A 57,671-nucleotide genomic window follows, 5' to 3' on the forward strand; every position below is an offset into this window, starting at 1 on the left:
ACGGTGCCGAGCACCGAGACGCCGGTGCGCATCACGTCCATCGGGTGGGCGGCGGCCGGAATCCATTCGAGCGCGGCTTTCACGTTCGCGGGCAGGCCGCGCATGCCTTTGAGTTTGGTCTTGTAGGCCGTTAGTTCGGCTTGGGTCGGCAGCTTTTCGTGGACCAGCAGATAAGCGATCTCTTCGAATTCGCACGCGCCGGCAATGTCGAGAATGTCGTAGCCACGGTAATGCAGGTCGTTGCCGGTCTTGCCGACCGTGCACAGCGCCGTGTTGCCTGCCGTCACGCCCGACAGCGCGACGGATTTCTTCGGTTTGAATGCGCCTGCGGCCGGCGTGCTGTTGTCTGCTTCGCTCATGGGTATGTCTCCAGATGCATTGGGGGTGCTTTGACTTTGACTGCAGCCTGAAATGCAAAGAACGGGCCAGGCGCGGCAGACGGAGCTAAGTGACTGATTTAACAAAAAACCTCTGTCTGGCATCATCCACGAACGATTTCATAATTGAAATTGAAATTTCAAATTAGAAATCGACAGGCGCATAATAGCCGGACCTCCTACGCCCGCCGCGAGCACGCCATCTTGAGCACACCGCTTTTCGAACCCGGCCAGCGCCCTCGTATCTGGGCGCTCAGCATTAGTCGCCTGCGCGATCTGTTTTTCGACATCGCCGGTGAATACGTGGAGCGCGCGGATTTGCGCATCGTGTCGCACGGTTTCGAAGACGCGGTGCGCGAGATCGAAGCGGCAGGCGCGGGTCGTCCCGATGTCGTGATCGCGGGCGGCTCCAACGGCGCGTATCTGAAAACCCGCGTGTCGGTTCCGGTCGTGCAGATCAGCCCGACCGGTTTCGACGTGATGCATGCGCTCGCCCGCGCGCGGCGCGATGGCACGAACGTCGCCCTCGTCACGCACGGCAATACGCCGGACGAAGTACGGCGCTTCGTCGCCGCCTTCGCACTCGACGTCACGTTAGCGTCGTATCAATCCGCGCAGGACGCGGAAAGCGTCGTGCTCGATCTGCGCGATCGCGGCATCGACATGCTGGTCGGTCCCGGCCTCGCCACCGACCTCGCGGCAAACGCCGGCATGGGCGCGGTGTTTCTCTATTCGCGCGCGTCGATACGCGCCGCCTTCGACACCGCGCTCGAAGTCGCGCAAGCCACCCGCCGCGAAACGGTGCGTCGTCAACGGCTCGACAATCTGCTGCAACATCTGCGCGATGGCGTGGTGGCGCTCGACGCGCAAGGACGAGTCGAAGCGATGAACCAGCGCCTCGCCAGCCTGCTCGGCGTCGACGCCGCGCGCGCGGTAGGCCGCGTGTTGCTCGAACTCGCGCCGGATCTCGCCGGCAGTCTGCCGGAAGCGGACGGCGACGCTTTCTGCACGGTGCGCGGCGCGAGTTACGTCGTGCATCGCGGACCGCTGGCGAGCAGCGGCGCGGCGGCCGGCACGGTGCTGACGTTTCAGGAATCGCGCGCAGTCGAACGGCTCGACCGTACGTTGCGCTCGCGGCAGCGCGTGCAGCAGTTCAGCGCACGTTACCGGCTCGACGATATCGTCGGCGCGTCCGATTCGATCGAACGGGTACGCACGCTGGTCCGGCGTTACGCGCGCTCCGACGCCACCGTTCTGATTCTCGGCGAAAGCGGCACGGGTAAGGAAATGGTCGCGCAGAGCATGCATCAGTTGAGCGCGCGGCGCGATTTCGCGTTCGTCGCGATCAATTGCGGCGCGTTTCCCGAGGCATTGCTGGAAAGCGAATTGTTCGGCTATGAGGAAGGCGCGTTCACTGGGGCGCGCAAAGGCGGCAAAGCGGGGCTGATCGAAGTGGCGCATCGTGGCACGCTGTTTCTCGACGAGATCGGCGAAATGCCGTTGTCGTTGCAGAGCCGGTTGTTGCGCGTGCTGCAGGAACGCGAGGTGGTTCGGTTGGGTTCGACGGAGCCGACGCGGGTCGATATCCGCGTCGTTGCGGCCACGCATCGTGCGTTGACGGAGGGTATCGCAGCGGGACGGTTCCGTGCGGACCTATACTACCGGCTGAACATTCTGAGCATCGCGCTGCCACCGCTACGCGAGCGCCCCACCGACCTGCTGCCGCTCGCCGTCGAACTGCTATTGCAGGCCGCCGCGCGTGAGCCAAGGCTCGCGGCACGTCTGCCGGATGCCGCGGCGGCGGAACGGGTTCTGGAAGGTCTCGGCGACGCCCTGCGGCACTACCCGTGGCCGGGCAATGTGCGTGAATTGCAGAACGTGATCGAACGGCTCGCGGTGGAACTCGCCGATGCCGACACGGAGACCGACACCGACGCGCTTCAAGGCGGCACAAGCGGCGCCGCCCTAACGCGCGAAATACTGCGCACCGTCGCGCCTGAAATCACACTCGACCTTCAACCGCGCGCGAAAAAATCAGCGCTCACGCTACGCGAACGCAGCCGCCACGTGGAAGCCGACGAAATCCGCGCGGCGCTGGTCGCGCACGGCGGCGACCGCGACGCGGTGTGCGCCGCGCTCGGCATCAGCAAGACGACGTTATGGCGGAAGCTGAACGCGGCGCAGTAACGCTCACAGCACGGCCGCCAGCACGCTCGATAAACATACTCGGCGTCATCCCGCAGCATCGCTTGAAATGCCGGCCGAAATGGCTCTGATCGAAGAAGCCGACCTCGGTCGCCACCACCGAGCCCGGCACGCCTTCGAGCAACAGCATCTGCGCGCGCTGGATCCGCAACCCGCACAGATACCGGTACGGCGACGAACCATATTCCTGCCGGAACACCGTCGCGAAGCGCGACACGCTCAACGCGGACAGCGCCGCGAGTTGCGCGAGCGTCACCGGTTCGTCGAAGTGCGCTTCGATAAACGCCCGCGCGGCATTAAGCCCAAGCGACTGTGTCATGACATCACCGTGCTCGAACGGACCGCCGCCTGTCGGGTGGCGAATCGCCGAATGGAAAACGTGTCGAGCGGAATCGCCGTGCTGCCCGTGCCGACGAGTTCCGCCATCGTCTCGCCCACGCCCGGGCCAATCTGGAAACCCGAACCACAAAAACCGAACGCGTAAAACAGGCCATCGACCTTGCTGCTCGGACCGATCACCGGCTCGCTGTCGGGCAGATAACTTTCCACGCCGCTCCACACGCGAATGATATGCAGCGGCGCGAGCGCGGGCACGATCCGGCGCATCTGCTTCAGTTGACCCACCGTATTGGCCGGCAGCACCGAAGCGCGGCAAGTCACGGCATCCGCAGGCCCAGGCGGCCCGCCGCCCACGATGATGTTGCCGCGCGGAATCTGCCGGAAGTAAATGCTCTCTTCCTTGATCGACGTGAACACCCCGATCGACGACTTGAACACATACGGCACCGGCTCGGTCACGCACATTTGCGGGCCGCTCGCAATGAGCGGCACCGTTTCGCCGAATTGCTCAGTGAGACGGGTGGCCCATGCACCCGCGCAGATCACGAGTTGCGCCGCCCAATACACGTCGCCGCGCGCGCTCTCCACGCGAAACCGCCCCCCGTCTTTCTCGACGCGAACAATCTCCGTGTTCTCGACGATCTGCGCACCGAGCCGCGCCGCCGCGCGGCCGAATGCGGGCGCCGCGAGTCGCGGATTCGCGTGGCCGTCGAGCGGTGAAATCGAGGCCGCCAGCACTTCGCGGCCGAGAAACGGATAACGCTTGAACAGGGCCTCGCCGTGCAGCACTTCGAGATCGAGACCATGCGCGCGCGCATCGATCGCGTACTGATCGAAATTCTCAACGTCTTTCTCGTGATAGCAGACCCGCGTATGGCCTACCGGCAGAAACTCGACGTCTTCACCGAGCAGTTCCGCCGAACGCTGCCACGTACGCAGCGCGCGGTTCGACATCGCCAGTTGCGGCAACGAGCGGCCTTGCCGGCGAATTCCGCCGAAGTTCACGCCGCTCGCCTGCTGTCCCGTGAGACCGCGTTCGAGCAGAATCACCGAACGGTTGCGCTGGCGCAGAAAGAACGCCGTCGTGGTCCCCACAATGCCGCCGCCAATCACAATGACGTCGGCCTCGCCGCCCTTAATGGAGGAAGTCGCGCTCATTCGCTCACCTCTTCAGCCAACGCCACGGGCAGCGGTTTAACCGGCGCCTGGCCGCGTAATCGTCCCACGGAAGACAGCGGCACGCAGGCCGCCGCCGCGATAATTTCGGCGCCCGCGTGGCCACAATAACGCCCCTGGCAGCGGCCCATGCCAACCCGTGAAAACGCCTTCGCGCGGTTGGCTTCCCGCGCGCCGCTCGCGTGCACGACGCGGCGCAATTCGCCGGCCGTGATCGCTTCGCACCGGCAGACGATCGTTTCGTCCGGCAACGCGGCAGCGAATTTCGCCGGCCACGGAAACGCTTCTCTCAACCCCGCGGCGAAGCGCGTGAAGCGCGCGAGTTCGGCGCGCAAGCGCTCCACGCCCTCAACCGGCGTGCCGAGATCCTGCAGGGCCGCCAGCGCGGCCAGGCGGCCCGAGCGTTCGGCCGCGTCGGCGCCGCGCACGCGTGCGCCATCGCCCGCCAGATAGACACCTTTGATGCTGCTGCGGCCGTCGGCATCGATATGCGGAAGCCACTGCTGCGCGGCGTCGTCGAATATAAAGCGGCAACCCGCGAGATCCGCGAGTTGCGTCTCGGGACGCAAGTGATAACCGAGCGCGACGGCATCGCACGCGAACTCGAGGTGCGCGCCGCCGGGCAGCGCGACTTCCACACCGCTCACGCCGTGTTGCGGCGTGCCTTTGATCTCGACAGGCTGCACGCCGCGATGAACCGGCACGCGTGCATGGGCAAGCACACGCGTCAACGCAATGCCTTTTTTCAACGCAGCGGGAATCGCCAGCAACTTCGGCAATGCGGCCACGCGCTGCATGAACGTCGACGTATCGAGCACCGCCGCGACCTGCGCGCCCGCCTTCACGTACTGCGCGGCCACGAGATACAGCAACGGCCCGCTGCCCATCATCACGACACGCGAACCGATCGCGCAGCCCTGCGATTTCAACGCGACCTGCGCGCCGCCGAGGCTATACGTGCCCGCCTGATGCCAGCCCTTCACCGGCATCAACCGATCGGTCGCGCCGCTGCAAACAATCAGCGCGTCGAACGGCAACGTCCGGTAGCGCGTGCCGCTCACCAGGTGCAACGCATTCGGCGAGATATTCCACACCAGCGTGTCCGGCAGATAGTCGACCTTGCTCTTCAACGCATCGAAACTCTGGTGCAGCGAAGCGGCACGCTCGGCCTCGGTGCCGTACAAGGTCGCGTAGCTGCGCGAAAAACCTTCCGGTTGCCGCCGATAAATCTGCCCGCCGTCGCGCCGTCCTTCATCGATCACGGTCGGCCGCAGCCCCGCTTCGACCAGCGCCTGCGCGGCACGCACGCCCGCCGGCCCGCTGCCTATCACCACTATCCGCGCGGCCATACACCCTCCCCGGCTTCCGCCAGCTTCGTGACGATCGACATGCCGGGCGCGGCGGGCGTGCTGCACGCGCGCACGCGCTCGCCTTGCGCGGTCCACACCCAACAATCCTGGCACGCGCCCATCAGACAGAAACCGGCGCGACGTCCGTCGCCGAATTCGGAATCGCGCAAGGTGGTCGCGCCGGTCAGCAGCGCGACCATCAGCGTGTCACCCTCGGCGGCTTCGCGCGCCACACCGTCCACCGTGATGGCGAAGGTGCGACGGCCCGTTTCCGCTAGCCGTACAAATCGTCCGTTCATGCCGGGGTCGTCTCCAGGGTTTGCAAGCGGTTCAGTTCCGCGGCGGGATGGTGGCAAAGAATCTCCGCGCCGGAAGGCAGCTTCTTCATGGACGGCGGCGTCATGTTGCACATGCCGTCGATCCGCACCGGGCAACGCGCGCGGAACGCGCACAGCTCGGCGATATCGGCGCTCTCGCCCATTGCCGGTAAGGCGCTGGCGACGACCCCACGACGCGCGTCGAGCCAACCGGGTTTCAACACCGGCACCGAATCGACCAGCAGGCCCGTGTACGGGTGATACGGCGGCGCCGCGAGCATGTCGCGCTGCCCCGCTTCCACGCGATGGCCGGCATACAGCACGATCACTTCGTCGCAGATCGCGCGCACTGTCGAAATATCGTGGCTGATAAACATGTACGACACGCCCAGCTCGCGCCGCAATTCAGCCAGTAGATCGAGGATCGCCGCACCGACCACGGTGTCGAGCGCGGAGGTGACTTCGTCGCACAGAATCAACGCGGGATCGGCGGCGAGCGCGCGCGCCAGATTCACGCGCTGCTTCTGACCGCCGGACAAACCGGCCGGCGTACGCGTGGCGATCGACGCCGGAAGCTTGACCAGATCGAGCAGCGCCAGCATCCGCTTTTTCGCTGCTGAGCCGCGCAGATGGTGATAAAACGCGAGCGGCCGGCCGAGAATGTCGGCAATCGAATGACTCGGATTCAGCGCCGTGTCGGCATTCTGAAACACGATCTGAATCTGCCGGTATTGTTCCGGCGTGCGCCGCGACAGTTGCGCGGGCAACGGCTTGCCGTTGAACAGCACCTCACCGCTCGCACGGTCGACTAACCCGGCCACCACACGCGCCAGCGTCGTTTTGCCGGAACCGGATTCGCCGATCACGCCGAGCGTGCGGCCGCGCGGAATCGTCAGGCTGACGTCGTCGAGCACGCGCACGGCGGGCGATCCGAACCGGTCGATGCGGCCATACCCCGCCGATAGCCCGCGAATCTCCAGCAACGGCGGCACATGTTTGCCGGGGTTGAGCGGCGCTTCCAGTTCGAGTTCCGGGCGGCGTGTCGCGGCCAGCAATTGACGCGTGTACGCATCCACGGGCGCATCGAGCACTTGCGCGACCGCGCCGTTTTCTTTCACCGTGCCGCCGTTCAGCACGACGATGCGGTCCGCCATCTGCGCGACCACCGCCAGATCGTGCGACACGTACACAGCCGTGGTGCCCAACTCGCGCACCACCTTCTTGAAAGCCGCGAGCACTTCGATCTGCGTGGTCACGTCCAGCGCGGTAGTGGGTTCGTCGAACACCACCACGGCCGGATCGGTGATCAGCGCCATCGCGGCCATCAAGCGCTGCAACTGCCCGCCCGACACCTGGTGCGGATAACGCTCGCCGATCGTCTCCGGCGCGGGCAACGCCAGCGCGCGGAACAGGTCGATCGCTTTGACCCGCGCCGCCTCTTTCGTCATCAACTGATGCAGCAGCGCCGGCTCGGTGACCTGATCCATGATCGTGCGCGCCGGATTGAAACCGGCCGCCGCGCTCTGCGCGACATACGCCACGGTGCGCGCGCGCAACGCGCGACGTCCTTTCGCGTCGAGCGACAACACGTCGAGTCCGCCGATGCACACCGAGCCGCCGCTGATCGAGCACCCGGCCCGCGCATAGCCGAGCAGCGCCAGCGCAATGGTCGTCTTGCCCGAGCCCGACTCGCCGATCAGCGCCAGCACCTCGCCCTGCTTCACCGAAAAATCGACGCCCTTGACGATCTCGGTCACGGCCCCCGGCGCCGCGCCGGCGACGACCCGCAGGCCTCTTACTTCAATCATGTCCCGCTCGGCCATCACGCACCTCCATGGCTACGGCCGCGACGCCGCAAATTGTCGATCAGCAGATTCATCCCGATCGTCAGCGTCGCAATCGCGACGGCGGGCATCAACACGGCGGGCGCACCTTCCGACAAGCCGCCGATGTTCTCGCGCACCAGCGAACCCCAATCGGCATTCGGCGGCTGCACGCCGAGCCCGAGAAAACTGAGCCCGCTGAGCAGCAGCACGATAAACACGAAGCGCAAGCCGAAATCCGCGAGCATCGGATGAATCATGTTCGGCAGCACCTCGACCCGCGCGATATAGAAGATGCCTTCGCCGCGAGCCCGCGCCACCTGCACGTATTCGAGGCCCATCAGGTTCACCGCGAGCGAGCGCGAAATGCGGAACGCGCCGGGAATGTAGGCCAATGCCGCGACCGTGGTCAGCATCGTGATCGACGAACCGAACGCGGCGATCACCACCAGCGCGAGCACCTTGCTCGGAATCGAAATCAGCGCGTCGAACAGACGGCTGATAATTTCATCGACCCAGCGTCCGGACACTGCAGCCAGCAAACCGAAGAACGTGCCGATCACGCTGGCCAGCACGGCGGCGGCCAGCGCGAGGCCGACCGTATAGCGCGCGCCGTAGAGAATCCGGCTCAACATGTCGCGGCCGAGATAGTCGGTGCCGAGCGGATACGCCGCGCTATACCGACCGAAAATTTCCGTCGACGTCAGCGCGCCGCCTTTGTACGGCGCGACCAGCGGCCCGACGAACGCGACCAGCAGCCAGAACGCGACCATCGTCAGGCCGATCAGCCCGAGCACGGAAAAACGCTGCACGAGCCGTTTGAACACGCCCTGCTTCAACGCGGCCGTTTCGACGGGCGCGGGTTCGGCGACCAGTTCGTCGCGCTGCACGTCGTACAACTCAGTGCCCGCGTGCGGAACGTGGTGGGGATTGGTAGGTTGGCTCATCATCGACGTAGCCTCGGGTTAGAGACGATTTGGCACAGATCGGCGATCAGCACGAGGGCGAGATAGGCCGCGCAGAACACCATCACGCAGCCCTGCACGAGCGGCATATCGCGATTCGTGACCGCATCGACCATCAGGCTCGCGAGGCCGGGATAGTTGAAGATCGATTCGACGATCACCACGCCGCCGAACAGATACGACAGGCTCAGCGCCACCGCGTTGGCAATCGGCCCGACGGTGTTCGGCAACACGTGCCGCCACACCACCCGAACCGGCGAGGCGCCCTTGAGCACCGCCATTTCCACGTACGACGAATTGAGCTGATCGAGCACCGCGGCGCGCGTCATGCGCGCCATCTGCGCAACCAGCACGCAGCACAGCGTCATGACCGGCATCGCGTAGATACGCAGCAATGCGCCGAACGAATCCACTTCCGACAGATACGACAGCGCCGGCAGCCAGCGCAGCTTCACGGCGAAGATCAGCACCGCGACGGTCGCGATCAGGAACTCCGGCACCGCCACCGTGGACAGCGTCAGCACGTTGAGCGTGCGGTCGAGCAGCGAGCCGCGAAACATGGCCGACGCAATGCCGACCGTCAGCGCGAGCGGCACCGAGACCAGCGCCGTGAGACCGGCAAGCACCAGCGAGTTCGGCAGGCGCGTCGCGATCAGTTGGCTGACGGGCAGATTGTTCGACATCGAGATGCCGAAGTTGCCGGTCACCACCTGCACCAGCCACTCGACGTAGCGCTGCAGCGCGGGCTGATCGAGCCCGAACTGATGCCGCAGGGCGGCGACGGCCTCGGGTGTCGCCGCCTGGCCGAGCGCCTGCTGGGCCGCGTCACCCGGCAGCAGCCCGGTGACGGCGAACACCACCGCCGAGACCAGCAGCAGCGTGAGCAGCGCGAGGCCGAGGCGCGCGGCGATAAGACGTTGCGCATGAGCTTTCATTGAAAGTCGCCTCCTGGAACAGCAGGACCCATCAGACTCAGCTTTCGAGCCAGACGTTTTCCGCAAACATGAAACCCATCAAGCCGGCCAGCGGAATCGAACCGAGGCCCTTGAGCTTGTTCGTGTACGCATCGATCGAACTCTGAAACAGCGGAATGCCGATGCCGCCGTTGTCATGCACCAGCACCTGCATGTCGCCGTAAATCTTCTTGCGCTTCGCGTCGTCGGGTTCGCCGCGCGCGGCAACCAGCATCTGATCGAACTTCGGGCTCTTCCAGTTCGCTTCGTTCCACGGTGCGTCGGACTTGAAGAACTGCGTGAAGATCACGTCGGCGCTCGGACGCGCATTGACCGAGCCGTAACCGAGCGGATGCTTCATCCAGTGGTTCGACCAGTAGCCATCCGCCGGCACGCGCGTCACCTGCAGATTCAGACCCGCTTGCGGCGCAACCTGCTGAAGCAGCATGGCCATTTCCACCGAGCCCTCGGCGGCCGGCGACGCAAAAATCTGGATCGGCGCGCTGCCTACCTTCGCCTTCTGAAAGTGGAACTTCGCCTTGTCCGGATCGAAGCCGCGCTGCGGCAAGCCGGCCAGGTAGTACTTGTTGGTCGGATCGATCGGCTGATCGTTGCCGATCGCGCCGTAGCCCTGGAAAATCGCCTGACGAATCTGGTCTCGGTTCTGCAGATACATCATGCCCCGCCGAAAATCGTCGTTACCGGTAATGCCGTTTTCGTCGCGCACGATCAGATCGGTGTACTCGCCGGTCTTCGTCTCCAGCACCGAGTGGCCGCCGGCGCTCTTGATCTGCGCGGTCGAACGCGGGCTCACCGAGTTGATCAGTTGCACGTCGCCGGAGAGCAGCGCATTGACGCGCGCCGATTCGTCGCCGATACCGATCAGCTCGATTTCGTCCAGATGCGGCATGCCGGGTTTCCAGTACTTCTCGTTCTTCACGCCGACCGTGCGCACGCCCGGCGAGAACTCCTTGACCTTGAATGGGCCGGTGCCGATCGCGGTTTTGAAATCTTTGGTGCCGTCCTTGATGATCACAAAGTGCGAGGTCGCGAGAATCACCGGCAGGTCGGCATTCGCGCCCTCCAGCGTGATGGTCACTTCGTTCGGGCCGGTGGCCTTCACGTCCTTGATCTGGTCGGCGAGCGTCTTGGCTTTCGAAGCCGTGGCCGGGTCCTTGTGACGCAGGATCGAATAGACGACATCGGCCGGCGCGAGCGCCTTGCCGTCATGGAACTGCACCCCCGTGCGCAGCTTCACAACCCACACGATCGCGTCTTTTGTATCCAGCGAGGTGGCCAGCGCCATCTTCGCGCCGAGGTGCGAATCGAGTTCGGTCAGCCCGTTGTAGAACATGAACCCACGAACATAGTCGGTGCTGAGCGCGCCTTTCGCGGGATCGAGCGTGTCTGAAGCGGAGGCCGATTGCGTCGCCACCCGGATCTTGCCGCCCTGCTTCGGCTTCGCTTGCGCGAAGGCCGCGCCGCTCGCGGACAACAGGCCGGCGCCCGTCACGGACATCATGCCGGCCGCGGCCATCGCGCGCAGCACATCGCGCCGCGATGCCCCCCTGGCGGTCAATCGCTCAAGACTCGTATCGAGTTGAAGCACGCCGTGTTGCGAGTTTTCCTTATTCATCGAACATCTCCGCGAGGGTAAGCGAGGTTGAATTGTGGGTGCGGCTGTGTGGTTGTGATTGCCTGATACGACGACGGGAATTCAGTAAAAAATATCTTTGATGCGGTAGTACGTGCCCACCAGCGGCAGAAACCACGGCTTGCCGGTGTGGCCCGGAATCGCGGGCCATTCGGACTCGCGCCACGGGTTCTGTTCTTCGTGACCATCCATCACGTCGGCCATCACCTGGCCCATGTGAGTCGACATCTGCGTACCGTGACCGCTATAGCCCATCGAAAAATAGACACCGTCATGCTGGCCGGCATGCGGCAGACGGTCGGCGCTCATGTCGACGAGACCGCCCCAGCAATAGTCGATACGCGCGCTCGCCAGTTGCGGAAACATCGCGACGAGACCGTCTCGCAGAATCCGTCCGCTCTTCGCATCCGACGGCTGTTCGGACGCCGTGAAACGCGCGCGGCCGCCGAACAGCAGACGCGAGTCGGGCGTCACGCGGAAGTAGTTATGCATCAGCCGCGTGGTGGTGTACGCGCGCTGCTTCGGCAACACCTGCTGAAGCAAGGCGGGCGGCAACGGTTCCGTCACGACGATGAACGAGCCGATCGGTGCGATCCGACGCCGATACCAGCCGAACGGACCATGCCGCGACGGACCCGTCGCAATCAGCACCTGCTTCGCGCGCACTTCGCCGCGCGCGGTGGTGACGCGATAGCCGCTGCCGTCCTTCACGATCGCGCTGACGGCCGCGTTCTCATACAGCTTCGCACCACGCCGCACGGCGGCATCGGCGAGACCGACGGTGAACTTGCCCATGTGCATCTGGCCGCCGTGCCGCTGCAACAGGCCGCCATGAAAACTGTCCGATTGAACCTCGCTGCGAATCCGTTCGCGACCGATCAGTTCGATATCCGTATCGACTTCGCGGCGAATCAGCTCCGCCGTCTTCTCAAGATGCGCGAGATGGTGCGGTTTCGATGCCAGCTTCAGCTTGCCGGTCGCGACGTAATTACAGTCGATGTTTTCTTCGCGAATCAGCCGCTCGACCGTGTCGACCGCGTCCGAAAACGCGCGATAACACGCGCTGGCCCGCTCCACGCCGAGTTGCGCGACCAGCGCAACGAAGTCCTGCGCAACGCCGGTATTGACCTGCCCGCCGTTGCGCCCGGACGCGCCGCCGCCAATCCGCCCCGCGTCCACCACGGTCACCGCCGCGCCGCGCTTGCCCAACGCCTGCGCCGCCGACAGTCCGGTGAAGCCGCCGCCGATCACCAGCACATCGGCCTGGCCGTCGACCGGGCCTTCACACGCCGACAACAGCGGCGGTGCGGTGTCGAGCCAATAGGAATCGAGCTTCATCCGGTCTGTCCTTGAGAGGGGCAATGAGCGAGGCGGTGTGTTGTCTTCAGCGCGGGCAACCGGCGCTTACAGACCGAGTTCCGTGGCCAGTTGCGGCATGCCGTCGACCTCGTAGTACTGGTAGTACGGCGTCGACGGTTCGTGACCGCGGTTCACGAAAACCTTGTGCTTGATGCCCATGTCGTGCGCGGTCATCAGGTCGTAGCGCAGGCTCGACGACACATGCAGCACATCTTCCGGATTGCAGTCCAGTTGATCGAACATGTATTCGAAGCCTTGCATGCGCGGCTTGTACGATTGCGCCTGCTCCGCCGTGAAGACTTTATGGAACGGCGCGCCGAGCTTGTCGACGTTGCTTTGAATCTGGTTGTTCGAGGCGTTCGACAGAATCACCAGCTTGTACTTCTTCGCCAGACGCGCGAGGCCTTCCGGCACGTCGGGATGCGGGCCCCAGGTCGGCACGGCCGTGTAGATCTTCTCGGCTTCCACTTCGTTGAACTCGACGTTCATGCGCTGGCAGGCACGGCGCAACGCGTTGACCACCACGTCGCGATACGGCTTCCATGCGCCGAGCACTTCGTCGCGGCGATAACCGGCGTAGAACGCGACGAGTTTTTCGAGGTCGTCGCCGCTCAGCAGGTGGCCGAACATTTCGCGCGTCATGTCGGCCATGCGGAATTTGGTCAGCGTGCCGTAGCAGTCGAAGGTGATGTACTTCGGTTCGAATTCGATCATGATGATGCAGTCCTATCGAGGTGGTGAACTCGCAGCGAGCTCATTAACGAAAACAGCGGAAAGCTCAGCGCTGTAGAAGATTTAATCAGCGCAAAAACATAGATGTTCCTGATTCGGGTGCTGCTGGTGACACAAACCATGCGTTTTGGGGCCGCTGGACAGCACAGAATGCGGCGACCGGCCTGAAAGCCTTGCTGGTTATGGGTTTTCGGTCGGCGTACCGCGGTGAGACAGGCTTTTGCCGCGATCAGCCGACCGGCGCGCGCTCAAGGCCGCAAATCGATCAGCACGCTTTTGAAACGCAGGTTGGCCTCATAGGCCTGGCGGCCGAGGTCCTTGCCGATGCCCGAGCGCTTGTAGCCGCCCGTCGGAATCATGAAATCGGAACTGCGCCCGTAACGGTTGACCCACACCGTGCCGGCTTCGAGGCCGCGCACGAAGCGCAGCGCCCGGCCGAGGTCGGCTGTATGCACGCCCGCCGCGAGCCCGTAGTCGGGATGCTGCGCGAGCGCCAGCGCTTCCTCTTCGGTGTCGAAGGTTTGCAGCGTCAGCACGGGACCGAAGATTTCCTCGCGCACGGCCTCGGACTGAGGCGTGACGTCCGCGAGCAAGGTCGGCGAGTAGAACGCGCCATGCGCGCCGCCGTCGACGCGCGTGCCGCCATAACGCAGCGTTGCGCCCGCTTCCAACGTTCGTCCGACGATTGCCTCGATCCGTGCCGCCTGCGGCGCGGAAATGATCGGCGAGAGCGTCGTATCCGCGGCCCACGTCGCGCCGGGTTTCAGTTCGGCGAAGAGTTTGCCGATACGCTCGCTCAGCTCATCGGCAAGGCCTCGTTGAACCAGTAACCGCGAGCCCGTCACGCACACCTGACCAGCGTTGCCCGTGATCGAGCCGGCAATGCGGCGCGCCACGTCGTCCAGACGCGGGGCGTCGGCGAAGACGACTTGCGGGCTCTTGCCGCCCAGTTCGAGCGTGACCGGCTTGGTGCCGCTTTGGGCACACGCTGTCATGATCGCGGCGCCGGTGCGCGTGGAGCCCGTGAACGTGACCTTGCTGATCCTCGGGTGGCGCACGAGTTCGTCGCCGGTCACGCGGCCATCGCCCTGAATCACGTTGAAGATGCCGGCGGGCACGCCCGCCTTGACCGCCAGTTCGGCCAGCCGCAGCACCGAGAACGGCGTCATCTCCGACGGTTTCAGCACCACCGCGTTGCCCGCCGCCAGCGCGGGGGCGATCTTCCACGACGCCATCACCAGCGGGAAATTCCACGGCGCGATGGCGCCGATCACGCCATAAGGTTCCGCGATCATCATGCCCAGATGATCGTGATCGGTTGCCGCGACTTCGCCGCCCAGCTTGTCGGCGAACTCCGCGTAGAAGCGGATGCCCTCGGCGGTGAACGGCACGTCCCAGCCGACCGCCTGAGCGATCGGACGCGTCGAGCCGAGCGCTTCGAGGCGGCCGAGCGCGGGCGCGTCGGCTTCGACCAGATCGGCGAAACGGCGCAGGATCTTTGCGCGTTCGCGCGGCGCCATGCGCGCCCAACCGCTGTGCCGGAAGGCCTGCCATGCATTCTCGACCGCGCGGTCCACCATCGCGGGATCGGCCAGCGGAATGGACGCGTAGATCACGCCGTCCGACGGACGCGAGACGTCGAGGCGGCGCGCGCCGTCGTGCTCGTTGCCCTCCACATACTCGCCGCCGATGAAATGCCCACTGCGAATCGCGACGTCGTTCGGATTGAAGCTGTGCATGAGAGAGGTCCTGTGTGACTGGCTGGAGGGTCCACGCGGCCGGCCTTCACCACGCCGCCGCCATGACAAAATCGTAGAGCCGCGTGCCCGGCATATGTCGCCGACAAAAATCGCCGCACAGCAGAACGCGCTGGTAAACCAGGTCCAGACTGGGCGTTTTGCATCGATTTGCACGGCGGCCCGTTCCGGCGCCCCGGATAAAAAGATCGTCCTAGTCACACCGCGCAGCGGATGACACAGTGACGGCGTAAGCCTTCAGCCATTCAGGGAGTCCGGCGTGTCCGATTCGAAGACCGATTCGATTACCTATAGACGCTTCACCCTCGACGACATCGCCGCCGCGCACGCGCTGACCGTCGAGCTCAAGTGGCCGCATCGCGCCGACGACTGGCGCTTCGTCGCGCAACTGGGCGTGGGTTTCGTCGCGGAAGACGCGAGCGGCGTGATCGGCACCGCGCTGTGCTGGAAGTACGGCGCGGATCGCGCGTCGCTCGGCATGGTGATCGTGTCGCCGGCGCGGCAGGGGCACGGCATCGGCAGAAAGCTGATGGAATGCGTGCTAGAAGAACTCGGCGGCCGCGTCACGTTTCTGCACGCAACACCTGCCGGTCAGCCGCTCTATGAAAAGCTCGGCTTTCGCGCGGCCGGCACGCTCGATCAACATCAGGGCGCGGCGTTCCAGCCGCCGCTCGTGTCCTTGCCACCGGGCGAGCGGCTGCGCCCGCTCGGCTCCCGCGATACGGCACGGCTGGTTGAACTGGCTTCGCGAGCCAGCGGCCTGGATCGCGGCGAGGTGCTGCCCGCGTTGATGAGCACCGCCGACGGCATCGCGCTCGACCGCGATGGCGAACTGGTCGGCTTCGCGCTGTTTCGGCGCTTCGGGCGGGGCTTCGCGATCGGGCCGGTGGTGGCGCCCGCATCCGATGACGCGAGCCGCGCCAAGGCACTGATCAGCCACTGGCTCGCGCTGAATGAAGGCGTGTTCGTGCGGATCGATACGCCAGGCGACAGCGGTCTGACTGAATGGCTGGAACAGTTGGGGCTGCCGCGCGTGGATACGGTGGTGAAGATGGTGCGGGCCGAGGCTGGCGTCACTAACGAACCCGCACAGGCGAATGACGTTGCGTCCGCAAGCACTGCCGCCGCCGGCCACGCCGCCTGCCTTCAATACGGCATCATCAACCAGGCAATCCTCTGACCGACCATGGCCTTTCTCTACAAAGCCGACCCGGCGCGTGGCGCCCAGTGGGCGAAACTCTTTGCGCAGAAAGCGCCGGACCTGCCCTTTCATATCTGGCCCGAGCACGGCGATCCGGCCGCGATCCGTTATCTCGCCGCCTGGCAGCCGCCTGACAACCCCACCCGCACCTTTCCGAATCTGGAAGTCGTGTTCTCGGTCGGCGCCGGTATCGATCAGTTCGATCTGTCGAGCGTACCGGCGCATGTGCCGGTGGTGCGCATGATCGAACCGGGGATCGTCGACGGCATGGTCGAATACGTCACGCAGGCGGTGCTGACGATTCATCGCGATCTGTTCGACTATGGTTTGCAGCAACGGCAGCAGGTGTGGTGCGAGTTACCGCTTATGCCGGCCGGCCAGCGGCGCATCGGCGTGCTCGGACTCGGCGTGCTGGGCACCGCCGTACTGGAGCGCTTGCGGCTGTTTGGCTTCGACTGCGCGGGGTGGAGCCGCTCGGCACGCGAGATCGAGGGCGTCGACTGTTATGCGGGCGAAGGCGCGCTCGACCTGTTTCTGGCGCGCACCGACATCCTGATCTGTCTGCTGCCGCTGACGCCCGCGACCCGCGGCCTGCTCGACGCGGCATTGTTCGCGAAGCTGCCGCGCGGCGCCTCGCTGATTCAAACGGGGCGTGGACCGCATCTGAATCAGCACGACCTGCTCGCCGCGCTGGAGAGCGGCCAGTTGCACAACGCGATTCTCGACGTCACCGATCCCGAACCGCTGCCCGCCGGTCATCCGCTGTGGATGCATCCGCGCGTGCGGATCACGCCGCATATCGCCAGCGCGACGCGACCGGACACCGCCGTCGACGTGGTGCTCGACAATCTGCGCCGTCATCGCGAGGGCTTGCCGATGCTCGGTCAGATCGACCGGACCCAGGGTTATTGAACACGGCGCCGGACGCAAAACGGGACCGCCAAGCCGCTTTTCAACACCCGCAGCAGAAAATGCCGAGTTCATGCATCAAAACGCGTCGCGCGCGCTTTTCAGGCATTTGTTTAGGCAAGCGGTGAATCGTCGCTGATCAGTAGTATGGAACGGTCAACAGCCTTTTCCCGCGACGAGAACCCATCATGCCGATTCATTCGCTCATTGAAGCCGACCGTAAGCATCTGATCCATCCGGTCATCAACTACCGCGCGCACGAAGCCCGTGGCGTCACCATTCTCGAATCGGCCAGCGGCGCATTTCTGCGCGACGCGGCCGGCAACGAACTGCTCGACGCTTTCTCCGGCCTGTGGTGCGTGAACACCGGCTACGGCCAGCAGAGCATCGTCGACGCGGCGACCGCGCAGATGCAAAAACTGCCCTACGCGACAGGCTATTTCCACTTCGGCTCGGAGCCGGCTATCGAGCTGGCGCAGAAGCTCGTCGAGGTATCGCCCGCTTCGTTGCAGCACGTGTATTTCACGCTCGGCGGCTCCGACGCGGTCGACTCCGCGCTGCGCTTCATCACGCATTACTTCAACGCCACGGGCCATCCGTCGAAGAAGCACGTGATCGCGCTGCAACGCGGTTATCACGGTTCGTCGACCACCGGCGCGGGGCTCACCGCCCTGCCCGCGTTCCATCGCAACTTCGATCTGCCGCTGCCCAACCAGCATCATCTGCCGTCGCCGTATGCCTACCGCAACGATTTCGCCGACGACGCCGCGTTGATCGCCGCCTCGGTCGCCGGGCTCGAAGCGAAGGTCGCCGAACTCGGCGCCGACAACGTCGCGGCGTTCTTCTGCGAACCGATCCAGGGGTCGGGCGGCGTGATCGTGCCGCCGGTCGGCTGGCTCAAAGCCATGCGCGAAAGTTGCCGTAAGCTCGGCATCCTGTTCGTCGCCGATGAAGTCATCACCGGTTTCGGCCGCACCGGTCCGCTATTCGCCTGCCAGGGCGAAGGCGTCGAACCGGATCTGATGACGGTGGCGAAAGGGTTGACCGCCGGCTACGCGCCGATGGGCGCGGTGCTGATGTCCGATGAAATTTATCAGGGCATTGCCGATGGCGACGCCGAAGCCGTGGTGGGTCACGGTCACACGTATTCGGCGCATCCGGTGAGCGCGGCGATCGGCCTCGAAGTGCTACGCCTGTATCACGAAGGCGGCCTGCTGGCGAACGGCGTGGCGCGAGCGCCGCGCTTCGCGCGCGGTCTCGATGCGCTGCTCGCGCATCCGCTGGTGGGCGACTCACGACATCGCGGCCTGCTCGGCGCACTCGAACTGGTCGCCGACAAAGAGACCAAAGCGGGCTTCGACCCGGCGCTGAAACTGTCCGAACGGATCGCCGCCGCCGCGTATGAAAACCGCCTGATTTTCCGCGCGTTCGGCGACAACATACTCGGCTTCGCGCCGGCCTTGTCGTACACCGAGGCCGACTTCGACCTGATGTTCGAACGGCTCGAAAAGACCCTCGACGACGTGCTCGCGCAAGCCGACGTGCGGGCCGCGCTGAAGGTCAAAACTCACGCCGCTGCATGCTAGAGTAGAGGCACCCTCAGCCTGTCCCCCAACCGCCGGAGCGACAACGTTACGATGAGCAGCGACTGCAAGCTTGACCGGATCGACCTGCGGATACTTTCACAGCTGCAGAAGAAAGGCCGCATCACCAACGTCGAGCTTGCCGACGCGGTCGGCCTTTCGCCCAGCCCTTGCCTGATTCGCGTCAAACGTCTGGAGAAGGCCGGCTACATCATCGGCTACGGTGCGCAGATCCAGCTCGAAAAGCTCGGCGACGTGCAGATCGTGTTCACTGAAGTCACGCTCGCCGATCATCGGCGGGAAGACTTCATCAAGTTTGTGAATGCGATCCGCGACGTCGACGAGATCGTCGAATGCCATCTCGCGAGCGGCGGCTACGACTACCTGCTGAAGTTCATCACGCGCAGCGTGAGCCACTATCAGAGCATTGTCGAAGGCTTGCTCGAACGCGATATCGGCATCGAGAAGTACTTCAGCTACGTGATCATCAAGTCGCCGTTCGTGAAGAGCCATTACCCGCTCGAAACGCTGTTCTCGCAGAACCACAACTAGGCGTATCGATAGCGCCGGGCCCTCACGTCAGGGTTCGGCGGCTTGCTCCCTTGCCGCGCCTTCAGCGGACTCCGGCGGACTCCATTGCGCGAACTCCTCGCTCAGAAAGTCGACGCATACCCGCACCTTCGCCGACTGCGCGAGCCTCGCCGGATACACCGCCCACAGATTCGCCGGTTGCGTGACCTCGGGCAGCACCTGCTGCAACTGGCCGCTGTCGAGCAGCGGCCGCACGTCCCACATGGAACGCAGCACGATGCCGCGCCCGGCCAGCGCCCATTGCACCGCTACTTCGCCGTGATTGGTCGACAACGGTCCGGTGACTTTGATCGACACCGCTTCGCCGCGCACCGTCAAACGCCACAAACCGAACGGATGATCGCGCTCCTTGATCGCCAGACACGCATGCGAGGACAGCTCGGCGAGTTGCCGCGGCGCGCCATGCCGCGCGATATACCCCGGCGACGCGCACAGCACGCGATGATTCGACGCGAGCCGCCGTGCGATCAGATGCGGCGCGATCTCGTCGCCGATGCGAATGTCGAGGTCGAAGCCTTCGCCGGCCACATCCACGAGACGATCGAACAGATCGAGCCGCACGCTCAGTTGCGGATAACGCTCCGAAAAACGCGCCAACGCCGGCGCCACGAAACGTCGTCCGAAACCGAAGCTGCTGGAAATACGCAGCTTGCCGCCGGGAATGCGGCGCGTGGTCGACACGTCTTCCACCAGTTGATCGACGTCGTCGAGAATCTTCTCGGCCCACGCGTAGACGCGTTCGCCGGCTTCCGTAATCGCGACCCGGCGCGTGGACCGATGCAATAACCGCGTGCCGAGCGTAGTCTCGAGCACATTGATCCGTTTGCTGACGTACGCCGCCGACACCGACAAGGCCTCCGCCGCCGCACTGAAACTGGATTTACGCGCCACTTCGCAGAACACGCGCAAATCGCCGAGATCGGGTGAAGGGACGGAGTTCATAGGTCGCTCGGCGGTCCATGCGTTTGTACACGAATCGTGCACAGTGGCTTAACTAAAGCGACCATTTTAGGCTCAAACAGCAGGAATAAAATAAACCCGATTGAAGCGTCGAACGTCCTAATGGAGGAGCAGCAACATGTCGAAGAAATATCGGATCGCGGTCATTCCCGGCGACGGCATTGGTGTCGAAGTGATGCCCGAAGCGCTACGCGTGCTGGACGCCGTGAAAACCCGCTTCGAGCTCGACTTCGAGTATCGGCACATTGAATGGGCGAGCTGCGACTACTACGCGCAGCACGGCAAGATGATGCCGGACGACTGGAAAGCGCAACTGCAATCCGCCGACGCGATTCTGTTCGGCGCGGTGGGCTGGCCCGACACGGTGCCCGACCACGTTTCGCTGTGGGGTTCGCTGCTCAAGTTCCGCCGCGAATTCGATCAGTACATCAACCTGCGGCCCGCGCGTCTGTTTGCCGGCGTGCCGTCGCCGCTCGCGGGCCGTAAGGCCGGCGACATCGACTTCTGGATCGTGCGCGAGAACACCGAGGGCGAGTATTCGTCGGTGGGCGGCGTGATGTTCGAAGGCACCGAGCGCGAATTCGTGCTGCAGGAATCGGTGTTCACGCGGCACGGCAGCGAGCGCGTGCTGAAGTTCGCGTTCGACCTCGCGCAGCGCCGCGAGCGCAAAAAAATCACGGTCGCCACCAAGAGCAACGGCATCGCGATCAGCATGCCGTGGTGGGACAAATGCGCGGCCGGCATCGCGGCGCTGTATCCCGACGTGACGTGGGACAAGCAGCATATCGACATTCTCTGCGCGCGCTTCGTGCTGAATCCGGATCGTTTCGACGTGGTGGTCGCCACCAATCTGTTCGGCGACATTCTGTCCGATCTCGGCCCCGCCTGTACCGGCACGATCGGCCTCGCGCCCTCGGCCAATCTGAATCCCGACCGCAAGTTTCCGTCGCTGTTCGAACCGGTGCACGGGTCGGCGCCCGACATTGCCGGCAAGAACATCGCCAATCCGATCGCGATGATCTGGTCGGCGGCGATGATGCTCGACTTCCTCGGCAATCACGAAGGCAAGGAGCGCGAGGCGCACGACGCAATTCTCGCGGCCATCGAGGCTACGCTGGTGACAGGCCCGCATACCGGCGACCTGGGCGGCAAGGCAAACACGACCGAAGTCGGCCAGGCGATCGCGGCTAAACTTGCCTGAGAACTGAGCCCACCCGAGTCGGCCCGAGTCGGCCCGTTAACTTTTTGCCAGGACACTTACGTATGAGCATCGAAGCCTATCCGATCGAAGTCGAGTTCCCCGACATCTCGGTGCATGAACACTCGTCATCAGGGATCGCATACGTCCATACGTTCGACTCCGGCGTACCCGGCCCGCACGTAATGATCAATGCGCTCACGCACGGCAACGAAGTGTGCGGCGCGATCGTCGTCGACGAACTGCTGCGCCGCCAACTGCGGCCGCGGCGCGGGCGCCTCACGCTGGGGTTCGCGAACATCGCCGCTTACCTGAGCTTCGATCCCGCGAAGCCCGACGCCGCGCGTTTCGTCGATCAGGACTTCAACCGCGTGTGGACCGCCGCGACGCTCGACGACACCTCGCGCACCTCCAGCGAATTGACGCGCGCCCGCGAGATGCGGCCGGTGATCGACACGGTCGACGCCCTGCTCGATCTGCATTCCATGCACGAAAAGAGCAAGCCGCTGATCGTCGCGGGACCGCTGCAAAAAGGCAGCGAACTGGCCGTGAAGCTCGGCACGCCGGCCACGGTGATCTGCGACGAAGGCCATCCCGAGGGCCGCCGTATGCGCGATTACGAAGGCTTCGGCGACCCCGCCAGCACGAAGAACGCGTTGCTGATCGAATGCGGACAGCACTGGGAACGCGGCGCGGTCGGCGTGGCGCGCGACACCACCGCGCGTTTTCTGCTGCTGGCCGGCGTGATCGACGAAACGGATCTGCCGCAGGACTGGCTCGCGCCGTTGCCGGCTGTGCAGCACATCGTACGTGTGACGCAGCCGGTCGTGGCGACCAGCATGGATTTCCGTTTCGCCGCGCCGTACACGGGCCTGGAAATCTTCGACAAGGCCGGCGCCGTGATCGGCTGGTCGAACGGCGAGGCGGTCGTGACACCTTACGACAACTGCATGCTCGTCATGCCTTCGCTGCGGCAACTGCGGCCGGGCGTCACAGTCGTGCGACTCGGCAAGATCGAACAGACCGTCACGCGTCCCGACACCGCAGGCCAGTGATCCGTTTCAGCACATTCAAAAGGTAAAGCGAAGATGAAGGTACAGCAGCTCAAACAAAGCGTGAATCTGCGGAATCTGGAGGACTGGGGCACGGTCGGCTTGCCGGGCACGACGCCGATTCAGGTGTCCGGCGTGCAACGCGTGATTGAAGGCAACGAGGCGGTCGATACCGGCATTTTCGAATGCACGGCGGGCACCTATCGCCGTTCGATCAAGCAGGCGGAGGTGATGCACTTTATCGCGGGCTGCGGGCGCTTCACGCCGGACAACGAAGAGACCATCCATTTCGCGAGCGGCGACACGCTGTTCTTCGAAGCCAACACGGAAGGCCTCTGGGAAGTCGAAGAGACGATGCGCAAGGTCTATGTGATCTTCTGAATACCGCGTTAAGTGTTGCATTGAGCGCCGCGCCAAGCCTTTCAGGCCGGCGCGTCCTTCCCCGTCTTTTCCCGGCACGCCGACGCGCGCTGCGGCCTCAGCAGTCCTCCGCGCTGTCCAGCGCACTCTCCTTTCCGACGCACCGCTGCAACACGCTCGGGTAATCCCGCGTTGACCCTTCGTTGTCGATTTACTTACAGTGACGCCTGTTCGCACAAAGAATCACAGTTCTATATGCGAACAAATCACAAAAATTGATCGACGACTGGATTGCCCGGCTTGCCAGCAGGCCGGAGCAGGTCGCCTTGGAGAACACCCTCATGAATCGCAGCATCACCATGACCCGGCTCGCCTGCGCGATGGCCGCGTTGGCCAGCGCGCCCGCTTTCGCCCAAAGCAGCGTCACGCTGTACGGTATCGTCGACACGGGTATCGGCTATCAGAGCAGCCAGGCGCCTTCGCTCGGCTCGACCTCGGGCGGCAAGTCGAACGTCAGGATGATCAACGGCGTGTGGGCCGGCAGCCGCTTCGGCCTGAAGGGCGCGGAAGACCTGGGCGGCAACACCAAGGCGATCTTCCAGCTGGAGTCCGGCTTCAATTCCGCCACCGGCGGCCAGCAATACACGAACGCGATGTTCGGCCGCCAGGCCTGGGTTGGCGTAACGAACCCGACCTACGGTACGTTCCAGGCCGGCCGCCAGTACACCGCGTATTACTCGCTGCTGTCGCCGTACAGCCCGACCACGTGGCTCACCGGCTACTACGGCGCGCATCCGGGCGACGTCGACGCACTCGACACGATCTATCGCGCCAACAACTCGCTGGTCTATACGTCACCGAAACTGTACGGCTTCACGTTCAGCGGCTCGTACGCGGTCGGCGGTGTGCCGGGCAGCCTCAACCGCGGCTCGACGTGGAGCGGCGCGGTGCAGTACCTCAATGGTCCGGTGGGCATCGCGGTCGGCTTCATGCGGATCAACAATTCGACGGTGGGCGGCGGCGCGTATGGTGCGGATTCGACCGTATCGAACAACGGCGCGCAGCCGGGTGTGTCGGCGGTGACCAACGGCTATCAGACCGCTCAGGCGCAGCAGCGCTTTGCCGTGACCGGCGGGTATAACTTCGGCAACGGCTGGGACGTGTCGGCGGCTTACTCGAACGTGCAGTACATTCCGGGCGTCGGTTCGAGCTTCCGCGACACCGCCATCTTCAACACGGCCGGCGCGGTGCTGCACTGGAAGCCGAGCGTCTCGTGGGACTTCGCCACCGGCTACAGCTACACGCGCGCGACCAAGGCGAACGGCATCACGAGTTCGGCGCAGTACCAGCAGGTCAACCTGTCCGAGTACTATGCATTGTCGAAGCGCACCGGCCTTTATGCGTTGCAGGCGTTCCAGCGCACCAACGGCAACACGCTCGGCACCGCCGGCTCGGGGCATATCATCAGCGCCACAGCCACGATCGGCGACGGCTTCCAGAGCGCGCCCTCGTCGTCGCGCAGCCAGTTCGCCGCGGGCGTAGGCATCGTGCACCGCTTCTAAACGGCACACGATCGTAGAAGAAAGAAAGGCTCGTAATCACGAGCCTTCGCGCTTTTTCGCAGTCAGGAGACCATCATGAGCCGCAGTACCGCTGTGAACGTTCAAACCTTCATCAACGAACATCCCTTCTCGCCGTTCCAGTGGCTCATCTTCTTCATGTGTTTCGTGATCGTCCTGCTGGACGGTTTCGACACGGCGGCGATCGGCTTCATTGCGCCTTCGCTGATCGCCGAATGGGGCATCACGAAACCGGCCCTCGCGCCGGTGCTGAGCGCCGCGCTGTTCGGCCTCGCCTGCGGCGCGCTCGGCTCGGGCCCGCTATCCGACCGTCTCGGGCGACGCTCGCTGCTGCTCGGCTCGGTGCTGCTGTTCGGCGTGGCGTGCCTCGCGTCGGCCTTCTCGAGCAATATCGAACAACTCACGCTGCTGCGCTTCGTGACCGGCGTCGGACTCGGCGCGGCCATGCCGAACGCCGTGACGATGATGGGCGAATACTGCCCGGATCGCCGTCGCGCGACGCTGATCAATCTGATGTTCTGCGGCTTTCCGCTCGGCGCCGCGTTCGGTGGTTTTCTCGCCGCTTGGATGATTCCGCATGTCGGCTGGCGCAGCGTGTTGCTGCTCGGCGGTATCACGCCGCTGTTGCTGCTAGTCCTGCTGCTGATCAAGATGCCGGAGTCGGTCCGCTACATGGTCGCCAATAGCGCGCCGGTCGAGCGGATTCGCGCGGCGCTCGCGCGTATTTCGAGCGAGGCCGCGCAAGCGGGCTCGTTCACCATGACCGAAACCGCGCCGCAAACCGGTAGCAAGGGGTTGGGCGTGGTGCTGTCGCGTTCGTATATCGTCGGCTCGGTGATGTTGTGGGTGGCGTACTTCATGGGTCTGGTGATCTTCTACGCGTCGATCAACTGGATGCCGATTCTGCTGAAAGACGCCGGCCTCACGCCGCAGCGCGCAACGCTGATTTCGGCGCTGTTCCCGCTCGGCGGCGTGGGTGCCGTGCTGTGCGGCGTGCTGATGGACAAGTTCAACGCGAACCGGATCATCGCCGCGTGCTATGCGTTGACGGCCGTGAGCGTGTACTTCATCGGGCAGGCGGTGGGCAATGTCGGCGCGCTGGTGTTTATCGTGTTCGTGGCGGGCGTGCTGATGAATACCGCGCAATCGTCGATGCCCGCGCTCGCCGCCGCGTTCTATCCGACCGAAGGACGCGGTACGGGCGTGGCATGGATGCTTGGGATCGGGCGCTTTGGCGGCATCGCCGGCTCGTTTCTGGTCGCGGAACTGACGCGGCGTCATTTCTCGTTCGGCGGGATCTTCGCGATGGTGGCGATTGCGGGGTTGATTGCGTGCGTGGCGCTGCTGCTCAAGCAGGCGGCGCGGCCGCATGGGGCGACGCCAGCGGCGTCGAACGCGGAGTCGTTTGGGCATTGATCCGCGTGCGCAAAAAAACGTCACGCGCCACTTACCGATAAACTACGCGGTTCTTTATTCGCGCGGTCGCCGCGGTGGCGCATGCCATCGCTTTCATACCGCGCTCATTTAATGACAGGATTCAGGTCATGAAACGCGTAGTCGTATCCGCCCTGCTGGCAGCGGCGTGCCTCGCCCAACCGGCGGCGCAGGCCGTCGCTCAAACGGTCAGCAACCAATGTTTCGCGCTCGGCGATATCGCCGGCCAGGTCGCGTCGTGGCGCTCGCACAAAAAGACCAAGGCGCAAGCGCTCGATCAGGCGGCCAGTTACTACAAGGATCCGTCCGACCGGCAAGCGGTTGACGCGATCATCGAAAAAATCTACGCGCCGAACGCACCGCATATGACGCCGGATCAGGCGAGCATGGTGTTCACCTCGGATTGCGCGAACCAGAACAAAGCGCAGGCGCCCGCGAAATAGCGCCTGCTATTCATACGGCTACGCGTTTGTGCAGGCGTTGCGACTAACGCTTGCGAAACGCGTCCAGCGAACTCCGCGCGTTGCCGTGGAAATCGAACAAGCACTTCTCTTCGGTTCATCTGTCACCCTCCGTTGATTGAACGGCGGCTCTTATGAAGGCCGCCGGCTCCAGATCGAAGCGCTTGAATCTCAATCGCCGACGGTTCGCCATGCACAGACGTCGCCGGTTTTTAGCTGCGCGTGGCCGAGTACAAAGTCCGCATGAGCCGGTGCGGGCGCTTGCGCGAGTTCAGGGCCGAAGTTGAACGCGAACGTCAGCTCGCCCCGCCGACGAATCCGCACGCCGTCAGGCAGCCGTTGCGTTGCGATACCAGCTTGCCGCGCCGCCTGTGCCAGCACCTCGCGATGCAACGCATGCGATAACCAGCCCGCGACGTAGCGCACGTTGCCGTGCGAGAGAATCGCCGGCCACTTGTCGTCGAATTGTGCTTCGATGCGGGTCTCGCCATTGGCGCGAACATGCTCGCGCCAATGCAGTGCTACGCCATCCGTATCGCCGATCGACAGCGCGGGCGTGAGCGTGGGACGCAGCGTTTCCACTTCCAGCACCTGAATCGGCAGCACGCGCTGCAACACGCCGGGCGGCAGGGTCGAAGGAATCGCGAACAGGTTCGTTTTCGAGCCGCTGCGCGGCCCGAAGACCCATTGCGCGGTACTACGTTCGATCTGATCGACCAGCGCGTCGTCAACCACCGCGAGGCTCGGTACGACCACCAGGCGATACGCCGAAAGATCCGCGTTGCGCGGCACGATATCGACGTCGAGTCCCAATTCACGCAGCGACTCGTAATAGTCGAACGCGAGCGTCTGGTAATCGAAGCTCTTGCCATGACGCTGAATCTCGAACATCCATTGCGTCTCGTAGTCGAACACCACGGCAACGGCCGCGCGCGCAGCCGCGCCGAGTGACGACAACGCCGGGCTCGCCGCAATTTCGCGCGCCGCCAGTTGCACTTCCAGGCCGCCCGGCGACAATTCGTCGTTCGGCAGATTGAGGCCCGAATGCATCTGCTCCTGCGCATACGGACACTGACGCCAGCGGAAATACGACACCAGTTCCGCGCCGTGCGCGAACGCCTCATACGCCCAGAGTCTGACCATGCCTTTCGCGGGCACGGGATTCCACGGCGCCCAGTTGACCGGTCCCGCCTGCTGCTCCATCACCCAGAAACGCCCACGTCCGATTGCCCGGTAGCGGTCGTGATCGAATGCCGACACATCGGGATGGGCGGTCCGCGCGTAGCGGGCCTTCTGCTCGTCGGGCAGTGCGATCGACTCCGTGCGGGCGATCGGATAGCTGTCCCACGCGGCAACGTCGAGCGCATCGCCTTCGGCAAAACGGTAGTGATCGAAGGTCGTGAAGAAACCCATGAAGTTGTGCAGCAGATCCGCGTCGGGCGCATGCTGCCGCAACACGTCGATCTGCTCGCAATGGAAGCTCGCTACTTCGTCGGACATGAAGCGGCGGAATTCGAGCAAATGGATCGGATTGGCGTCGGTGGGCGTGAGGTTCGGCAGGCCGATCGCGTCGAACGACGGATACTCCATGCTCCAGAACACATTGCCCCAGGCGTCGTTCAATGCGCCGACGGTGCCATAGCGCAGATGCAGCCAGCGATGAAAGCGCGCCAGCGCGGCGGCGGAATAACTCGGCACGGTATCGTGACAGCCGAGTTCGTTATCGGTTTGCCAGGCCACGATAGCAGCATGACGCCCATAGCGCGCCGCCATTGCGCTGACGATCCGCACGCATTCGCGCCGGTACGTGTCGCTTGAAATATCGTAATGACGGCGCGAGCCGAAGTTCCAGCGCGTGCCGTCGGCGCGCACCGGCAGCACGTCGGGATGCGCGTCGACCAGCCACTTCGGCGGCGACGCGGTCGGCGTGCCGAGCACCAGTTTCAGTCCCGCCGCGGCCAGCACGGCGACCGCTTCGTCGAGCCATTCCCACTCGAATTCGCCGGCGCGCGGTTCCATCCGGCTCCACGCGAATTCGGCGATCCGCACGTGCGTGATGCCGAGTTCGACCATCCGCTTTGCGTCGTCGGCCCATATCGAACGGGGCCATTGTTCCGGGTAATAGCAAACACCTAGTTGCATGAACGTATCTCGTGAGTAGTTGAAGACGGGCCGGCGTTCAGCCTTTGCTCGCGCCGAAGGTCAAGCCGGCGACAAAGTGCTTCTGCATCAGGAAGAACATCAGCACCGACGGCAACGCGGCCAATACCGAACCCGCGGCGACCAGATTCCAGGCCGTGGTCCATTGCCCCTTGAGGGCGGCGACGCCCACGGTGATCGGCGCGGCGTCGTCGCCTTGCGTAAGGCACAACGCCCAGAAGTAGTCGTTCCAGACGAACGTGAAGACCAGAATGCCGAGCGCGGCGAGCGCCGGCCGGATCAGCGGCAGCACGATGCGCCAGTAGATGGTCCATTCGCTCGCGCCTTCCACGCGCGCGGCCTCGATCATTTCGAAGGGCAACTGCTTGATGAAATTGCGCAGAAACAGCGTGCAAAAACCGGTCTGGAACGACACATGAAAAATCACCAGCGCCCACACGCTATTGAACAGGCCGACTTTCAACGCCATGTCGCGCACCGGAATCATCAGGATCTGGATCGGCACGAAATTACCCGCGACGAACGCGAACAACACCGCCGTATTGCCGGGAAAGCGATAGGTCGCGAGCGCAAAACCCGCCATGGAGGCCAGCACGATCGCGCCGAGTACCGAAGGCACGGTAATCAGCACGCTATTGGTGAAGTAATGCAGCATTGGCGTTTGTGTGAGCGCCGTGCCGTAGTTTTCGATCAACGCAAAATGTTTCGGCCAGCCCCAGTAATCGCCTTGCGACAATTCGTCGGACGAGCGGATCGACGTGACGAGCACGGCCAGCATGGGCAGCAGCCAGATCAGCAACGCAATCGGCAGCGACACTTTATAAAGCGTGCGATTGAGCGGTTTCCAGCGTTCGACGGGAAGCGGATACATGACACGAACCTCCTGAAAATCAGCGTTCTTCGCGCAGCATGCGGCGCAGATGGAACACGATATAGACGAGCATGATGGCGAACAGCACGACGGCAATCGCCGCGGAATAGCCTTCGCGGTAGTACTTGATCGCCTGGTCGTACATGTAATACGCGAGCACCGTGGAGCTGTCGAACGGGCCGCCGCCGCTCATCACCGCGATCAGGTCGAAGCTGCGCAGCGCGCCGATCACGGTCAGCACGACGGCCATGAAAGTGGCAGGCCGCAATTGCGGCAGGATCACGTGCCAGAGCAAACGCACGCCCTTCGCCCCTTCCATGCGCGCCGCCTCGACCACTTCCGGATTGATGCCGGTGAGACCGGTGAGATACAGCACCATGCAGAACGGCGTTTGCGGCCAGAGCGCGGCGAAGATGATGCCGAACGTCACCGTGTGCGGATCGCCGAGCACCGGAATGCCGTGGCCGACAATCAGACGCAGCAGGCCGAAACCCGGATCGTAGAACCAGCTAAATACGAGCCCCACCACCACGCCGGAGAGCACGAACGGCGCGAAGAACAGCGACTTCACGACCCGCATGCCGCGCATGTGCTGGTTCAGATACAACGCGAACAGCAGGCCGAGCGGCGGCGCGAGCAGGAACAGCGCGAGCCAGATCAGATTGTTTTTCAGCGCCGTATAGAACGTGTCGGACTGGAACAGTTCGATGTAGTTGTCCAGGCCCGCGAAGGTCTTCGGCGTCATGCCGTCCCAGTGATAAAAGCTGAGCGAAATGCTGCTGAAGATCGGATAAACCACGCACAGGCAAAACAACGCGCAACCCGGCAACAGGAAGAAAAACGCGGCGCGGTGCTGATGACGGCGCGTCGTCGAGACGTGACGGTGCTGCGCCGCGGGTAAGCGGCGCGCTGCGGATTGAGACATGGATCGGGCCTCGTCGAAGATCGAAGGCAAGCGCCGGCGGTTGCTACGCCGCCGGCGCTTAGGGACTTACTTCTGGTAGATGCGTTTGCGGGTCGCTTCGAGACGCACGAGCACGGCGTCGAGTTGCGACGGATCGCTGTAGAACTGCTGCATCGCTTTCATGCCTTCGTCGGCCATTTCCTTTTGCATGTCGCGGTCGTAGAACTGCGCGATGCCGCCCTTCGTGTTCGCGAGCGTCTGGAAGCCGACCTTCGAGATCGCGTCTTCCGGTTCAGCCGACTGACTGTTCGACGGCAGTTGACCCCAGCCCTTCGCGAGATCCGCGTTGATCTGCGGCTGTTCCATGAAGGCCAGCAGCTTGCGGGCGTCGGCCTTGTTCTTCGCCTTGGCCGGAATCAACAGCACGTTGACCGGACCGTCTTCGGCCATCGGCACGCTGGCGTCGATCACCGGGAAACGGAAGAAGCCGGTTTGCGGCTTGATCGACGGCGGAATGCTCGCGGAGAAGAACGTGCCCATCAGCATCATCGACGCCTTGCCGTTCACCAGAAACGGCGCGATCGAATCGAGGTCGTACGAGAGCGCATTGTCGATGAAGTAGTGATCGTCGATCAGCGTTTTCCACGCGGCGTAGACCTTCTTCACGCGCGCGTCGGTGTACGGAATTTCGCCCGCCATCAATTGCTGATGGAACGCGTTGCCGTTGATCCGCAGATCGAGGTAATCGAACCACGCGGCGAGTGTCCAGCTATCGCGCGCGGCCACCGCGATCGGCGCCACGCCGCTCGCTTTCAGCTTCTTGCAGGCGTCGAGAAACTCGTCCCAGGTTTTCGGCTCGCCCTTGATGCCGGCTTTGTCGAACAGATCCTTGCGATAGAAGAACCCGTACGCGTCGTAGCCGAGCGGCGCCGCGTACTGCTTGCCCTTATACGTGGACGCTTCCTTGACCGACGCGTATTGCTGCGACCAGCCGTTCTTCGTCCAGTCCGGCGACAGGTCTTCGAGCAGGCCACGCTGCGCGTAATAGGCCATCCGTTCGCCGTCGTGCCACGACACGACATCGGGCGGATCGGTGGCGAGCCAGCCGCCCATCTGCACCTTGTACGCTTCCTCGGTGATGTAGGTCACCTTGAGGTCGACGTCGGGATTCGCTTTCTTGAACTTGTCGAACGCGTCCTGCCAGGTCGACCGCTGGTTACCGCGCGCCGAGACGTTGACGTTGAGCGTGGCGGCGTCGGCTGTGGCGCAACAGAGTGTGCCGGCAACCAGAGCGGCTGCGATCGACAGTTGCGCAAGACGGCGAAGGCGTAAAGCAATCATCTTGTGTCTCCTTGACTACCTTGTTGGCTGACAGCCCGCGGCTGGCAGCGATGTAACCCGCTCTGTGGCGGAATCTGGTTCGGTAAGTGTCGTGCTTCGAATGCGCGTGCTTTCAGGCGGCGACTCGTTCGGATTCGAAGCGACTGCGCCGCAGAGCGACACCGTCCGCGTCGAACAGATGGCACGCGGCGGACGGCACGTGAATGCGAATGCGTTCACCCGAGCCGATCGGCGTGTCGCCCGCGGCCTTCGCGACAAGCGAGCCGCCCGCGTGATCCGCGTGAATATAGCTGTGCTCGCCGAGGCGTTCCGACAGCACGGTCATGCATTGGATCGATTGTTCGTCGCCGTCGAGGCACACATGCTCGGGCCGCACGCCGAGCGTGACCGGTTGGCCGCGCTGCAAACGCTGGCCGTCTACTTGCGCGATCAACGTCTCGCCGCTATGCGCGAGCGTGACGCTCACACGGCCCGGCTCGATCGACCCGACTACCGCGTCGATGAAATTCATTCGCGGCGAGCCGATGAAACCCGCCACGAAGCGCGACTTCGGATGGTGATACAACTCGAGCGGCGCGCCGCTTTGCGCGACGCTGCCGAAACGCTCCGCATCCGCGCCGGCGTGCAGCAACACAATGCGGTCGGCGAGCGTCATGGCCTCGACCTGATCGTGCGTCACATAGACCACGCTCGCATTGGCAAAGCGCTGATGCAAACGGGCGATTTCGACGCGCGTCTGACCCCGCAACGCGGCGTCGAGGTTAGACAACGGTTCGTCGAACAGGAACACGCCGGGTTCGCGCACAATCGCGCGGCCGATCGCAACGCGCTGACGTTGGCCGCCCGACAACGCTTTCGGATAGCGCTCCAGAAACGCGTCCAGTTGCAGAATGCGCGCGGCCTCCCGCACCTTGCTGTCGATCGCATCCTTCGGTTGCTTCGCGAGCTTCAGGCCGAACGCCATGTTGTCGAACACGGTCATGTGCGGAAACAGCGCGTAGCTCTGAAACACCATCGCCACGCCGCGTGCCGCAGAAGGCACGTCGTTCATCAGACGCCCGCCGATATGCAGTTCGCCTTCGCTCAAATCTTCGAGACCGGCGATCATTCTCAGCAAGGTCGACTTGCCGCAACCCGAAGGCCCGAGAAACACACAAAACTCATGCTGCGCGATGTCCAGATTCACGCGCCGAATCACCGGCGGATGCTCACCGTACGACTTCTGCACGTTCGTCAAACGAATTGCCGCCATGCTGCCCTCCGTGGATTTAACCGCTTAAATTTTTGTAAAAAATAAACGGCCAGACCTTGTGCGGCAGGCATTTAATCGCTTAAATTCGTGTTCGAGGGAAAAAGCCATGATGAGTGTCTCCGCTGTGTTTTTTGCAAAGTTATCAACGTCGCCCTCGGCCTGCAACATTTGAATCGCATTCCCTGAATTTGGGATAACAAGACTATGGTCACCCTGTCCGAAGTGGCGAAGCGCGCGCACGTTACCGCCGCCACCGTTTCCAACGTGCTGCGCAATCGCGACAAAGTCCGCCCGGAAACCGCCGAGCGCGTGCTGAAGGCGATTGCCGATCTCGGCTACCGGCCGAATCTGAACGCACGCGCGCTGGCCGAGGGACGCTCGTCGACGTTGGCGCTGATGCTGTCGAACATCTCGAACCCGTTCTACCCCGAGTTCGTGCTGGCCGCCGAACGCGCGGCGCGCAAAGCCGGCCACTTCCTGATGGTCTGCAATACCGACGACGACGCCGAAATCGGCCGCGCGTATCTGAACCAGATCGCGGGCACGCTCGCGGACGGCGTGCTCGTCATGAACACGGACATCACGATCAACGATCTCTGCGCGTCCGCCACGCACAACGCACCGATCCTGCTCGCCATGTGGGAACACCCGGAGGCGCCGCCCGCGCTGCCCTGCGTCGCGGTGGACTTCGCCCGCGCGGGCGAGCTGGCCGCGCGGCATCTGCTCGAACTGGGGCATCGCGATATCGGTCTGTTGATCGGCGACGGTTGCGGCGGTTTGCAGGACGCGCGGTCGAACGGCTTTCGTGCGGCGATGCGGGCGGCCAGTATCGAGGCCGACGCGGCCGCGGTGCTGCAGATTCGCGATTCGATCGACGCCGGTTACGCCGCCTGTATGCAGTTGATGTCGAACCGGCCGCAGCTCACCGCGATTTTCGCCACCAACGACCTGCTCGCGATCGGCGCGGCGCAGGCGCTGATCACGCTGGGCCGCGCGGTGCCGGCGGATGTATCGGTGATCGGCATCACCGACATTCAGCTCGCGCATCAGGTGCATCCTGCGCTGACCACGGTCGCGATCCAGACGGCGGCGATCGCGGAGTTGTCGATCGCGAGTTTGATCCGGCTGATCCAGACGCCGCACCAGCAACCGTCGATGGTGCTCGCGCCGCCGCCCGAACTGGTGGTGCGCGCATCGACCGGGCCACGGCGAACGCGCTGAGTTCGCGGCGGCCTGGTCGGCGGAGCGCCACACCACACCAGGCCACGTCAGGCCGATTCAGCAGAAAGTGCTGTCACGCTCCGAAAAAAACACGTGCTACGCCGTCAACGCCGTTATTGGCGACGTCATCCACGGCCGCGCGCGCGTAGCATCGAAGCATCGATCGAAGGTACGCGAGCGCGCTGCCGCATGCCTTGATCTCATCCAGGCAACCTCAAGGAGTCACCCCATGTCTCTCGCCTTGACGCGCGACGAACTGATCCGCACGCACAATCTGATCGACGGCCAATGGACGGATGCCGCCGACGGCGCGCGCTTCCCGGTCACCAATCCGGCCACCGGCGAGCGGATCGTCGAAGTCGCGAACAGCGGAGCCGCGGACGCGCGCGCCGCCACCGACGCCGCCGCCCGCGCCTTCCCCGCCTGGCGCGACAAGCTGCCGCGCGAGCGCGCCGAATTGCTGCGCCGCTGGCACGCGCTGATCGTCGCCAATACCGACGACCTCGCGAAACTGATGTCGATGGAGCAAGGCAAGCCGCTCGCCGAAAGCCGCGGCGAGGTCGCGTACGGCGCGTCGTACGTCGCGTGGTTCGCCGACGAAGCGACCCGCATCTACGGCGATCTGATTCCGCAGCAGCAACGCGGCAAGCGCATGAGCGCGGTGAAGGAGCCGCTCGGCGTGGTCGCGGCGATCACACCGTGGAATTTCCCGCTCGCGATGATCGCCCGCAAGATCGCGCCAGCGCTCGCGGCCGGTTGCACGGTAGTCGCCAAGCCCGCCGAAGATACGCCGCTCACCGCGCTCGCTCTTGCCGCGCTCGCTCAGGAAGCCGGTTTGCCGGACGGCGTGCTGAACATGCTGTCGGCGTCGCGCGAACAGGGCATTGCCGCGGTCGCCGACTGGCTCGCCGATGCGCGCGTTCGCAAGATCACGTTCACCGGCTCGACGCCGGTCGGTAAGCATCTGGCGCGGGAATCGGCCGGGACGTTGAAGAAGCTCTCGCTGGAATTGGGCGGCAACGCGCCCTTTATCGTGTTCGACGACGCCGATCTCGACGCCGCCGTCACCGGCCTGATGGCGTCGAAATTCCGCAATGGCGGGCAGACCTGCGTGTGTCCGAACCGCGTCTACGTGCAGGCGGGCGTTTACGAGCGTTTCGCCGATCTGCTCGCGACGCGCGTCGCGGCGCTGAAGGTTGCGCCCGCAACCGACCCGGACGCGCAGATCGGCCCGATGATCAACGCGCGCGCCATCGACAAGATCGCACGACACGTGGAAGACGCCGTGGAGCACGGCGCGAAAGTGCTGACGGGCGGCAAGCGCCTGACCGAACTCGGCCCGAACTACTACGCGCCGACCGTGCTGACCGGCGCGCAGGACAACATGATGGTGTGCTGCGAGGAGACCTTCGGCCCGGTGGCGCCGCTGTTCCGTTTCACCGACGAAGCCGAAGCGCTGCGTCTGGCCAACGACACGCCGTTCGGCCTCGCCGCCTACTTCTACACGCAGGACGTGCGACGTATCGACCGCGTGGCCAGCCAGTTGGAAGCGGGCGTGATCGGCATCAACGAAGGCGCCGTGTCCAGCGAAGCGGCGCCCTTCGGCGGCGTGAAGGAATCGGGCTACGGCCGCGAAGGATCGAAGTACGGACTCGACGACTACCTGTCGATCAAGTACCTGTGCCAGGGCGGCTTCGATCGATAAGCGGCCTGTTTCATCCGCGACGGTTGGGCGAACTTCGATCCGACGAAACGCGCCCGGCCGCCGCCGACCCGCTATCCTGTGCCTACCGGAGATCAGGTATCAGGACGAGCGTGATGAACCTTAGGGCCCTGCAGTGCTTTGTGATTCTTGCCGAGGAACTCAATTTCAGCCGCGCCGCCGAGCGCCTGCATATCGCGCAACCGGCGCTGAGCCAGCAGATCCGTTCGCTCGAAGAACGGCTTGGCACGCAACTGGTGGATCGGGCCAGGCGTCCGCTGGTGCTGACCGAGGCCGGCCATTATCTGTGTAGCGAAGCGCGGCAGATTCTCGGCTCGGTGGAACAGGTGACGCGCGCGGCGCAGGAAATCGGCGTGGGCCGGCGCGGCTGGCTCAGCGTCGGCTTCACGCGCTCGTCGATGTACAGCGTGTTGCCGCCCGCGCTCAAGGCGTTTCATCACGCGTATCCGCAGGTCGAACTGAAGCTCTTCGAGATGCTCACCGAAGAACAGACCGATGCGTTGCGCGATCTGCGCATTCATATCGGCATTGGCCGGCAGCCGGTTGCCGTGGAAGGCTGCACGTCGTATCCGCTAATGCGCGAACGCGTCATGGCCGCGCTCGAACCGAATCACCCTCTTGCGGCGCACCAGACCGTGCAGATCACGGAGCTCGCCGATACGCCGTTGATTCTGTATCCGAAGCACCAGAACGCGCAGTTCAAGCGCTCGGTGCTGTCGCTGTATCGCGATGCGGGCGTCACGCCGTTCGTTGCGCACGAGGCGTATGAAATTCAAACCGCCATCGCGCTGGTCGCCGCGGGACTCGGCGTTACGTTCATTGGCGAATCGGTGGCGCGGCATGGCCGCAACGACGTCGTGTTCGTTCATCTCGCGGGACCGGGTTCGTCGTATCGTTCGACCCTTGCCGCCACCTTCCGCACCGATGATGCATCGCCGCATCTGCGTGCGTTTCTCGACTGCCTGCCGCCACCGCTCGCCGACGCGGCACTATAAGCAAAAACCTATACAAGCATAAGTAAGCGGTCTTGGACGCCTGCTCCACGCGTTCTTATCATGGGCTCACACATGATAAAGAACGCAGCGGCAGCAATGACTGTCGCCACACGGAGACACGTCAATGCCCTCGATCGATGAAGCCGCAACCATGCGCAAAGTGTATGGGCGCCTGATGCCCCTGCTCTTCGCGATGATGTTCTTCAATTACCTCGACCGGATCAATATCGGTTTCGCCGCGCTCGACATGAACAAACAGCTGGGTTTCAGCCCGGCAGTGTTCGGCTTCGCCGGCAGTATCTTTTTCTTCGGCTACATGCTGCTGGAAGTGCCGAGCAATCTTCTGTTGCATCGCGTCGGCGCACGCCGCTGGATCGCCCGTATTCTGCTCACGTGGGGCGCGGTCGCGGTGGCCACCGCGTTCGTGTTCAACGATTCGAGCTTCTACGTGCTGCGCTTTCTGCTCGGCGTGATGGAAGCGGGCTTCCTGCCGGGCGTCGCGGTGTATCTGACCAAATGGTTTCCGGTGCGCTACCGGGCGCGCGCGGTGGGCGGCTACATTATCGCGGGCTCGTTTTCGGCGGTGCTGGGCGGTCCGATCTCCACCGCGTTGATGACCTACGCGAACGGCGTGCTCGGGTTGCAGGGCTGGCAATGGATGTTCATTCTCGAAGGCGTGCCCGCCATGCTGCTCGGCCTGGTGACGCTGCGCATCATGACCGAGCGCCCCGCCGACGCCAACTGGCTCTCCGCCGATGAAAAACGCTGGCTCGAAGCCACGCTCGCCACGGAACGCGAAGCGCTGGGCGGCAACACGCACTTTCCGCTGCTGCGTGTGGCCGGCGACATTCGCGTGTGGAGCCTTGCGTGTCTGTTCGGCTGCGCGCTGGTCGGCATTTACGGCCTGTTTCTGTGGCTGCCGCAGATCGTCAAAAGCCTCGGCCATCTGAGCAATCTCGAAGTCGGTTTTCTTTCGGCCGCACCACCCTTGCTCGGCGTGTTGGGCACCGTCCTGATCAGCCGCAGTTCGGACCGCACCGGCGACCGCAAGAAACACCTCGCGTTCGTCTACGGCATGAGCGCGCTGGCTATTGCCGGTAGCGCGTATGCGCCGAGTCCGGTGATTGCTTATGCGCTGCTGTGCGTGACCGGCCTGTTCATCTATGCAGGCAACCCGCTGTTCTGGAGCCTGGCCTCGTCGTTCAGAACCGGCGCGGCGGGCGCGGCGACCATCGCGCTGATCAACACGATCGCGCAGTTCGGCGGGCTGGTCGGTCCGTGGAGTATTGGACTCGTGCGCAACGCGACCGGCAATTTCAAGCTGGCGCTGCTGACCATCGCGGCGTTCCTGATCGTTGCGACGATCATCGCGCTAGTGATGCGCGTGACGCCGGCCGAAGACGAGTCCGCCTCGCTCGCTCATGGCGATGCCGCGCCACGAACCTGAGGACCGCGCGCGCCGGATCAGCTCATTGAATCCGGCACGCGCAGGCACACGCACGAGCACAACTGAAGGGTATTGCACACCATGATCATCGATTGCCACGGTCACTACACGACCGCGCCTCCCCAGCACGAAGCCTGGCGCGCGCAGCAGATCGCCGCGCTGAAAGATGGCGGCACGCCGCCTCCCCGCCCCGCGATTGGCGACGACGAGATTCGCGACAGCATCGAAAACGGTCAACTGCGAATTCAGCGCGAACGCGGCACCGATCTGACGATTTTCTCGCCGCGCGCGGCCGGCATGGGTCATCACCTCGCCTCCGCCGAAGCCAACGCGGTGTGGTCCAGTGAGTCCAACGACCTCGTGCACCGCGTATGCGGCCTGTTTCCGCGCAACTTCGTCGGCGTGTGTCAGTTGCCGCAGGCGCCGGGCGTGCCGCCCGCCAACTGCATCGCCGAATTGCGGCGCTGTGTCGAAGAGCTTGGGTTTATCGGCTGCAATCTGAATCCCGATCCGTCCGGCGGACATTGGTCCGGTTTGCCGATCACCGATCGAAGCTGGTATCCGCTCTACGAAGCCATGGTCGAACTCGACGTGCCGGCCATGATTCACGTGTCGTCGTCGTGCAATGCGAATTTTCACGCCACCGGCGCGCATTACATCAACGGCGATACCTCGGCGTTCATGCAGTTGCTGCAAGGCGATCTGTTCGCCGACTTCCCCACGCTGCGTCTGATCATTCCGCACGGCGGCGGCGCGGTGCCGTATCACTGGGGACGCTATCGCGGCCTCGCGCAAGACATGAAACGTCCGCTGCTCAGCGAGTATCTGCTGAACAACGTGTTCTTCGACACCTGCGTCTATCACCAGCCCGGCGCCGAATTGCTCGCCAGGGTGATTCCGGTGGAGAACATTCTGTTCGCGTCGGAAACGATCGGCGCGGTACAGGGTATCGATCCCGAAACCGGCCACTACTACGACGACACGCGCCGCTATATCGATGCGATCGACTGGTTGAGCGCAGCGGACCGGCAATGTATCTACGAAGACAACGCACGCAGTGTGTATCCGCGTCTGTCGCGGCAACTCGATCGTCAATTCGCCACACAAGGGGCAACGGTATGAATCCAATCGGCTGGCGCGAATACGAGTCCGCGCCTCAGGCCCACGCGGCCACACTCGACGCATTGCGGGAACTGGCGGTGTCGCTGCTCAGCGACAACATGGCGCGCTCGAGCGGCATGGTCGGCTTGCGTCCGTACCATCAACCACGACCGATGGCCGGCACCGCGGTCACGGTCCATACGCGGCCGGGCGACAACCTGGCGATTCATCGCGCGTTCGATTTTTGCCGGCCCGGCGACGTGCTGGTGATCGACGGCGCCGGCGACCTCACGCAGGCGCTGATGGGCGAAATCATGGCGAGCTACGCGGAAAGTCTCGGCGTGCAAGGCCTCGTGATCGACGGCGCGATCCGCGACGTCGGCGCGCTGCGGCTGCGCGATTTTCCGGTGTACGCGCGGGGCGTCACGCATCGTGGTCCGTACAAGAATGGGCCCGGCGAGATCAACGTGCCGGTGACGGTTGGCGGCATGGCGGTGCATCCGGGCGACATTATCGTCGGCGATGAAGACGGCCTTTTAGCGATCGCGCCCGCCGATGTCGAAGCCGTCATCGAAGGTGCGCGCCGCCAGCACGCGAAGGAAACGGCGTCGCTCAAAGCCATCGCCGAAGGACGCTTCGACCGCTCGTGGGTCGTGCCGCAACGGGAACGGATGATGAACAACTGACTTTCCCTGCGGCGCGAGCGCGGGCATGACAGCGGCGGTAGAGCGCGCGGCTTCATGTTCCGCGCTCGCACGCGTCTTCCCACAACCCTGCAGGAATCATCTCCGTTATGGCGGACTATCTGAACGCGGCGACGCTGCTCGACCTCGCGCGTGAAGCGGAAGCGCGCGTTGCCGCGCCTTGCTCATGCACGAAAACGCCGCTCGAAGGCTGGCAATCGCAGCCGTTGTCGATCGACGAAACGCAGTTCGAAGAAATCGGCACGCTGATGCCGGAGGACGATCCGGAGCCGACCTTCAGCGAATATCTGCCGGGCAAAGCGGACTACTGGTCGCCCTCCGCGCCGATTGCACCGCGTTACTTTCCGTATAACCGTTGTGCGGTGTGGCAATGCTCGCTGTGCAGCCGCGTTTATTTGCGTTACACCGAAGGCGGTGGGTATTTTGTCGATCGGCGGATGCGCTTGTTGCAGGCGGCGTTGATCGAGGACGTGCCGCTACCGGCGTGAGTTTTTTAGGGCATGCGGTGCGGAGCGGCGCGCTCCAAAACGCCCCACGCGTCCGCAAAAAACTAATGCCCCGGCTTCAGCGCCGCGTATTTCCCCGGCGTGATCCCATACGCTCGCTTGAACAGCCGATTCAAATGGCTCTGGTCGTAAAACCCAACGGCCGCAGCCGCGCTCGCTGCATTGTGCCCCGTCGCGAGCAGTCGTTTTGCGGCCAGCAGCCGCACTTGCGTCGCATAAGCGTGCGGCGGCAAACCGAACTCCTTGCAGAACGCACGCGTCAGGTAGTAGCGGCTCAAACCCACCAGCTCCGCGAGTTCATCGACTGAGATGTCGCGCTCGTAGTTGGCCTCGAGATACTCACGCACTTGCGCCATCTTGTGCGCTTCACGGCGCGCCTCGCCGTAGGTCTGCGCGGATTCGCCATATCGGCCGACCAGCATGCCCATCGCGCCCCACCAGTTCGCCTGACGCTCCAGCAGCGACACTGCGCGCTGTTCGTCGAGGCTCGCATGCGCTTTCACCAGCAGACCCGCCAGATGCCGGTCCTGATAGAGCCCCGGCGGAATCAGCAGCGGACTGTCGGCGCGCGATTCCGGCGAGAACACGGCGCTCAGCGCGCCCAGCCCTTCCATGTCGAGATAAATGGCCCGGTAAATCCATTCGCGGCCTTCCCACACTTCGCCGCTGTGATACTCGCCGGGTCCGAACACCAGCACGCTGCCGGGTCCGGCGACGTCGCTGCCCGCGCGCGTATGGCATTGCCCCGCGCCGCTCTCCGTCATGACGATGACGAGCTCGTCGTGCAGATGCCGGTCGAACTTGTGATCGCCGTAACGGGCGGTCGCGAGACACGCGCCGTCGAGCGCGCCATCGCGCCAGCAGACCACTTCCGGTTCGCTTTTATCCGACGTTTGCATGACGGGTCCTGTGGGTGTTCATCCAACCAGCTCGATTCTGACACGGCGATTGCGGCGGCCTTTGTTTTCGATCTTGCCGATGCGGATCTGACGCGATTGAGCGGTGTTGCCCAGATGCGTGCCGCCGCAAGCCTGCCGGTCCAGATCGCCGATCTCGACGATCCGCACGCGGCCGTCCGAGGTGGGCGGCGGCGCGACCGACAAGCTGCGAATCAAGCCTTCGGTCGACTGCGCTTCGGCTGTACTGACGTAATAGATGCGCACATCCATCGCACGGCGGATCACGTCGTTGACGGGCTCTTCGAGCGCGCGCAGCGCGTCGTTGTCCGCGTCGGGCAGATCGAAGTCCATGCGCGCCGTGCCGTCGGCATTGATCTGCGCGCCGGTCACGAGCGCGCCGGCGAAACGCTGGTACACCAGCGCGTTGAGAATATGTGTACCGGTATGCAGTTGCGCGACGGTGGCGCGGCGCGCGGCGTCGATGGCGACATGCACGTCGCCGCTCAATTCGAGCGGTTCGTCGAGCAAATGCCACAGCAGACCGCCTTCCGCCGCGACGCCGGTAATGCGCGCGGCGCCGTGCGCGTGTGTCAGCGTGGCCGCGTCTGAGACCTGGCCGCCGCCGCCCGGATGCAGCGCGGAACGTCCCAGCACGACCGCGCCGGGTCGCGCGGCGATTACCGTCGTGTCGAATTCCAGCAGGTCCGGCTGTTCATGGCAAAGGTAGTGCGCCACGGTGAGGTTCCCGTATGAGATGACGAATATGGCCAAGCATACTGAGGCTCAGGGGTGGGTGTCTTGGTTAAAAATGCTCTGCTTGCGGCACGCCGGCTCGGTCAACTCACCGGCATACCACCTGTCCACACACCCACTCACCGCTCCAGCTCCGCAAACAACCAGTCCTGAAAGCTGCGCAGCTTCGGCAAGTCGACACGCGACTTCAACAGATTCAGCGTGTAACCCCGCACCTCCAGTCCTTCCAACCCGAACGGCGCAACCAGCCGCCCCGTTTCCAGTTCGCGTTGCGCGAGCAGCAGGCTTTCGAGGCACACGCCGAGCCCATCGACAGCGGCGCTCAACGCCATGAACGAGCGATCGAAACGCGGCCCACGCCCAATATCGACCCGCGTCTTTCGATGCAAGCGCATCCAGTCACGCCAGCTCACCAGACAGCCTTCGCTATGAACGAGAGGATGGTGCTGCAGATCCGCGACGCCCAGCAGCGGATAGTCGCCGCTCATCAGCGCGGGCGAACAGAGCGGCACGATCGTCTCCGGCGGTAATTCGAGCACCAGCGTGCCGGCGGGTTGCAGCTTGCGCGGCCCATAGCGGATGTCGATATCGACCGCGCCTGAAATCAGATCCGCCGCTTCCGACGATGCATTCAGGCGCACGTCGATATCCGGATGCGTCGCGCTGAATCGCGCGATACGCGGCATCAGCCATTGCGTCGCGAAGCTCGGCGTGCAGTGAATCGTCAGGATGTCGCTTTTCGCCACGCGGCCGATCTCGCGCGTGGCCGCGTCGATCCGCCCGAACGCCGACGTGATTTCCTCAGCGTATTGCCGCCCCGAGTCGGTCAGCAGCACCGTCCGATGCAGCCGATGGAACAGACGAATGCTCAATTGCTCTTCGAGCAGCTTGATTTGATGACTGATCGCGGACGGCGTCACGAACAGTTCTTCTGCTGCGAGCGCAAACGACGAAAGCCGCGCGGCGGCTTCGAACGCTTGTATCGACTTGAGCGTGACGCGATTGTGCATGGCAGCACCCACGTGAATTCAATTCATCTATTGGCCATCTTAATTCGTTTGAGCGCAAGCGGGCGCGAGATTACGCTTGAATCACTGGCCGCGGTGTCGATGCGGACCACAAAAAACCAAGGAGACGCCCAGTGAATCCCAGCGAAACCGCCCCCTACGCAGAACTCGCGGAGCACGCGTACCAGATCCGCCGCAACGCGCTGCGAATGGGCGAAGTGCAAGGCCAGGGCTATATCGGCCAGGCGCTCGACATCGCCGACGTGCTGGCGGTCGCCTACTTCCGCGCGCTGCGTTATCGCGCCGACGATCCCGACTGGGAAGGCCGCGACCGCTTCCTCCTATCCAACGGTCATTACGCGATCGCGCTCTACGCCGCGCTGATCGAGGCCGGCATCATCGCTGATGAAGAACTGGAGACCTACGGCAGCGACGACAGCCGTCTGCCGATGTCAGGCATGGCCAGCTACACGCCCGGCATGGAGATGTCCGGCGGCTCGCTCGGCCACGGTCTGACGATCGCGGTGGGCCGCTGCCTCGGCCTGAAGCGCAAGCAATCGGACGCCTTCGTCTACACGCTGTTCTCCGACGGCGAACTCGACGAAGGCGCGGTCTGGGAAGGCCTGATGTCCGCCGCGCACTGGCAACTGGACAACCTGATCGCCATGGTCGACGTGAACAACCAGCAGGCCGACGGGCCGTCGTCGAACGTGATGGCGTTCGAGCCGCTGGTCGACAAGCTGCAGGCGTTCGGCTGGTTCGTGCAGCGCGTGGACGGCAACGATCTCGCCGCCGTGGTCGCCGCCTTCGACGCGGCGCGCGCGCACCCTGAAGCACAGCCGCGCATTATCGTCTGCGATACGCGCATGGGCTGTGGCGTGCCGTTCCTCGAAGCCCGCGAGAAAAACCACTTTATCCGCGTCGATGCGCACGAGTGGCAACTCGCGCTGCAGGCGCTGGAAGCAGGGAGAAACGTATGAGCGCCGCCGCCCCGAAAGCGCGTTTGAAAACCTCGGCGATGATCGCCTCCATTGCCGGCGAAGGCCAGATCACGCGTTCGGCACCGTTCGGTCACGCGCTGGTCGAACTGGCGCGCAACCGGCCCGAGGTGGTCGGCATGACCGCCGATCTCGGCAAATACACCGACCTGCATCTGTTCGCGAAGGCATACCCCGAACGCTTCTATCAGATGGGCATGGCCGAGCAACTGCTGATGGGCGCCGCGGCCGGCATGGCGCACGAAGGCGCACAGCCGTTCGTCACGACCTACGCGGTGTTCGCCGCGCGCCGTGCGTACGACTTCATCCACCAGGCCATTGCCGAAGACAATCTCGACGTCAAGCTAGTCTGCGCACTGCCGGGCCTGACGACCGGTTACGGCCCGAGCCACCAGGCGGCCGAAGACCTCGCGCTGTTCCGCGCCATGCCGAACCTCACGGTGATCGATCCGTGCGACGCGCTGGAAATCGAACAGATGGTGCCGGCCATTGCCGATCATCGCGGCCCGGTCTACGCGCGCTTATTGCGCGGCAACGTGCCCGTCGTGCTCGACGAATACGGCTACCGGTTCGAACTCGGCAAAGCGAAGCTGCTGCACGACGGCGCCGAGGTGCTGATCGTCTCGTCCGGAATCATGACGATGCGCGCGCTCGAAACCGCCAAAGAACTCGCCGCCGACCGCATCGACGTGGGCGTGCTGCATGTGCCGACCATCAAGCCGCTCGACTCCGTCACGCTGCTGCGCGAAGCGCGCCGGCCGGGCCGGCTGGTGGTCGTCGCGGAGAACCATACGGTGATCGGCGGGCTCGGCGAAGCGGTGGCCAATGTGCTGCTGACCAACGGCGTCACCCCGCCGTTCCGCCAGATCGGTCTGCCCGACGCGTTTCTCGACGCAGGCGCGCTGCCCACGCTGCACGACCGCTACGGTATTTCCACCAACGCCATGTGCGACACGATCAAAGGCTGGCTGCGCTGAGCCGCTTTGAAAACCGGCAAGCGTCGTCACCGCGTCGTCACCGCGTAGTTACCAATAGCCAGCAACGTAGCAATCCATAAGCATTCCATTCAGGAGATCCGCATCATGTCCGAATCACGTCTTCTCGACGGCAAAGTTGCTGTTATTTCCGGCGGAGCGTCGCCGCGCGGTATCGGCATGGCGACCGCTCGCATGTTCGCGGCGCACGGCGCGCGCGTCGCAATTTTCGATCTCGACGAAAACGCCGCGGTGGAAGCCGCCGCGTCGATCGGCAGCGCGCATCGCGGCTATCCGTGCAACGTCACCGATCGCGGCGCGTGTCAGGCCGCCGTCGAACGCACCGTTGCCGACTTCGGCGCGATCGACGTACTGATCAACAACGCCGGGATTACCCAGGCCGCCAAGTTGCTCGATATCGACGCGGAAGGTTGGGACCGCATTCTCGACGTCAATCTGCGCGGCGTGCTGTACCTGTCGCAAGCGGTCGTGCCGCAAATGAAGAAGCAGAAGAGCGGCTCGATCGGCTGCATGTCGTCGGTGTCGGCGCAACGCGGCGGCGGCATTCTCGGCGGCCCGCACTATTCGGCGGCCAAGGCGGGCGTCCTCGGTCTCGCCAAGGCGATGGCGCGGGAGCTCGGCATCGACGGTATTCGGGTGAACTGCGTGACGCCGGGTCTGATTCAAACCGACATCAACGCCGGCAAGATCAGCGACGACAAACGCGGCGAGATTCTCGCCGGTATTCCGCTGAATCGCCTGGGCGTGCCCGACGACGTGGCCGGCGCGTTCCTGTTTCTCGCGTCGCCGTTGTCGTCGTATATCACGGGCGCGGTGATCGACGTGAACGGCGGGATGCTGATTCACGGCTGATTCACAGCTAACGCACAGCCGATTTACGTTGCACAAGCAATAGACAAGACAGGCGCGGCGAGCCCTACGTGCAGCCACCGCGCCTCGAAAGCAGAAAACCATAACGACGCGCGATCCGGAATTGGAGGAAGACACCATGACTACCCGTTCGAAAGCCCAACAGGGCATCAGTCGCCGCACCTTTCTGAAGGCCGGCGCGACCTTGACCGCCGCCGCGCCGTTATGGAGCGTGTCGCGCCGCGCGCTGGCCGCGCCCGAGTTCTCCTACAAGCTCGCCACCGGCCAGGACCCGACGCATCCAGTCAACATCCGCGCGCAGGAAGCGATCAATCACATTCGCGACGCGACCAATGGGCGCCTCGATATCAAGCTGTTTCCGCAGAATCAGCTGGGCTCCGACACCGACCTGCTCTCGCAGGTGCGCAACGGCGGCGTGGAGTTCTTCAACCAGGCCTCGTCGATTCTGGCGACGCTCACGCCAGCCGCCGGCATCGTCAATACCGGTTTCGCGTTCAAGGATTACGACGCGGTCTGGAAAGCGATGGACGGCGACCTCGGCAATTACATCCGCACGCAGATCACCAAGTCCGGCATCGTATCGGTCAGCAAGGTGTGGGACAACGGCTTCCGGCAGATCAGTTCATCCACTCGCGCGTTGCGCGCGCCCGCCGATCTGAAGGGCTTCAAGATTCGCGTGCCGCAGGCGCCGATGCTGACCTCGCTGTTCAAGGCGCTCGACGCGGGACCGGCGCCGATCAACTTCAACGAACTGTATTCGGCGCTACAGACGGGCGTGGTGGAAGGCCAGGAGAATCCGCTGCCGATCATCGCCACCGCCAAGCTGTACGAGGTGCAGAAGTACATCAGCCTGACCTCGCACGTGTGGGACGGTTACTGGATTCTCGGCAATCGCGCCGCGTGGGAACGACTGCCGGCCGACATCCGCGCGATCGTCACGCGCGAGTTCGAAAAGGCCGCGATGCTGCAACGCGCGGATATCGCGAAACTCAGCAACTCGTTGCGCGACGATCTGAAGTCGAAGGGCATTACCTTCATCGACGTGGATCGTGAATCGTTCCGCGTCGCGCTGGCCAAGACGAGCTTCTACCACGACTGGAAGGGCAAATACGGCGACGAAGCCTGGGGTCTGCTGGAGAAGTCCGTCGGAAAACTGGGGTAATGCGATGACCACGATCTTCTATTCGCACGACGCGCAGCACCGCTTCGCCTGCGCGCTCGATTCCGCGCTCGGGCATCTGGTGGAGATTCCCGCCGCGTTGCTGGTGCTGGCGGAAATCGGCGTACTGCTGGCCGGCGTGACGAGCCGCTACGTGCTGCATGCGCCGCTCGTCTGGTCCGACGAACTCGCGTCGATGCTGTTCCTGTGGCTCGCCATGCTCGGCGCCGTGATCGCGTTGCGGCGCGGCGAGCATATGCGGATGACGGCGCTGGTCGGCATGGCGTCGCCGGGCGTGCGGGCGTTTCTCGACGTGGTGGCGATCGCCGCGCCGATCGCGTTTCTGGCGATGGTGGTCGGCCCCGCGATCAGCTTCGCGCAGGACGAGTCGTTCATCACCACGCCCGCGCTCGAACTGTCGAATTCGTGGCGCGCGGCCGCGTTGCCGATCGGCTCGGCACTGATGCTGCTGGTCGCCGTGGTGCGGCTCGCGCGCATGGGTAACTGGCGGCTGATTCTGGCCGCGCTGGCCACCGTCGGCGCACTGGTCGGCGTCTTCGTTCTGCTCGGACCGATGTTGCGCGACCTCGGCAATCTCAACCTGCTGATCTTCTTCGTCGGGCTGGTCGCGCTCGGCGTGTTGAGCGGCGTGCCGATCGCGTTCTCGTTCGGGCTCGCCACCTTCGGCTACCTCGCGCTCACCACCAACACGCCGATGCCGGTGGTGGTCGGCCGGATGGACGAAGGCATGTCGCATCTGATTCTGCTTTCCGTGCCGCTGTTCGTGTTTCTCGGCCAGTTGATCGAGATGACCGGCATGGCCGCCGCGATGATCGCGTTTCTCGCCAGCCTGCTCGGCCATGTGCGCGGCGGTTTGTCGTATGTGCTGGTCGGCGCGATGTATCTGGTGTCCGGGATCTCGGGGTCGAAAGCCGCCGACATGGCCGCCGTCGCGCCAGTGCTGTTTCCTGAGATGAAAGCGCGCGGCGCGAAACCCGGCGATCTGGTCGCGCTGCTCGCCGCGACCGGCGCGCAGACCGAGACGATTCCGCCGAGCCTCGTGCTGATCACGCTCGGTTCGGTAACGGGTGTGTCGATCTCGGCGCTGTTCACGGGCGGCATGCTGCCTGGCATCGTGCTGGCGTTCACGTTGTGCCTCGTCGTGCAGTGGCGTTACCGGCGCGAGGATATGTCCGGCGTGAAGCGGGCGACGCGCGGCGAGATTCTGCGCAAGCTCGTGATCGCGTTCCCGGCGCTTGCATTGCCGTTCGTGATTCGCGCGGCCGTTGTCGAAGGCATCGCGACGGCAACCGAAGTGTCCACCATCGGCATTGCATATGCGGTGCTGGCGGGTCTGCTGATCTATCGCCGCTTCGAATGGAAACGGCTCAAACCGATGCTGATCGATACCGCGTCGCTGTCCGGCGCGATCCTGCTGATCATCGGCGCGGCCACCGCCATGGCGTGGGCGCTGACCCAGTCCGGCTTCTCGGGCCAGCTCGCGCAAACGCTCGGCGCGTTGCCCGGCGGCGCGGCAATGTTCATGGCGGCGTCGATCTGCGTGTTCGTGATTCTCGGCAGCGTGCTCGAAGGGATTCCGGCCATCGTGCTGTTCGGCCCGCTGATGTTCCCGATCGCGCGCGCCATGCACATTCACGACGTGCACTACGCGATGGTCGTGATTCTGTCGATGGGTGTGGGCCTGTTCGCGCCGCCGTTCGGCGTGGGTTATTACTCGGCTTGCGCCGTGAGCCGTATTCATCCGGACGAAGGCATGAAGCCGATTCTGGGTTATATCGCCGCGTTGATGGTCGGGCTGATCGTGGTGGCCGCGGTGCCGTGGATTTCGATCGGGTTTCTGCATTGAGCCACTGATGCGCGAGGTTGCGTCGGGTTGCCATGAGCACGACGCAACCTGGTCTCGCGCGACCTTGTTTCTTGTTTCGCCCGCTCCACTGGCTTCGCCCTTCACCACTGAATCATTCCGTTTGTTCCAATCTGTCAGATTGCCGCCGCCCGCTTCGCGGGCTGGCGTAGAGGAGCCTGTTGCCATGTCCACCACCGAAGCCCAGCCTGCAGTGATTAACGCTTCGCCCGCTTCCATTGCGCCTTCGGCATCCGCAACGCCTGCGGCTTCGACGCTCGCGCAAGCGAACGCGCAGACGCAAGCACAGCCCACGTTGCCGCTCGCCGACGCGATCCGCTTCCTCTCCATCGACTCAATCCTGCGCGCCGGCGAAGGCCATCAAGGCGTGCCGCTCGGCATGGCCGAAATCGCCACCGCACTATTTACTCGACACCTCAAATTCAATCCCGCCGATCCCACCTGGCCCGACCGCGACCGCTTCGTGCTATCCAACGGACACGGCTCGCTGCTGCTTTACGCGCTGCTCTATCTGACCGGCTATAGCGCGATTAGCCTGGCGCAGCTTCAATCGTTCCGCGAACTCGGCTCGCATTGCGCGGGCCACCCGGAATACGAACCGGCGCACGGCATTGAAGCCACCACCGGCCCGCTCGGCCAGGGCATTGCCAACGCGTTCGGTATGGCGATCGCCGAAGCGTATCTCGCGGCGAAATTCGGCAGCGATCTGGTCGATCACACCACGTACGCGTTTGTCGGCGACGGCTGTTTGCAGGAAGGCATCGGTCAGGAAATGATTTCGCTGGCCGGGCATCTGCAACTGGGCAAACTGATTCTCTGCTGGGACGACAACCAGATCACCGACGACGGCAGCACCTCGCTGTCGATCAGCGAAGACGTCTGCGCGCGCTTTCGCGTCGGCGGCTGGCAGGTGATCGAAGTGGATGGGCACGATCTCGAAGCGGTGTCGGCGGCGTTGACGATCGCGCGCGCGGACCCGCGGCCTTCGATGATCGCGTGCAAGACCGTGATCGGACGCGGCATTGCGCGCTTGCAGGGGCAGCGCGGCGGCCACAGCGGCAAGCTGTTCCAGGCGGACGCCGACACAGCACGCGAACAACTCGGCTGGCCGCATGCACCGTTCGAGGTGCCCACGGAAATTCTGGACGCGTGGCGCGCGGCCGGGCATCGCAACGACGCGCAACATCGCGCATGGCAGGCGCGCGTCGCCGCGTTGCCGGAGGCGCAGCGCGCCGAGTTCAAGCGGGTGCAGTCCGGTCATCTGCCGCAAGGCTGGCGCGACGTGCTCGACGACTATCGCAAGCGCGCCGTGGAGCGCGGCGAAGCGCAACCCGGCATCGCCGTATCCGGTGAAATCAGCGACCTGCTCGCGCCGTTGCTGCCGGAACGCATGGTCGGTTGCGCCGATCTCGAAGCGCCCACCGGACACAAGCGCCAATTGCACGCGTTCACCGCTGCGGACCGCAGCGGCGCCTACGTTCACTGCGGCGTGCGCGAACATCTGATGGGCGCGATGGCCAACGGTATGGCGGCGCACGGCGGCGTGATCGCGACCAGCGTCACGTATCTGGCGTTCTCCGACTATCAACGGCCGGCCATGCGGATGGCCGCGTTAATGGGCTTGCCGGTGCATTTCGTGTTCAGCCACGACTCGATCGGCGTCGGCAAAAACGGGCCGACGCATCAGCCCGTCGAAATCCTCGCGTCGCTGCGCGCGATGCCGAACATGCGCGTGCTGCGTCCCGCCGACGCCGTGGAAGCCGCCGAATGCTGGGCGCTCGCACTGGAACACCGGCATGGTCCGAGCACGCTGGTGTTTGCGCGCCAGGCGCTGCCGCTGGTGCGCCGCGAACACAGTATCGAGTCGTTGTCGAAGCGCGGCGCTTACGTGCTCGCCGAAGCGAGCGACGCACCGCGCGCCGTCACCCTGCTCGCCACGGGTTCCGAAGTGGCGCTCGCGCTGCAGGCGCGCCGCCGCTTGCAGGACGAAGGCATCGCGACGGCAGTGGTATCCATGCCCTGCTGGGAGATCTTCGACGAACAGGATGCCGCCTACCGTTCAGCGGTGCTCGGCGCGGGCACCGTGCGCGTGGGCATCGAAGCGGCCTTGCGTTTCGGCTGGGACCGCTATCTCGGCGAGCGGGGTGGGTTCGTGGGTATGACGGGATTCGGCGCGTCGGCGGCGGCGGAAACGCTGTATGAACACTTCGGCATCACCGCGGAATATATCGTCGCTGAAGCGAAGCGGCACCTGTAAATCATCGGGGACATGACCATGCATAAAATCGTTTTTCTCGACCGCACGACGTTGGCGCCGCAAATCGTGTTGCGCGAGCCGCGCTTCGATCATCAACTGATCGAGCACGATCGCACCGCGCCGGATCAGGTGCTCAAGCGCCTGGCCGGGGCGTCGATTGCGATTACCAACAAGGTCGCGTTAACCGACGACCTGCTCGCGCAGTTGCCCGACCTGAAGCTCGTCGCGGTGGCCGCGACCGGCACGGACTGCGTCGACAAAGCGGCGTGCGAACGACTCGGCATCGCGGTCAGCAATATTCGCGGCTATGCGATCAACACGGTGCCCGAGCACACCTTCGCGTTGATCCTCGCGCTGCGGCGCAATCTGATCGCCTATCGCGAGGACGTACTCGCCGGTGAGTGGCAGAAGTCCGGGCAATTCTGTTTCTTCACACACGCGATTCACGATCTGGCCGGCGCGCGGCTCGGCATCATCGGCGAAGGGGTATTGGGGCAGCGCGTCGCGGAAATCGGCAAGGCGTTCGGCATGCAGCCGATGTTCGCCGCGCACAAAGGCCGCGAAGGGCTCGGCCCGTTGTACACGCCATGGGACGAAGTGCTGGCGACCAGCGACATCATCACCGTACACAGTCCGCTCACGCCGCACACGCGCAACATGCTGGCCATGCCCGAGTTTCGCGCGATGCAGCGGCGGCCGCTGCTGATCAACACGGCGCGCGGCGGACTCGTCGATGAACACGCGCTGGTGCAGGCGCTCGATGAAGGGCTGATCAGCGGCGCGGGATTCGATGTGACGGCGGGTGAGCCGCCGGACGACGACAACCCGCTGCTGCGCGCCGCCGGTCGGCCGAATGTGATTCTGACGCCGCATGTGGCGTGGGCGTCGGATGAGGCGCAGCAGCGGCTGGCCGATCAGTTGATGGATAACATCGAGAACTTTGTCGATGGGACGCCGAGTAATCTGGTGCGGGGGAGTTATTGAACGGGGACGAAGACGGACGCGGTGCGTCGCCCATGCGCTGCTGTCCTGATCCGCTCACAGCAAGCGGAAAATCACCGGCAACAGCACCGCCGACGCACAGCCCATCAGCACCATGCCGAGCGTGGCGAAGGCCACGGCTTCCGAGCCGAACTCGAGCGCACGCGTAATACCGAAGGTGTGTGACGTCAAACCCAGCGTGAAGCCCTTCACCGCCGGATCGTCGATACGAAGCGTCTTGAGCAGGAACGGCGTCAACGTCACACCAACCAGCCCCGTGACGAACACGCCGAGAATCGTCAGCGGCACGGACCCGCCGATTTTGCCCGCCACCGATAAAGCAATCGGCGTGGTCAGCGATTTGGTGCTGAGCGCCCGCTCCATCAGCGGACTCAACCCGAAGCCGCGCCCGAGCAGCAACGCGCTGCCCGTCACCGTCACGCCGCCGAGCAGGGTCGCGAGCGCAATCCGCCACAGCGCCCCTCGCGCCTTGTGGACGTTCTCGTAAAGCGGCACGGCCAGCGCGACCACGGCTGGCCCGAGCAGGTCGTGCAACGGCGCGGTGGCCTCGAAATACCGGCTATACGGCAGCCCGGCGCTCAGCAGCGCGACCACCAGTACACTGGTGGCGATCAGCACCGGTTGCAGCACGGGCAGTTTTCCCGAGCGCAGATATAGCCAGTTGCCGGCCGAATAGGCGGCAATGGTTAGCGCGATGAAGCCCAGAGAAATCGTGGCGGTCGTCATGGCCAGCCTCTAGCGTTGTGGAACGGATGACGCAAGCGGATCGGCGGCGGTGTCAACGCCAACGCCAACGTCGCCGTGACCCAGCAGTGCGTTGGCGATCCAGGCCGTGGCGAGACTGCCGCCCACCAGCGCGAGCACCAGCACGCAGGCGAGTCCAGGGATGCCGGACGGCACACGATGAATCAGTTCGACCACGCCGACGCAGGTCGGCACCAGCATCAATGCAAGGTAGCGCAGCAACGTGTCGGCCGGCCCTTTGAGTGGGGCATCTACCTTGCCGCGCACGACTAGCAGCGCGAACACCAGACCCAGTCCGATGATCGGTCCGGGGACCGGCAGCGCGAAACGCGTCGACAGGTCGTTGCCGACCAGATACATGGCAATGAAGAAGGCGAAACCGAACATGATCAGAGCGCTTTATCGAAGACGGCGCACGGGTGGCGCCGGACCTCAGCACTGTGACATCGGCCGGTCAACGCGAAAAGCGAGCATTTCGCAAGCTCGGATTAGTTTTGTTTGTGTCGGGTGAGCCGGCATAAGCCGGCATGAGCCGCGCTATACCCGAAAGGCTTTTCGCTTTGTCATGCGGACAAACCGGTGAATAATCGCTGTTCGCGCTTTACTTTGGCCACCGTCCGAATTCGATGAAATATCGCTTGCCGCCGTTGAACGCACTTCGCGCTTTCGAAGCCGCCGCACGGCATATGAGCTTCAAGAACGCCGCGGAAGAACTGTGCGTCACGCCCGCGGCGATCAGCCATCAGATCCGCAGCATCGAGGAATACCTCGGCATCGAGCTGTTTTGCCGCTCGAATCGCACGATCGAATTGACCGAACACGGCAAACGCTGTTTTCAGGAAGTCACGCTGGGCTTCACGCATCTGACGCGCGCCATGACCTGGGTCGACACGAGCCAGGAATCCCAGCGGCTGGTCATTACGGCGGGCCCGGCCTTCACGACCAAATGGCTCGTGCCGCGTCTGTCGGCTTTCACCGAATTGCACCCCGGCATCAAGACGCGCGTGTCGGCTTCGCTGGCGCTATGCGATTTCGTCAAGGAAGGCGTGGACGTGGCGATCCGCTTCGGCCGCATCGACACCGCGGGCTTGCATGTCGAACGCCTGATCGAGGAATCCGTGGCGCCGATGTGCAGCCCCGCGTTGCGTAACGCGGACGGCAAGCCCCTCATCCCCGCCGATCTCGCGCACGTCCCCCTAATTCACGACGAGTCGCTGCGAATGGTCGACCCGGCCGCTACCGGCTGGTCGGAGTGGTTCAAGCAGGCGGGCCTGAAAGGCGATGCCACGCGCGGCCTGTTTTTCAATCACGCGGATCACGCGCTCCAGGCCGCGGCCGAAGGCACGGGCGTCGTGTTGGGCCGGCGCGTACTGGCTGCGCCGGACGTGCGCAACGAACGCCTGATGATCCCGTTCGGCCCCGAAGTTGCAACGGGGCTGTTCTTTCACTTCGTCACGACGCCGGAGAAAAGCCGGAACGCTACGGTGAAGGTGTTCCGCGACTGGCTGTTCGAAGAACTGCGCCGTGAAGTGAAGCCGCTAGCGTGGGGAAACGGCACCCGCTAGCCGCGCATCACCCCTGACGGAACAGCGCCGAGCCCCACGGTGCGCCAGTCGTGCCACCATCCACGACAATCTCCGCGCCCGTCATTCCCGAAGCGTCGTTCGACGCGAGGAACAGCACCGCCGCCGCGACCTCTTCCGGCGTGGCCAGGCGGCCAAACGGAATACGCGGTGCGAGCGCCTCTTCAGTACCGTCGAGCGTGGCGCCCTCACGCGCGCCACGCGTCCAGATCGGTGTGCGCGTGCCGCCCGGAATCACGGTATTCACGCGAATGCCGCGTTGCACCAGTTCGGTCGCGAAAACTTTCGCCATACCCGTAATGCCCGCCTTGGTCGCGGAATAAGCCGCCGAGCCCGGCGAGCCGAGTTCGCGCATCACCGAACCGTTCAGGACGATCGCGCCGCCGGCGCTCATCAGCGGCAGCGCGGCCTGCACCGTCAGAAAGACGGCGGTCAGGTTGGTGCGAAGAATCGCCTCGAACGCGGCGGCCGACGTGCCGCCGAGCGGCGTCGGCCCTGAAATGCCGGCGTTCGCGAAGACAATGTCGAGCGAACCGTACGCGCTGCCGATCCGTTCGAATAACGTGCCGATCGCCGCTTCGTCGTCGAGATTGGCCTGCAAGCCTAGTGCGTTTTCGCCTAATTCGGCGACCGCCTGATCCAGCTTCGCGCGATCGCGACCGGTAATCACCACGCGTGCGCCTTCGGCAATCATCAGCTTTGCCGTGACGAAACCAATGCCGCTATTGCCACCCGTGACCAACGCTGTCTTTCCCGTGAAACGCATCATCTTTCTCCTTCATGGCGCCGCCGGCCCAGCCAAAGCGATGGCCGCGCGACACCCGAAACGGTTAAGCGGCCGAACGCCGCCCCAAATAACCAGACATCTCGACGATGTCTCATCTGATCATTCTGCATGTTGATCGTCATGCACATTTTCAGTATTATGCTCGTCATGCAGATTGTCAAGAGGCGGTGAACGAAATGGGCTACTCGCAGGCACAGAAGGCGGAAAGCCGGCAGCGCGTGCTGGAAACAGCGTCGCGGCAAATCCGTGAAGACGGGATCGAGGCGCTCGGCGTGGCGGATTGCATGCGGCGCGCCGGGCTCACGCATGGCGCGTTCTACGGGCATTTTTCATCGCGCGACGCGTTGATCGTCGAGGCGCTGGAATACGCGGTCGCTCAGAGCCGGCAACGCATCGCGGCACTCAACACGGCGTCGGGTAAAGGCGGGGCCAAGGCGAAAGAGCCTTTGCAAGCCGTGGCGGAATTGTTTCTCAGCGATCGCCACGTCAAGGACCCCGGCAACGGTTGCGCGTTGTGCTCGCTGGCCGGCGAAGCCCGGCATGCGAGCCCGGAAGTCCGGGACCGTTTGACCCAGTATGTCCACTCGCTGACGTCGCAGATCGCCAGGACCCTGGCGGGGCCCAGCGAAGGCATGGCGCTCGGTATCGTCGCGACGATTGTCGGCGCGGTCACGCTGGCGCGCGCGGTCGACGAAGACAAACTGGCGAAAGCGATTCTGGCTTCCTCGCTGGCGTTGATCGTTGCGCAGAACAAGGACGCGCGGCAAGCGGGGACCATGGCGTAAAGACGACTTAGCCATTAAGCGCTTTGTGAACTAGGATTGCTTCTGTACGTTCGGCACATGACGCGTGCCTGATACAACTATCGCGCATGGGACCAGAATCAGCGTGCCCACCGGAGACAGAAGATGAACGAACAATATGGGTCGTTGTGCCCTTGCTGCGGCAGTGCGGAACATCGCGCAATCAGTCGCCGTACGTTCCTGAACCTGATCGCCGGCACCGCTGCCGGTCTCGCCATACCATCCGCCTTCGCGGACACTCAATCCGCGCCCGCGATTCCTTACGACTCGATTGCCAATCCCGTTCATTTGCCTAAAGACACGTATTTCGGCGAATGCTCCGGCATCGCGCTCAACTCGCATGGACATATCTTCGTGCTGTCGCGCGGCAACACCAACGGACCGGCCTATGGCGCGGCAGCGGCGCAATTGCTGGAGTTCGCGCCCGACGGCCGTTTCATTCGCGAGATAGGACGCAATCTGTACGCGTGGTCGTTCGCGCATACGGTCAAGATCGACCGGCAAGACAACATCTGGGTGACGGACAAAGGCTCCGACATGGTGATCAAATTCACCCCGGACGGCCGCGTCGCGATGGTATTCGGCCGCAAGCAGGAAGCCGCCGACGAAGACACCGCGCCGCTCAAACACCCTAACCCGCCGCTGCCCGCCGAAGACGGCCGCTTCCGTCAGGTGACAGACGTCGCGTGGGACGTGGCGGGCAATACGTACATCAGCGACGGCTATATCAACTCGCGCGTCGCCAAAGTGGATCGCGACGGCAACTGGCTCAAATCATGGGGCGAACGCGGCACCGGTCCGGGACAGTTTCATACCCCGCACAGCATCGCGCTCGACGCGCACGACAACATCTACGTCGCCGACCGCAGCAACCGGCGCATTCAGGTGTTCGATACCGAAGGCACGTTCCTGCGGCAATTCACGATCGACGTGCCGGTCCCGCCGGGCGCGCGTCCGGCGATCGGCAACATGCCGGACGAAGCCACCTTGGCGGCCGGCACGTTTGCACCGGGCGCGCCGTGGGCCATCTGCATTTCACCGGGACCGAATCAGGTGCTGTACAGCGCCGACGGTTATCCGGGCCGTATCTACAAGATGACGCTCGACGGCAAGGTGCTCGGCGTGCTCGGTCAATCCGGCAAACAGTTGAAGCAGTTCGGCTGGATTCATCAGATGGCGTGCCCGTCGGAGAACGTGTTGTTCGTGGCCGAACTATTGAACTGGCGGGTGCAGAAGCTGGTGTTGCATGCGTGAATTCACGCCGCACGCGGCGCGGTCCGCAACATCGACCACAGCAGATAAGGTCCGCAGATCAACGCGGCCATCAAGCCCGCGGGCATTTCGTCGGGGAACAGCAGCATGCGGCCGA

At 64.0% G+C, this 57,671-nt stretch carries 53 protein-coding genes (1 of these 53 running past the window's edge); 28 read left to right on the plus strand and 25 right to left on the minus strand.

What is annotated here, in order from left to right; all coding sequences use genetic code 11:
• The coding region (locus tag HWY05_RS35135; RefSeq protein ID WP_279614196.1) for a citrate/2-methylcitrate synthase at positions 1–359 on the minus strand (359 nt) is incomplete at its 3' end.
• A gap of 222 nt (positions 360–581) precedes the next feature.
• On the opposite strand from HWY05_RS35135, the gene prpR reads away from it, so the two are divergent.
• Positions 582–2,564 (plus strand): propionate catabolism operon regulatory protein PrpR, encoded by a 1,983-nt coding sequence (gene prpR, locus HWY05_RS35140; RefSeq protein ID WP_035562711.1) that lies wholly within the window; start codon positions 582–584, stop codon positions 2,562–2,564.
• Here the strand turns inward: prpR and HWY05_RS35145 are convergent.
• The 11 genes from HWY05_RS35145 to HWY05_RS35195 all read right to left on the minus strand — a co-directional run bounded on the left by HWY05_RS35145 (position 2,521) and on the right by HWY05_RS35195 (position 14,988).
• Entirely contained in the window at positions 2,521–2,901 is a 381-nt protein-coding gene (locus HWY05_RS35145; protein ID WP_176061189.1) for an AraC family transcriptional regulator, read from the minus strand. The genes prpR and HWY05_RS35145 overlap by 44 nt on opposite strands.
• Positions 2,898–4,079, minus strand: a complete 1,182-nt coding sequence (locus HWY05_RS35150; RefSeq protein ID WP_035555368.1) for an FAD-binding oxidoreductase — start codon at positions 4,077–4,079, stop codon at positions 2,898–2,900. Before HWY05_RS35150 ends, HWY05_RS35145 begins: the two co-directional genes overlap by 4 nt.
• On the minus strand, positions 4,076–5,446 hold the full coding sequence (locus tag HWY05_RS35155; protein ID WP_176061190.1) for an NAD(P)/FAD-dependent oxidoreductase: 1,371 nt from the start codon (positions 5,444–5,446) through the stop codon (positions 4,076–4,078). The genes HWY05_RS35150 and HWY05_RS35155 overlap by 4 nt, the downstream gene beginning before the upstream one ends.
• On the minus strand, positions 5,431–5,745 hold the full coding sequence (locus HWY05_RS35160) for a (2Fe-2S)-binding protein (protein ID WP_035555362.1): 315 nt from the start codon (positions 5,743–5,745) through the stop codon (positions 5,431–5,433). Before HWY05_RS35160 ends, HWY05_RS35155 begins: the two co-directional genes overlap by 16 nt.
• Complete coding sequence (locus HWY05_RS35165; protein ID WP_176061191.1) at positions 5,742–7,586, minus strand: ABC transporter ATP-binding protein; 1,845 nt, start codon at positions 7,584–7,586, stop codon at positions 5,742–5,744. Before HWY05_RS35165 ends, HWY05_RS35160 begins: the two co-directional genes overlap by 4 nt.
• On the minus strand, positions 7,586–8,536 hold the full coding sequence (locus HWY05_RS35170) for an ABC transporter permease (protein WP_156126690.1): 951 nt from the start codon (positions 8,534–8,536) through the stop codon (positions 7,586–7,588). Before HWY05_RS35170 ends, HWY05_RS35165 begins: the two co-directional genes overlap by 1 nt.
• Positions 8,533–9,486: an ABC transporter permease gene (locus tag HWY05_RS35175; RefSeq protein ID WP_035555356.1), complete on the minus strand. Its 954-nt coding sequence runs from the start codon at positions 9,484–9,486 to the stop codon at positions 8,533–8,535. Before HWY05_RS35175 ends, HWY05_RS35170 begins: the two co-directional genes overlap by 4 nt.
• A gap of 37 nt (positions 9,487–9,523) precedes the next feature.
• On the minus strand, positions 9,524–11,140 hold the full coding sequence (locus HWY05_RS35180; protein WP_035555354.1) for an ABC transporter substrate-binding protein: 1,617 nt from the start codon (positions 11,138–11,140) through the stop codon (positions 9,524–9,526).
• Between the two features lie 81 nt (positions 11,141–11,221).
• On the minus strand, positions 11,222–12,496 hold the full coding sequence (locus tag HWY05_RS35185) for an FAD-binding oxidoreductase (protein WP_035555351.1): 1,275 nt from the start codon (positions 12,494–12,496) through the stop codon (positions 11,222–11,224).
• Between the two features lie 66 nt (positions 12,497–12,562).
• Positions 12,563–13,231, minus strand: a complete 669-nt coding sequence (locus HWY05_RS35190; protein ID WP_035555348.1) for a haloacid dehalogenase type II — start codon at positions 13,229–13,231, stop codon at positions 12,563–12,565.
• A 266-nt stretch (positions 13,232–13,497) separates the two neighbouring features.
• Entirely contained in the window at positions 13,498–14,988 is a 1,491-nt protein-coding gene (locus HWY05_RS35195) for an aldehyde dehydrogenase family protein (RefSeq protein WP_176061192.1), read from the minus strand.
• Between the two features lie 277 nt (positions 14,989–15,265).
• Between HWY05_RS35195 and HWY05_RS35200 the strand changes: the two genes are divergently transcribed.
• The 4 genes from HWY05_RS35200 to HWY05_RS35215 all read left to right on the plus strand — a co-directional run bounded on the left by HWY05_RS35200 (position 15,266) and on the right by HWY05_RS35215 (position 19,251).
• The gene (locus tag HWY05_RS35200) at positions 15,266–16,186 is read left to right on the plus strand and encodes a GNAT family N-acetyltransferase (protein WP_244146779.1); all 921 of its coding nucleotides are present in this window, start codon (positions 15,266–15,268) and stop codon (positions 16,184–16,186) included.
• A 6-nt stretch (positions 16,187–16,192) separates the two neighbouring features.
• On the plus strand, positions 16,193–17,119 hold the full coding sequence (locus HWY05_RS35205) for a glyoxylate/hydroxypyruvate reductase A (protein ID WP_176061193.1): 927 nt from the start codon (positions 16,193–16,195) through the stop codon (positions 17,117–17,119).
• 185 nt (positions 17,120–17,304) lie between these two features.
• Positions 17,305–18,702 carry an aspartate aminotransferase family protein gene (locus tag HWY05_RS35210; protein WP_035555336.1) on the plus strand — a complete coding sequence of 466 codons (1,398 nt, stop codon included), beginning with the start codon at positions 17,305–17,307 and terminating at the stop codon, positions 18,700–18,702.
• A gap of 51 nt (positions 18,703–18,753) precedes the next feature.
• Positions 18,754–19,251 carry a winged helix-turn-helix transcriptional regulator gene (locus HWY05_RS35215; RefSeq protein ID WP_035555332.1) on the plus strand — a complete coding sequence of 166 codons (498 nt, stop codon included), beginning with the start codon at positions 18,754–18,756 and terminating at the stop codon, positions 19,249–19,251.
• 27 nt (positions 19,252–19,278) lie between these two features.
• Here HWY05_RS35215 and HWY05_RS35220 read toward each other — a convergent pair whose 3' ends face one another.
• Positions 19,279–20,232, minus strand: a complete 954-nt coding sequence (locus tag HWY05_RS35220) for a LysR substrate-binding domain-containing protein (RefSeq protein ID WP_176061194.1) — start codon at positions 20,230–20,232, stop codon at positions 19,279–19,281.
• Positions 20,233–20,368: 136 nt separating this feature from the next.
• Between HWY05_RS35220 and HWY05_RS35225 the strand changes: the two genes are divergently transcribed.
• The 6 genes from HWY05_RS35225 to HWY05_RS35250 all read left to right on the plus strand — a co-directional run bounded on the left by HWY05_RS35225 (position 20,369) and on the right by HWY05_RS35250 (position 26,317).
• On the plus strand, positions 20,369–21,451 hold the full coding sequence (locus HWY05_RS35225; RefSeq protein ID WP_176061195.1) for a tartrate dehydrogenase: 1,083 nt from the start codon (positions 20,369–20,371) through the stop codon (positions 21,449–21,451).
• Between the two features lie 62 nt (positions 21,452–21,513).
• Positions 21,514–22,503 carry a succinylglutamate desuccinylase/aspartoacylase family protein gene (locus HWY05_RS35230; RefSeq protein ID WP_176061196.1) on the plus strand — a complete coding sequence of 330 codons (990 nt, stop codon included), beginning with the start codon at positions 21,514–21,516 and terminating at the stop codon, positions 22,501–22,503.
• A 33-nt stretch (positions 22,504–22,536) separates the two neighbouring features.
• Complete coding sequence (locus tag HWY05_RS35235; RefSeq protein WP_176061197.1) at positions 22,537–22,881, plus strand: cupin domain-containing protein; 345 nt, start codon at positions 22,537–22,539, stop codon at positions 22,879–22,881.
• Between the two features lie 320 nt (positions 22,882–23,201).
• Positions 23,202–24,422, plus strand: coding sequence for a porin (locus HWY05_RS35240; protein WP_035555322.1), 1,221 nt, complete (start codon positions 23,202–23,204; stop codon positions 24,420–24,422).
• 75 nt (positions 24,423–24,497) lie between these two features.
• Positions 24,498–25,856 (plus strand): MFS transporter, encoded by a 1,359-nt coding sequence (locus HWY05_RS35245; RefSeq protein WP_176061198.1) that lies wholly within the window; start codon positions 24,498–24,500, stop codon positions 25,854–25,856.
• Between the two features lie 128 nt (positions 25,857–25,984).
• Positions 25,985–26,317: a hypothetical protein gene (locus HWY05_RS35250; protein WP_035555318.1), complete on the plus strand. Its 333-nt coding sequence runs from the start codon at positions 25,985–25,987 to the stop codon at positions 26,315–26,317.
• 189 nt (positions 26,318–26,506) lie between these two features.
• On the opposite strand, the gene HWY05_RS35255 is transcribed toward HWY05_RS35250, so the two are convergent.
• From HWY05_RS35255 to ugpC, 5 genes are all read right to left on the minus strand, one after another.
• The gene (locus HWY05_RS35255; RefSeq protein WP_176061199.1) at positions 26,507–28,477 is read right to left on the minus strand and encodes a beta-galactosidase; all 1,971 of its coding nucleotides are present in this window, start codon (positions 28,475–28,477) and stop codon (positions 26,507–26,509) included.
• 37 nt (positions 28,478–28,514) lie between these two features.
• Positions 28,515–29,366, minus strand: a complete 852-nt coding sequence (locus HWY05_RS35260; protein ID WP_035555313.1) for a carbohydrate ABC transporter permease — start codon at positions 29,364–29,366, stop codon at positions 28,515–28,517.
• Positions 29,367–29,385: 19 nt separating this feature from the next.
• Positions 29,386–30,291: a sugar ABC transporter permease gene (locus tag HWY05_RS35265; RefSeq protein ID WP_035555311.1), complete on the minus strand. Its 906-nt coding sequence runs from the start codon at positions 30,289–30,291 to the stop codon at positions 29,386–29,388.
• A gap of 66 nt (positions 30,292–30,357) precedes the next feature.
• Positions 30,358–31,611 (minus strand): ABC transporter substrate-binding protein, encoded by a 1,254-nt coding sequence (locus HWY05_RS35270; RefSeq protein WP_035555308.1) that lies wholly within the window; start codon positions 31,609–31,611, stop codon positions 30,358–30,360.
• Positions 31,612–31,723: 112 nt separating this feature from the next.
• Positions 31,724–32,863, minus strand: a complete 1,140-nt coding sequence (gene ugpC, locus HWY05_RS35275) for a sn-glycerol-3-phosphate ABC transporter ATP-binding protein UgpC (RefSeq protein ID WP_176061200.1) — start codon at positions 32,861–32,863, stop codon at positions 31,724–31,726.
• 204 nt (positions 32,864–33,067) lie between these two features.
• Here ugpC and HWY05_RS35280 point away from each other — a divergent pair, with 204 nt between their 5' ends.
• The 7 genes from HWY05_RS35280 to HWY05_RS35310 all read left to right on the plus strand — a co-directional run bounded on the left by HWY05_RS35280 (position 33,068) and on the right by HWY05_RS35310 (position 40,542).
• Positions 33,068–34,084: a LacI family DNA-binding transcriptional regulator gene (locus HWY05_RS35280; RefSeq protein WP_035555303.1), complete on the plus strand. Its 1,017-nt coding sequence runs from the start codon at positions 33,068–33,070 to the stop codon at positions 34,082–34,084.
• A 229-nt stretch (positions 34,085–34,313) separates the two neighbouring features.
• Entirely contained in the window at positions 34,314–35,789 is a 1,476-nt protein-coding gene (locus HWY05_RS35285) for an NAD-dependent succinate-semialdehyde dehydrogenase (RefSeq protein ID WP_176061201.1), read from the plus strand.
• A gap of 113 nt (positions 35,790–35,902) precedes the next feature.
• On the plus strand, positions 35,903–36,802 hold the full coding sequence (locus HWY05_RS35290) for a LysR family transcriptional regulator (protein ID WP_176061202.1): 900 nt from the start codon (positions 35,903–35,905) through the stop codon (positions 36,800–36,802).
• A 124-nt stretch (positions 36,803–36,926) separates the two neighbouring features.
• Positions 36,927–38,249: an MFS transporter gene (locus HWY05_RS35295; protein ID WP_176061203.1), complete on the plus strand. Its 1,323-nt coding sequence runs from the start codon at positions 36,927–36,929 to the stop codon at positions 38,247–38,249.
• A gap of 81 nt (positions 38,250–38,330) precedes the next feature.
• Complete coding sequence (locus HWY05_RS35300; RefSeq protein WP_176061261.1) at positions 38,331–39,371, plus strand: amidohydrolase family protein; 1,041 nt, start codon at positions 38,331–38,333, stop codon at positions 39,369–39,371.
• Entirely contained in the window at positions 39,368–40,036 is a 669-nt protein-coding gene (locus HWY05_RS35305) for an RraA family protein (RefSeq protein ID WP_176061204.1), read from the plus strand. Before HWY05_RS35300 ends, HWY05_RS35305 begins: the two co-directional genes overlap by 4 nt.
• Positions 40,037–40,143: 107 nt before the next feature.
• Positions 40,144–40,542, plus strand: a complete 399-nt coding sequence (locus tag HWY05_RS35310; RefSeq protein ID WP_176061205.1) for a hypothetical protein — start codon at positions 40,144–40,146, stop codon at positions 40,540–40,542.
• A 62-nt stretch (positions 40,543–40,604) separates the two neighbouring features.
• Here HWY05_RS35310 and HWY05_RS35315 read toward each other — a convergent pair whose 3' ends face one another.
• From HWY05_RS35315 to gcvA (HWY05_RS35325), 3 genes are all read right to left on the minus strand, one after another.
• Positions 40,605–41,459 (minus strand): AraC family transcriptional regulator, encoded by an 855-nt coding sequence (locus tag HWY05_RS35315; RefSeq protein ID WP_176061206.1) that lies wholly within the window; start codon positions 41,457–41,459, stop codon positions 40,605–40,607.
• Positions 41,460–41,477: 18 nt separating this feature from the next.
• The gene (locus tag HWY05_RS35320) at positions 41,478–42,194 is read right to left on the minus strand and encodes an alanyl-tRNA editing protein (protein ID WP_176061207.1); all 717 of its coding nucleotides are present in this window, start codon (positions 42,192–42,194) and stop codon (positions 41,478–41,480) included.
• A gap of 137 nt (positions 42,195–42,331) precedes the next feature.
• The gene (gcvA, locus tag HWY05_RS35325; protein WP_176061208.1) at positions 42,332–43,222 is read right to left on the minus strand and encodes a transcriptional regulator GcvA; all 891 of its coding nucleotides are present in this window, start codon (positions 43,220–43,222) and stop codon (positions 42,332–42,334) included.
• Positions 43,223–43,353: 131 nt separating this feature from the next.
• Between gcvA (HWY05_RS35325) and HWY05_RS35330 the strand changes: the two genes are divergently transcribed.
• The 7 genes from HWY05_RS35330 (at position 43,354) to HWY05_RS35360 (ending at position 52,367) form a co-directional block, all read left to right on the plus strand.
• Positions 43,354–44,199, plus strand: a complete 846-nt coding sequence (locus HWY05_RS35330; RefSeq protein WP_176061209.1) for a transketolase — start codon at positions 43,354–43,356, stop codon at positions 44,197–44,199.
• On the plus strand, positions 44,196–45,194 hold the full coding sequence (locus tag HWY05_RS35335; RefSeq protein WP_176061210.1) for a transketolase family protein: 999 nt from the start codon (positions 44,196–44,198) through the stop codon (positions 45,192–45,194). The genes HWY05_RS35330 and HWY05_RS35335 overlap by 4 nt, the downstream gene beginning before the upstream one ends.
• A gap of 105 nt (positions 45,195–45,299) precedes the next feature.
• Complete coding sequence (locus tag HWY05_RS35340; protein WP_176061211.1) at positions 45,300–46,064, plus strand: glucose 1-dehydrogenase; 765 nt, start codon at positions 45,300–45,302, stop codon at positions 46,062–46,064.
• Positions 46,065–46,200: 136 nt separating this feature from the next.
• The gene (locus tag HWY05_RS35345; protein ID WP_176061212.1) at positions 46,201–47,244 is read left to right on the plus strand and encodes a TRAP transporter substrate-binding protein; all 1,044 of its coding nucleotides are present in this window, start codon (positions 46,201–46,203) and stop codon (positions 47,242–47,244) included.
• A 4-nt stretch (positions 47,245–47,248) separates the two neighbouring features.
• Complete coding sequence (locus HWY05_RS35350; RefSeq protein WP_035555263.1) at positions 47,249–49,108, plus strand: TRAP transporter large permease subunit; 1,860 nt, start codon at positions 47,249–47,251, stop codon at positions 49,106–49,108.
• Positions 49,109–49,292: 184 nt separating this feature from the next.
• The gene (gene tkt / locus HWY05_RS35355; RefSeq protein WP_176061213.1) at positions 49,293–51,383 is read left to right on the plus strand and encodes a transketolase; all 2,091 of its coding nucleotides are present in this window, start codon (positions 49,293–49,295) and stop codon (positions 51,381–51,383) included.
• 18 nt (positions 51,384–51,401) lie between these two features.
• The gene (locus HWY05_RS35360) at positions 51,402–52,367 is read left to right on the plus strand and encodes a D-2-hydroxyacid dehydrogenase (protein ID WP_035562702.1); all 966 of its coding nucleotides are present in this window, start codon (positions 51,402–51,404) and stop codon (positions 52,365–52,367) included.
• Between the two features lie 54 nt (positions 52,368–52,421).
• On the opposite strand, the gene HWY05_RS35365 is transcribed toward HWY05_RS35360, so the two are convergent.
• Positions 52,422–53,111, minus strand: a complete 690-nt coding sequence (locus HWY05_RS35365; protein WP_051980662.1) for an LrgB family protein — start codon at positions 53,109–53,111, stop codon at positions 52,422–52,424.
• Positions 53,112–53,120: 9 nt separating this feature from the next.
• On the minus strand, positions 53,121–53,516 hold the full coding sequence (locus HWY05_RS35370) for a CidA/LrgA family protein (protein WP_176061214.1): 396 nt from the start codon (positions 53,514–53,516) through the stop codon (positions 53,121–53,123).
• Between the two features lie 239 nt (positions 53,517–53,755).
• Between HWY05_RS35370 and gcvA (HWY05_RS35375) the strand changes: the two genes are divergently transcribed.
• Complete coding sequence (gene gcvA, locus HWY05_RS35375) at positions 53,756–54,694, plus strand: transcriptional regulator GcvA (RefSeq protein ID WP_176061215.1); 939 nt, start codon at positions 53,756–53,758, stop codon at positions 54,692–54,694.
• A gap of 7 nt (positions 54,695–54,701) precedes the next feature.
• On the opposite strand, the gene HWY05_RS35380 is transcribed toward gcvA (HWY05_RS35375), so the two are convergent.
• Positions 54,702–55,478: an SDR family oxidoreductase gene (locus tag HWY05_RS35380; protein WP_176061262.1), complete on the minus strand. Its 777-nt coding sequence runs from the start codon at positions 55,476–55,478 to the stop codon at positions 54,702–54,704.
• A 197-nt stretch (positions 55,479–55,675) separates the two neighbouring features.
• Here HWY05_RS35380 and HWY05_RS35385 point away from each other — a divergent pair, with 197 nt between their 5' ends.
• On the plus strand, positions 55,676–56,284 hold the full coding sequence (locus tag HWY05_RS35385; RefSeq protein WP_176061216.1) for a TetR/AcrR family transcriptional regulator: 609 nt from the start codon (positions 55,676–55,678) through the stop codon (positions 56,282–56,284).
• A 123-nt stretch (positions 56,285–56,407) separates the two neighbouring features.
• Positions 56,408–57,556: a peptidyl-alpha-hydroxyglycine alpha-amidating lyase family protein gene (locus HWY05_RS35390; RefSeq protein ID WP_176061217.1), complete on the plus strand. Its 1,149-nt coding sequence runs from the start codon at positions 56,408–56,410 to the stop codon at positions 57,554–57,556.
• A gap of 2 nt (positions 57,557–57,558) precedes the next feature.
• On the opposite strand, the gene fhuB is transcribed toward HWY05_RS35390, so the two are convergent.
• Positions 57,559–57,671, minus strand: partial view of a Fe(3+)-hydroxamate ABC transporter permease FhuB gene (gene fhuB, locus HWY05_RS35395; RefSeq protein ID WP_176061263.1) — the 3' portion only. 1,927 nt of this gene lie beyond the right edge of the window; only the last 113 of its 2,040 coding nucleotides appear in the window; its start codon lies off the right edge, out of view; it ends in the stop codon at positions 57,559–57,561.

This window comes from Paraburkholderia sp. BCC1876 (genome assembly GCF_902833695.1).
Classification (GTDB): domain Bacteria; phylum Pseudomonadota; class Gammaproteobacteria; order Burkholderiales; family Burkholderiaceae; genus Paraburkholderia.

Coding starts and splice junctions, on each gene's coding strand:
- HWY05_RS35145 (WP_176061189.1), bottom strand. CDS start 2,901: ATGACACAGTCGCTTGGGCTTAATGCCGCGCGGGCGTTTATCGAAGCG.
- HWY05_RS35150 (WP_035555368.1), bottom strand. CDS start 4,079: ATGAGCGCGACTTCCTCCATTAAGGGCGGCGAGGCCGACGTCATTGTG.
- HWY05_RS35155 (WP_176061190.1), bottom strand. CDS start 5,446: ATGGCCGCGCGGATAGTGGTGATAGGCAGCGGGCCGGCGGGCGTGCGT.
- HWY05_RS35160 (WP_035555362.1), bottom strand. CDS start 5,745: ATGAACGGACGATTTGTACGGCTAGCGGAAACGGGCCGTCGCACCTTC.
- HWY05_RS35165 (WP_176061191.1), bottom strand. CDS start 7,586: ATGGCCGAGCGGGACATGATTGAAGTAAGAGGCCTGCGGGTCGTCGCC.
- HWY05_RS35170 (WP_156126690.1), bottom strand. CDS start 8,536: ATGATGAGCCAACCTACCAATCCCCACCACGTTCCGCACGCGGGCACT.
- HWY05_RS35175 (WP_035555356.1), bottom strand. CDS start 9,486: ATGAAAGCTCATGCGCAACGTCTTATCGCCGCGCGCCTCGGCCTCGCG.
- HWY05_RS35180 (WP_035555354.1), bottom strand. CDS start 11,140: ATGAATAAGGAAAACTCGCAACACGGCGTGCTTCAACTCGATACGAGT.
- HWY05_RS35185 (WP_035555351.1), bottom strand. CDS start 12,496: ATGAAGCTCGATTCCTATTGGCTCGACACCGCACCGCCGCTGTTGTCG.
- HWY05_RS35190 (WP_035555348.1), bottom strand. CDS start 13,231: ATGATCGAATTCGAACCGAAGTACATCACCTTCGACTGCTACGGCACG.
- HWY05_RS35195 (WP_176061192.1), bottom strand. CDS start 14,988: ATGCACAGCTTCAATCCGAACGACGTCGCGATTCGCAGTGGGCATTTC.
- HWY05_RS35205 (WP_176061193.1), top strand. CDS start 16,193: ATGGCCTTTCTCTACAAAGCCGACCCGGCGCGTGGCGCCCAGTGGGCG.
- HWY05_RS35210 (WP_035555336.1), top strand. CDS start 17,305: ATGCCGATTCATTCGCTCATTGAAGCCGACCGTAAGCATCTGATCCAT.
- HWY05_RS35215 (WP_035555332.1), top strand. CDS start 18,754: ATGAGCAGCGACTGCAAGCTTGACCGGATCGACCTGCGGATACTTTCA.
- HWY05_RS35220 (WP_176061194.1), bottom strand. CDS start 20,232: ATGAACTCCGTCCCTTCACCCGATCTCGGCGATTTGCGCGTGTTCTGC.
- HWY05_RS35225 (WP_176061195.1), top strand. CDS start 20,369: ATGTCGAAGAAATATCGGATCGCGGTCATTCCCGGCGACGGCATTGGT.
- HWY05_RS35230 (WP_176061196.1), top strand. CDS start 21,514: ATGAGCATCGAAGCCTATCCGATCGAAGTCGAGTTCCCCGACATCTCG.
- HWY05_RS35235 (WP_176061197.1), top strand. CDS start 22,537: ATGAAGGTACAGCAGCTCAAACAAAGCGTGAATCTGCGGAATCTGGAG.
- HWY05_RS35240 (WP_035555322.1), top strand. CDS start 23,202: ATGAATCGCAGCATCACCATGACCCGGCTCGCCTGCGCGATGGCCGCG.
- HWY05_RS35245 (WP_176061198.1), top strand. CDS start 24,498: ATGAGCCGCAGTACCGCTGTGAACGTTCAAACCTTCATCAACGAACAT.
- HWY05_RS35250 (WP_035555318.1), top strand. CDS start 25,985: ATGAAACGCGTAGTCGTATCCGCCCTGCTGGCAGCGGCGTGCCTCGCC.
- HWY05_RS35255 (WP_176061199.1), bottom strand. CDS start 28,477: ATGCAACTAGGTGTTTGCTATTACCCGGAACAATGGCCCCGTTCGATA.
- HWY05_RS35260 (WP_035555313.1), bottom strand. CDS start 29,366: ATGTATCCGCTTCCCGTCGAACGCTGGAAACCGCTCAATCGCACGCTT.
- HWY05_RS35265 (WP_035555311.1), bottom strand. CDS start 30,291: ATGTCTCAATCCGCAGCGCGCCGCTTACCCGCGGCGCAGCACCGTCAC.
- HWY05_RS35270 (WP_035555308.1), bottom strand. CDS start 31,611: ATGATTGCTTTACGCCTTCGCCGTCTTGCGCAACTGTCGATCGCAGCC.
- ugpC (WP_176061200.1), bottom strand. CDS start 32,863: ATGGCGGCAATTCGTTTGACGAACGTGCAGAAGTCGTACGGTGAGCAT.
- HWY05_RS35280 (WP_035555303.1), top strand. CDS start 33,068: ATGGTCACCCTGTCCGAAGTGGCGAAGCGCGCGCACGTTACCGCCGCC.
- HWY05_RS35285 (WP_176061201.1), top strand. CDS start 34,314: ATGTCTCTCGCCTTGACGCGCGACGAACTGATCCGCACGCACAATCTG.
- HWY05_RS35290 (WP_176061202.1), top strand. CDS start 35,903: ATGAACCTTAGGGCCCTGCAGTGCTTTGTGATTCTTGCCGAGGAACTC.
- HWY05_RS35295 (WP_176061203.1), top strand. CDS start 36,927: ATGCCCTCGATCGATGAAGCCGCAACCATGCGCAAAGTGTATGGGCGC.
- HWY05_RS35300 (WP_176061261.1), top strand. CDS start 38,331: ATGATCATCGATTGCCACGGTCACTACACGACCGCGCCTCCCCAGCAC.
- HWY05_RS35305 (WP_176061204.1), top strand. CDS start 39,368: ATGAATCCAATCGGCTGGCGCGAATACGAGTCCGCGCCTCAGGCCCAC.
- HWY05_RS35310 (WP_176061205.1), top strand. CDS start 40,144: ATGGCGGACTATCTGAACGCGGCGACGCTGCTCGACCTCGCGCGTGAA.
- HWY05_RS35315 (WP_176061206.1), bottom strand. CDS start 41,459: ATGCAAACGTCGGATAAAAGCGAACCGGAAGTGGTCTGCTGGCGCGAT.
- gcvA (WP_176061208.1), bottom strand. CDS start 43,222: ATGCACAATCGCGTCACGCTCAAGTCGATACAAGCGTTCGAAGCCGCC.
- HWY05_RS35335 (WP_176061210.1), top strand. CDS start 44,196: ATGAGCGCCGCCGCCCCGAAAGCGCGTTTGAAAACCTCGGCGATGATC.
- HWY05_RS35340 (WP_176061211.1), top strand. CDS start 45,300: ATGTCCGAATCACGTCTTCTCGACGGCAAAGTTGCTGTTATTTCCGGC.
- HWY05_RS35345 (WP_176061212.1), top strand. CDS start 46,201: ATGACTACCCGTTCGAAAGCCCAACAGGGCATCAGTCGCCGCACCTTT.
- HWY05_RS35350 (WP_035555263.1), top strand. CDS start 47,249: ATGACCACGATCTTCTATTCGCACGACGCGCAGCACCGCTTCGCCTGC.
- tkt (WP_176061213.1), top strand. CDS start 49,293: ATGTCCACCACCGAAGCCCAGCCTGCAGTGATTAACGCTTCGCCCGCT.
- HWY05_RS35360 (WP_035562702.1), top strand. CDS start 51,402: ATGCATAAAATCGTTTTTCTCGACCGCACGACGTTGGCGCCGCAAATC.
- HWY05_RS35365 (WP_051980662.1), bottom strand. CDS start 53,111: ATGACGACCGCCACGATTTCTCTGGGCTTCATCGCGCTAACCATTGCC.
- HWY05_RS35370 (WP_176061214.1), bottom strand. CDS start 53,516: ATGTTCGGTTTCGCCTTCTTCATTGCCATGTATCTGGTCGGCAACGAC.
- gcvA (WP_176061215.1), top strand. CDS start 53,756: ATGAAATATCGCTTGCCGCCGTTGAACGCACTTCGCGCTTTCGAAGCC.
- HWY05_RS35380 (WP_176061262.1), bottom strand. CDS start 55,478: ATGCGTTTCACGGGAAAGACAGCGTTGGTCACGGGTGGCAATAGCGGC.
- HWY05_RS35385 (WP_176061216.1), top strand. CDS start 55,676: ATGGGCTACTCGCAGGCACAGAAGGCGGAAAGCCGGCAGCGCGTGCTG.
- HWY05_RS35390 (WP_176061217.1), top strand. CDS start 56,408: ATGAACGAACAATATGGGTCGTTGTGCCCTTGCTGCGGCAGTGCGGAA.